41 protein-coding genes, 4 rRNA genes and 1 pseudogene (1 of these 46 only partly in view) are annotated in these 57,671 nt (G+C 38.0%); 41 read left to right on the top strand and 5 right to left on the bottom strand.

Features of this window, described 5'->3' with window-relative positions; all coding sequences use genetic code 11:
• Positions 1-105 precede the first annotated feature (105 nt).
• The 8 genes and pseudogenes from BK574_RS28065 to BK574_RS04930 all read left to right on the top strand — a co-directional run bounded on the left by BK574_RS28065 (position 106) and on the right by BK574_RS04930 (position 5,522).
• Positions 106-249 carry a hypothetical protein gene (locus BK574_RS28065; RefSeq protein WP_218970537.1) on the top strand — a complete coding sequence of 48 codons (144 nt, stop codon included), beginning with the start codon at positions 106-108 and terminating at the stop codon, positions 247-249.
• Between the two features lie 242 nt (positions 250-491).
• Positions 492-607 (top strand): 5S ribosomal RNA (gene rrf / locus BK574_RS04900).
• A 1,465-nt stretch (positions 608-2,072) separates the two neighbouring features.
• Entirely contained in the window at positions 2,073-2,363 is a 291-nt protein-coding gene (locus BK574_RS04910) for an RNA polymerase alpha subunit C-terminal domain-containing protein (protein ID WP_078427752.1), read from the top strand.
• Positions 2,364-2,483: 120 nt separating this feature from the next.
• Entirely contained in the window at positions 2,484-2,894 is a 411-nt protein-coding gene (locus BK574_RS04915; RefSeq protein WP_078427753.1) for a hypothetical protein, read from the top strand.
• Between the two features lie 529 nt (positions 2,895-3,423).
• A pseudogene (locus BK574_RS28295) lies at positions 3,424-3,543 on the top strand (sigma-70 family RNA polymerase sigma factor); the annotation flags it as partial.
• Between the two features lie 182 nt (positions 3,544-3,725).
• Entirely contained in the window at positions 3,726-3,863 is a 138-nt protein-coding gene (locus BK574_RS28300; protein WP_238458116.1) for a sigma factor-like helix-turn-helix DNA-binding protein, read from the top strand.
• Positions 3,864-4,946 carry a DUF4179 domain-containing protein gene (locus BK574_RS04925; protein WP_078427754.1) on the top strand — a complete coding sequence of 361 codons (1,083 nt, stop codon included), beginning with the start codon at positions 3,864-3,866 and terminating at the stop codon, positions 4,944-4,946.
• A gap of 141 nt (positions 4,947-5,087) precedes the next feature.
• On the top strand, positions 5,088-5,522 hold the full coding sequence (locus BK574_RS04930; RefSeq protein ID WP_078427755.1) for a VOC family protein: 435 nt from the start codon (positions 5,088-5,090) through the stop codon (positions 5,520-5,522).
• 192 nt (positions 5,523-5,714) lie between these two features.
• Here the strand turns inward: BK574_RS04930 and BK574_RS04935 are convergent, their stop codons facing one another.
• Positions 5,715-7,559 (bottom strand): SLC13 family permease, encoded by a 1,845-nt coding sequence (locus tag BK574_RS04935; protein WP_078427756.1) that lies wholly within the window; start codon positions 7,557-7,559, stop codon positions 5,715-5,717.
• A 1,199-nt stretch (positions 7,560-8,758) separates the two neighbouring features.
• Here BK574_RS04935 and BK574_RS04940 point away from each other — a divergent pair.
• The 8 genes from BK574_RS04940 (at position 8,759) to BK574_RS04975 (ending at position 20,561) form a co-directional block, all read left to right on the top strand.
• Positions 8,759-10,030, top strand: coding sequence for an MFS transporter (locus BK574_RS04940; RefSeq protein WP_078427757.1), 1,272 nt, complete (start codon positions 8,759-8,761; stop codon positions 10,028-10,030).
• A gap of 375 nt (positions 10,031-10,405) precedes the next feature.
• Positions 10,406-10,768, top strand: coding sequence for an enoyl-CoA hydratase/isomerase family protein (locus tag BK574_RS04945; RefSeq protein ID WP_078427758.1), 363 nt, complete (start codon positions 10,406-10,408; stop codon positions 10,766-10,768).
• A 555-nt stretch (positions 10,769-11,323) separates the two neighbouring features.
• Complete coding sequence (locus BK574_RS28305; RefSeq protein WP_238457957.1) at positions 11,324-11,548, top strand: GNAT family N-acetyltransferase; 225 nt, start codon at positions 11,324-11,326, stop codon at positions 11,546-11,548.
• A gap of 793 nt (positions 11,549-12,341) precedes the next feature.
• Complete coding sequence (locus tag BK574_RS04955) at positions 12,342-13,856, top strand: malate:quinone oxidoreductase (RefSeq protein ID WP_078427759.1); 1,515 nt, start codon at positions 12,342-12,344, stop codon at positions 13,854-13,856.
• A 917-nt stretch (positions 13,857-14,773) separates the two neighbouring features.
• Positions 14,774-16,325: ribosomal RNA gene (locus BK574_RS04960) — 16S ribosomal RNA — on the top strand.
• A gap of 643 nt (positions 16,326-16,968) precedes the next feature.
• Positions 16,969-19,900 (top strand): 23S ribosomal RNA (locus BK574_RS04965).
• Between the two features lie 106 nt (positions 19,901-20,006).
• A 5S ribosomal RNA gene (gene rrf / locus BK574_RS04970) occupies positions 20,007-20,122 on the top strand.
• The 16S, 23S and 5S rRNA genes sit together here, the layout of an rRNA operon.
• Positions 20,123-20,333: 211 nt before the next feature.
• Positions 20,334-20,561: a hypothetical protein gene (locus BK574_RS04975; protein WP_078427760.1), complete on the top strand. Its 228-nt coding sequence runs from the start codon at positions 20,334-20,336 to the stop codon at positions 20,559-20,561.
• 163 nt (positions 20,562-20,724) lie between these two features.
• Here BK574_RS04975 and BK574_RS04980 read toward each other — a convergent pair whose 3' ends face one another.
• Positions 20,725-21,945: an NAD(P)/FAD-dependent oxidoreductase gene (locus BK574_RS04980; protein ID WP_078427761.1), complete on the bottom strand. Its 1,221-nt coding sequence runs from the start codon at positions 21,943-21,945 to the stop codon at positions 20,725-20,727.
• A 454-nt stretch (positions 21,946-22,399) separates the two neighbouring features.
• On the opposite strand from BK574_RS04980, the gene BK574_RS04985 reads away from it, so the two are divergent.
• The 7 genes from BK574_RS04985 (at position 22,400) to BK574_RS05010 (ending at position 30,107) form a co-directional block, all read left to right on the top strand.
• Positions 22,400-23,740 (top strand): cytochrome ubiquinol oxidase subunit I, encoded by a 1,341-nt coding sequence (locus BK574_RS04985; RefSeq protein WP_078427762.1) that lies wholly within the window; start codon positions 22,400-22,402, stop codon positions 23,738-23,740.
• 14 nt (positions 23,741-23,754) lie between these two features.
• Positions 23,755-24,783 carry a cytochrome d ubiquinol oxidase subunit II gene (locus BK574_RS04990; protein ID WP_078427763.1) on the top strand — a complete coding sequence of 343 codons (1,029 nt, stop codon included), beginning with the start codon at positions 23,755-23,757 and terminating at the stop codon, positions 24,781-24,783.
• A 25-nt stretch (positions 24,784-24,808) separates the two neighbouring features.
• Positions 24,809-26,545 (top strand): thiol reductant ABC exporter subunit CydD, encoded by a 1,737-nt coding sequence (gene cydD / locus BK574_RS04995; RefSeq protein WP_078427764.1) that lies wholly within the window; start codon positions 24,809-24,811, stop codon positions 26,543-26,545.
• Positions 26,542-28,251, top strand: coding sequence for a thiol reductant ABC exporter subunit CydC (cydC, locus tag BK574_RS05000; protein ID WP_078427765.1), 1,710 nt, complete (start codon positions 26,542-26,544; stop codon positions 28,249-28,251). The genes cydD and cydC overlap by 4 nt, the downstream gene beginning before the upstream one ends.
• Positions 28,238-28,525 (top strand): hypothetical protein, encoded by a 288-nt coding sequence (locus BK574_RS05005; protein ID WP_078427766.1) that lies wholly within the window; start codon positions 28,238-28,240, stop codon positions 28,523-28,525. Before cydC ends, BK574_RS05005 begins: the two co-directional genes overlap by 14 nt.
• Positions 28,526-28,607: 82 nt before the next feature.
• Positions 28,608-28,745 carry a DUF3891 family protein gene (locus tag BK574_RS29160; RefSeq protein ID WP_142247903.1) on the top strand — a complete coding sequence of 46 codons (138 nt, stop codon included), beginning with the start codon at positions 28,608-28,610 and terminating at the stop codon, positions 28,743-28,745.
• Positions 28,746-29,150: 405 nt separating this feature from the next.
• Positions 29,151-30,107, top strand: coding sequence for a calcium/sodium antiporter (locus tag BK574_RS05010; protein WP_078427767.1), 957 nt, complete (start codon positions 29,151-29,153; stop codon positions 30,105-30,107).
• Between the two features lie 372 nt (positions 30,108-30,479).
• Here the strand turns inward: BK574_RS05010 and BK574_RS05015 are convergent, their stop codons facing one another.
• Both BK574_RS05015 and BK574_RS05020 read right to left on the bottom strand, forming a co-directional pair.
• On the bottom strand, positions 30,480-31,115 hold the full coding sequence (locus BK574_RS05015) for a cell wall hydrolase (RefSeq protein ID WP_078427768.1): 636 nt from the start codon (positions 31,113-31,115) through the stop codon (positions 30,480-30,482).
• Positions 31,116-31,756: 641 nt separating this feature from the next.
• Complete coding sequence (locus tag BK574_RS05020) at positions 31,757-32,503, bottom strand: SDR family oxidoreductase (RefSeq protein ID WP_078427769.1); 747 nt, start codon at positions 32,501-32,503, stop codon at positions 31,757-31,759.
• 306 nt (positions 32,504-32,809) lie between these two features.
• On the opposite strand from BK574_RS05020, the gene BK574_RS05025 reads away from it, so the two are divergent.
• The 17 genes from BK574_RS05025 to BK574_RS05105 all read left to right on the top strand — a co-directional run bounded on the left by BK574_RS05025 (position 32,810) and on the right by BK574_RS05105 (position 54,383).
• Entirely contained in the window at positions 32,810-34,000 is a 1,191-nt protein-coding gene (locus BK574_RS05025; RefSeq protein ID WP_078427770.1) for an aminotransferase-like domain-containing protein, read from the top strand.
• Positions 34,001-34,709: 709 nt separating this feature from the next.
• Positions 34,710-36,272: a nickel ABC transporter substrate-binding protein gene (gene nikA, locus BK574_RS05030; RefSeq protein WP_078427771.1), complete on the top strand. Its 1,563-nt coding sequence runs from the start codon at positions 34,710-34,712 to the stop codon at positions 36,270-36,272.
• Positions 36,273-36,429: 157 nt separating this feature from the next.
• Positions 36,430-37,380, top strand: coding sequence for a nickel ABC transporter permease (nikB, locus tag BK574_RS05035; protein WP_238457958.1), 951 nt, complete (start codon positions 36,430-36,432; stop codon positions 37,378-37,380).
• The gene (gene nikC / locus BK574_RS05040; protein WP_078427772.1) at positions 37,380-38,228 is read left to right on the top strand and encodes a nickel transporter permease; all 849 of its coding nucleotides are present in this window, start codon (positions 37,380-37,382) and stop codon (positions 38,226-38,228) included. The genes nikB and nikC overlap by 1 nt, the downstream gene beginning before the upstream one ends.
• Positions 38,225-39,046: an ABC transporter ATP-binding protein gene (locus BK574_RS05045; protein ID WP_078427773.1), complete on the top strand. Its 822-nt coding sequence runs from the start codon at positions 38,225-38,227 to the stop codon at positions 39,044-39,046. The genes nikC and BK574_RS05045 overlap by 4 nt, the downstream gene beginning before the upstream one ends.
• Positions 39,043-39,816, top strand: coding sequence for an ABC transporter ATP-binding protein (locus tag BK574_RS05050; RefSeq protein ID WP_078427774.1), 774 nt, complete (start codon positions 39,043-39,045; stop codon positions 39,814-39,816). Before BK574_RS05045 ends, BK574_RS05050 begins: the two co-directional genes overlap by 4 nt.
• 87 nt (positions 39,817-39,903) lie before the next feature.
• The gene (locus tag BK574_RS05055; protein WP_078427775.1) at positions 39,904-41,250 is read left to right on the top strand and encodes an MATE family efflux transporter; all 1,347 of its coding nucleotides are present in this window, start codon (positions 39,904-39,906) and stop codon (positions 41,248-41,250) included.
• Between the two features lie 165 nt (positions 41,251-41,415).
• Positions 41,416-43,086, top strand: a complete 1,671-nt coding sequence (gene ilvD, locus BK574_RS05060) for a dihydroxy-acid dehydratase (RefSeq protein ID WP_078427776.1) — start codon at positions 41,416-41,418, stop codon at positions 43,084-43,086.
• A gap of 280 nt (positions 43,087-43,366) precedes the next feature.
• The gene (locus BK574_RS05065) at positions 43,367-43,867 is read left to right on the top strand and encodes a cell wall hydrolase (RefSeq protein ID WP_078427777.1); all 501 of its coding nucleotides are present in this window, start codon (positions 43,367-43,369) and stop codon (positions 43,865-43,867) included.
• A 546-nt stretch (positions 43,868-44,413) separates the two neighbouring features.
• Complete coding sequence (locus BK574_RS05070; protein WP_078427778.1) at positions 44,414-46,240, top strand: MotA/TolQ/ExbB proton channel family protein; 1,827 nt, start codon at positions 44,414-44,416, stop codon at positions 46,238-46,240.
• Complete coding sequence (locus BK574_RS05075) at positions 46,233-46,934, top strand: OmpA family protein (RefSeq protein WP_078427779.1); 702 nt, start codon at positions 46,233-46,235, stop codon at positions 46,932-46,934. Before BK574_RS05070 ends, BK574_RS05075 begins: the two co-directional genes overlap by 8 nt.
• Before the next feature lie 756 nt (positions 46,935-47,690).
• The gene (locus tag BK574_RS05080; protein ID WP_078427780.1) at positions 47,691-48,839 is read left to right on the top strand and encodes an iron-containing alcohol dehydrogenase; all 1,149 of its coding nucleotides are present in this window, start codon (positions 47,691-47,693) and stop codon (positions 48,837-48,839) included.
• 60 nt (positions 48,840-48,899) lie between these two features.
• On the top strand, positions 48,900-50,276 hold the full coding sequence (locus BK574_RS05085) for a hypothetical protein (RefSeq protein ID WP_075387090.1): 1,377 nt from the start codon (positions 48,900-48,902) through the stop codon (positions 50,274-50,276).
• Between the two features lie 26 nt (positions 50,277-50,302).
• Positions 50,303-51,721 (top strand): NAD-dependent succinate-semialdehyde dehydrogenase, encoded by a 1,419-nt coding sequence (locus BK574_RS05090; protein ID WP_078427781.1) that lies wholly within the window; start codon positions 50,303-50,305, stop codon positions 51,719-51,721.
• Between the two features lie 202 nt (positions 51,722-51,923).
• Entirely contained in the window at positions 51,924-52,262 is a 339-nt protein-coding gene (locus tag BK574_RS05095) for a hypothetical protein (protein ID WP_078427782.1), read from the top strand.
• A 407-nt stretch (positions 52,263-52,669) separates the two neighbouring features.
• Entirely contained in the window at positions 52,670-53,434 is a 765-nt protein-coding gene (locus tag BK574_RS05100) for a SurA N-terminal domain-containing protein (RefSeq protein WP_078427783.1), read from the top strand.
• A gap of 274 nt (positions 53,435-53,708) precedes the next feature.
• A complete protein-coding gene (locus BK574_RS05105; protein WP_078427784.1) occupies positions 53,709-54,383 on the top strand; it encodes an NAD(P)H-binding protein in 675 nt (224 codons plus the stop codon).
• A 158-nt stretch (positions 54,384-54,541) separates the two neighbouring features.
• On the opposite strand, the gene BK574_RS05110 is transcribed toward BK574_RS05105, so the two are convergent.
• Entirely contained in the window at positions 54,542-55,606 is a 1,065-nt protein-coding gene (locus BK574_RS05110) for a TRAP transporter substrate-binding protein (RefSeq protein ID WP_075387085.1), read from the bottom strand.
• Between the two features lie 964 nt (positions 55,607-56,570).
• Between BK574_RS05110 and BK574_RS05115 the strand changes: the two genes are divergently transcribed.
• Positions 56,571-57,671: the 5' portion of an IS4 family transposase gene (locus BK574_RS05115; RefSeq protein ID WP_078427785.1), read on the top strand. The gene runs 171 nt beyond the window's last position; the window shows 1,101 of its 1,272 coding nt (coding positions 1-1,101); the start codon lies at positions 56,571-56,573; its stop codon lies beyond the right edge, outside the window.

Here is a 57,671-nt window from a genome sequence, read left to right on the forward strand (position 1 = left end):
TAAGCGTGAAGCCCCCCTCAAGATAAGATTTCCCATTACGTTAAGTAAGTAAGACCCCTTAGAGATGATGAGGTTGATAGGTCTCGGGTGGAAGCGTGGCGACACGTGGAGCTGAGAGATACTAATCGGTCGAGGGCTTATCCAAATAGAAAAGCTGAAATGCCTTGGTCAGATTTGCCGTGCATTGGAGCTTCAGAAGGCGAAGTGATGACACTTCAACTGAAGAAGCGAAATGACACAAAAATCTAGGCATTGAAGCTAGACAAACATAAAGCGTTGAAATTCTTCTAGTACATTATCCAGTTTTGAGAGAATGACTCTCCATCATAAGCATCGTAGAAATGCGAAGCTTATCGAAATAGAAAATTGTTAGAAGCGAGTAGTTCGAGGCGGCAAGTTCACGAGTAGCGGAATGTACGTTTGAAGGGTACATGAGCAACGCAGGGAGCGCAGCCAACGAAGAAATGCGAAGCTTATCACAATTTTATAAGTCTAGTGGCGATAGCGAAGAGGTCACACCCGTTCCCATGCCGAACACGGAAGTTAAGCTCTTCAGCGCCGATGGTAGTTGGGGGTTTCCCCCTGTGAGAGTAGGACGTCGCTAGGCACCAGGCACAATCCATATGGGTTGTGCTTTTTTTGTGGGTAAACCATAAGTAATCTACAGGCGGTTAGGATCAATATGATTCAAAGAGGCCACCTTTTTTTCGTTAGAACGATATGAAGTGCATCTAGGAGAAACAACGTGCAACCATCCCATATTAAAGAAGACGTCGTTAGGCATAGAGGACAATCATTTGGGTTGTCCTTTTTTTTGGATTGTAAATATTGTGGTTGTAAACTATAAGGCTAAGAAAATGTGTACGATCAGTTTAGGACACAGAAAATATTTAGAAAGTTCAAAAAGCGTTCAAAATTGAAGTGTAGTAAGTATGTTATAATCTAAATAGAAAGAGATACAAAATAAATGTTAACACACTAGGAGGCTCAGCCATTTATGTTGGTTCCGTTAAAAGAAGGGGATAACGTAAACCAATGTAATCTAAATTTGTTAGGTGAGTAATATTTATTATTTCTGACAATTAGTAGAGGCAAAAATTCCAAGGAAAATGGGTAATCAACATTTAATAGGTTTATTTTGTAGAGTCAATCAATTGTATCGGGATGTAGGGTAGTGTAATTTAAAGAAATAGTAGAGGAATTACAATTAACCTGCGGAACGAACAAACATCACGTCTCAGGCTTTCAAAATCAATCACAATTGTTAATCGGTAGTATTGATTGATCAAAAGAGCATAAATTGTAATAACATGTGATGTTATGAATGGTTGGGTCCCCTAATGTGTTAACGATAAAAAAGCAAATGGTTTCAGGTTTCTCACAGAAATTCATAAATAACAATAGAAATAGCGTACTAAATCATATGATTAAGTACGCTTATTTTTGTTGTTATAACAGTGCTTAATTTATCATTAATTTCCTGTCCATGAAAGGTCATGTGAATTTTCAGAAAATGTTATTGTTAGTGGTGAAGAAAAACCCTACTAAATGGATTTCACTTTATAATGTTTTTTACTAATGAGTTTTTCAAAAAGCATAAATGGAAAAGAAAAATGTAAAATAGATGGAACTATTTAGTTCTCAAACCGTATATTCTTATAGGAAACAAAGGAATGGATGAAGTTGAAAGAAGCTCAATGCCAAAAGTGTGATGGGACTGAATTCGCAGAAGGAACTGATTTTATGCCTGTTAAACCTTTAAATAAGAAGTTTTCAATGGGCTCTAATAAAATTTACACGTTTTGTTTGAAGTGTGGAGAGGTTCATTCTATTAGAATTGAAAACCCAGGTAGGTTTAAATCATAAGTCCTATTATTATTAATGATCGGAGTCGTTTTAATAGCCATTAACTTACCATATCTTTTGGTTGGTGAGAGAAGCTTTTCTTTGGAAGTATTTGTACTAATGAACAAGAATGTTGAATAGGGACCTACATAGTTTTTGGCGAGTTTGTACAACTAATATACATTATATATAATATGTAAATATTGAATTTGTTTGGAGGAATTATTTTGACAGCAGAAAAAAATTTAAGGGTTTGTGAAAAGGGACATAAGTATTACAAAAGTAGTGAGTGTTCAAGTTGTCCTACCTGTGATAAAGAGAATAAGCCTAAAAGTGGCTTCCTTTCGAAACTCAGTTCACCTGCAAGAAATGCATTGGTTCACGAAGGGATCGACACCTTGAAAGAACTATCAAAGTACACTGAAAAAGAAATTTTAAAAATTCATGGTATAGGACCAGCTTCCTTACCTATTATGAGAACTTTATTAGAAGAAGAAGGATTATCATTTAAAGAATAAACTTAATGTTAATGATTCTTCATTAAGAACAGAAAGAAGGAAATGAAAAGGAAATACTAACATTAATTTTAATATTTGTGCTAATGAGCAAACGAAACGAAGGTTTTTTAGGGGGAAATTATGATTAAGAAACTATTTGGTTTTAGGGATCGGAACTTATTAATAAATATTACTTTGGATAACATCAAAAACAAGATGTATGAGTTGGGCTTTTCTAGGGAATTTGTCGAGGAGATAATGATTATTTTAGAAAAGCAATTTAATAAATATGGGAAAAAGGAATTTCAAGAATGGTTTTACAGGTTAAACTATAAATTACCAGAGGAATTTGATGATGAAAAAGTTGCTATAAAGATCTATGAAAAGCATTCGCTGTTGATTGAGGAACAAGTAAAAAGATTAGAAAATGAAACCAAATTATCTTGGGAAATACAAACAGAAGATTTACAACAGATTAATGAAAGAGCAAGAAAAGTTCAATTAGTTATAAGAGATAGGCTCTCTGGTATTGCATTAGACTTGCTAAGTTAATGGAGACGGGTACTTAGGGTATCGACGGAAGAATTACAAACTATATCGGAACGAAATAATAAAATACAAAGGAAGTTAGAATATGTTTGGTTTGATTAATCTCGGAAGCCTCGTACCAGCTTCAAACTAGATAACAAAATTACGATAATCCATATAGATGAAATTAAACAATTTTAGCACGTTTTTAGATGTAATCCAGCCTCGCAATGAATAAAAATAGGTGAACAAAACGCTAGCTATCAAATAGCGGCCGCTCGGTTCGTTTAAAAGCAACACCTTCCTCATTTCGCTCTTCACCATGTTGTTCCTAAGCATGGAAGTGCCCATCGAATCATCCATGTCCGCCAAATAAAAATTCAAAAATAATTTAGGGAAAATGAAAAAGTTGAAACCTTTTGTTTGTCTACATCACTCTAAATAGTTGAGAGGAGGGAGTGATACCACGATGAAACATGATCTACATACTGTGAAAAAGGCGATTAATGGAGACGCCGAAGCTTTTGAAGAATTGCTTTTTAAAAAAGAAAAAATGTTATATTACAAGGCGCTTTCTTATGTAGGTAAAAAAGAAGAAGCGTTGGATGCTATTCAGGAAACGGCGTACAAAGCATTCCTTGCCATATGGCAATTGCGACATCCAGAGTATTTTTCAACTTGGCTGTTTAGAATTTTAATACGTGAATGTTATAGGCTGTTAAGAGAACGAGACCAAATGATTCCATATGAGGAAAGCGAATTGTTGAAGAGATTAGACCGCAAGCAAGACACTGTGGTCGATTCGTTTCATTTAAGCGGGCATTATCGAGGCTGGACTCGTCCTATCAAACTACAATTGTCTTATTTTACTATCATGATCTGTCTATTAACGATATTTCTGAGATTATGGAGAAGCCAATCGGTACAGTGAAAACGAATTTACGTAGAGCGAGGAAAAAATTGAAAATTGAGTTAGAAAGGAGCTATCATTAAATGAAAAAATCACATGATCCTTTCGGGGAATTTCCACAATCCCAAGTTCGTTCAGCGATTCGTTCGGGAATCGGTCAAGCTAAAGAGCAACTAGAAATGCCGCGATTAAAAGAGAACAATAGGAAAAGAAAAATCATCTATACTTTGTGCAGTGCGGCCGCTGTTTTTGGAATATTAGTTGGCTCCTCTTACTATTCTCCAGCTTTGGCAAGCAGTTTGTCGCAAATACCGATTATCGGTTCGGTTTTCGGAAATTCGGATTTAATCGGTTTGAAACAGGCGCAAAAAAGCGGGTTAACGAATGAAATTGGTGAAACTCAGACAGTTAATGGTATTTCTGTTACGCTGGATGAAATATTATATGATCAAAATAATATTACGATCGGTCTTGTTATTGAATCGGATAAGGAATTAGAACAATTTTATTTTGGCGCTGGCATGGATTTTACGATAAATGGGAAATTCCCTGCAAGTTCCAGTGGGAGTTACGGAGAAGAAACTCTTTCGCCAACAACCAGGACGGCCATTCAAGAAATAAATGTGACCGAAGATATACCCGAGGAGTTCGTATTAGGATTAATGTTACATGGGAAAGATGGAGAAACATGGTATTTTTCGACTCTAGTTGAAAAAATAACCGATAGTCAAAAAATTGACGTTCAACATTCACAGTGGGTGGATGGCTTGAACCTGACTGTAACAGGAATGTCTTTTAGTGAAACAGGTGTAAGTATAGCTTATAAGAGTTCTGAAGAGGAAACAGATTTTGAACTAAGTCGCGGTGGAAATATTGAATTTTTGGTAGTTGATCAAGATGGAAATGAAATTACAGGTCGATCAGGTGGAGCATCAGGTGAACGGGTTAAAGATCGAATAGAGTTCAAGAGTAATAAGCAATTTGATCCCGTCGATTCTAATGTTACTGAGTTGACAATCACTCCTTATATAGTCATTCCGTCGAGCGGTGGAGGAGTGGAAATTGATGAACATGGTAAAGAAAAAGAGTTGGAGTTTAAAGGGAATTTAATACGGCCCGTTGAGTTTGACTCTTTTAAAGTGAAAACCCCACACAAAAAGAGCTGATACTTAGCGCAGATTAAAAATTGATTGGAGGCAGGGGTATTTAATTGAAAAAGGTTGTTTAACTAAGATGCAGGGGGTGATGAAGAAACCCCTACTGAATCAACTTTCGCATTATTAACTTTTAAAAGGAGTGTGTTCATTATGGTTGGAATAGAAATTGATATGGTTGTGAAAGATAGCTTAAAAGCATTGGAATTATACGAAAGTATATTTGATATTGAGCGTGTGGAGGTTTCTAACTTTCCTCGTGGTGAAAATGAGGTAGTTTTTACCCTATACGACGTTCGCTTTCATTTGTTAGATGAAAACCCAGAATTCCATTTGATCGCACCAAATCCTGACGATCCTAAAACTAGTTGGGTTAATGTTACTGTCCCAGACATTAAGGACACTTATGCAAAGGCGATGGATTTAGGTTCTACAGAGGTGCAACCAGTGACTGAAATTCCTGACTACGGAGTATCGAACGCCATATTCATGGATCCCTTTGGTTATATATGGATGCTGCATCAAGTACATAAAAAAGTTAGTCATGAAGAACGTATACATCTTTGGGAGGAAAAAAAGAAGAATTAACATTGGGTGTAATATAAGAATTATACGGCAAAAATAGTATCTAAAATTGGTTATTTTACTAATGAGGCGTTAGTATGAAACTGTAGTAGGATCTAAAATGAAACAGTTAGTCAGGTCTTTAGGACCTTTTTCTGAAGACCTCACTACCATCAAAATAGTGAGGTCTTTTATTGTGGCGTTCTTTTAAAAAAATTAAAACGGGAAAAACAATGGCAGTAATACAATAGCAATTAGGGCGATGAGTAGTTGTAAAGGAATGCCGACACGGACGAAATCGAGAAATGTGTACTTTCCTGCTGCCATCACCATTGCGTTCGGAGGGGTAGCTACAGGTGTAGCAAAGGCCATACTTGATGAAAAAGCAACGGCCATCACCATCGGAAATGGATTTACTCCCATTTGCTCGGCCGTTAAAATAGCAACTGGAAATAATAAAACGGCAGTTGCAGTATTACTTATAAATTGGCTGAATATAGACGTAATAACATAGAGTCCAGCGAGAACTGCAACCGGTCCAATCGCTCCTAAACTTTGGATGAGCCCTTTAGACATAAAGATGACACCCCCTGTGTTTTCTAAAGCAGTAGCCATAGGGAGCATACAGGCGATTAGGATGACGGTTTGCCAGTTTATGGCTTGGTATGCTTGATCGGTTTGTCTAATACATCCTGTGAAAATCATGAGCACCGCAGCCACTACAATTGCTACCACTGCAGGTACCCATTCAAATACCATCGCAAGTAACATGCCAAAAAGGATGATCCCTGCTAGCCAGCTTTTCTTTGTAGTATTGGCTGGGTCTGTATCTTCGGCGGACGACTTCAAAACAACGGTGTCATTCTTTTCAGCGGAGAGAAGATTGATATCTTTCCATTTACCATGAACGAGGATTGAGTCTCCATATAGTAACTTTTCATCGGCTGTTGCCTTTTTCGGCGCTCTAAATTGATGTTTCATCGCTAAAACGGTTAAGCCGTATTTCTCTCTAAATTTAACTTGTTTAATCGTCTGATTGAGTAATCTTGATTGAGGCGTTAAAATGACCTCGGCTAAATGAGATTCCTCTAATTTCATTGGATCATCTTTTTGCAGAGTTAGATCTGTATCTGCTATTAATTTTTCAACAGCTTCTTCGGTACCATAAACAAGAAAAGTATCCCCAGATTCGACTACATAGCTAGGCTCCACAGTAATTCGTTGAGAAAGTGTACGTCCATTAATCCCTAGAAGGGTCTTGGTTTCTCCTTTTATTAATTCTAACACCGAAATATTATATGTACTTGGCAATTGTAGCTGTTTAATTTTTTTCCCAATAATACGACTTTCTTCTGGAACTTTCACAGTAAAAATTAAATTTGAAGCTTCGTATTGTTCAACCAACTCTGTTGCATCAAATTTTTCTGAGGCTCCCGTTTTGTTTTCTGCAGGTTTGTCTAACATTTTACGACCGATAAACCATAAGTAAATAATACCAGCTAGCAGCATAACCAAACCGATTGGTGTGAATGAAAAAAAAGATAGTGTGTCATAACCCGCATCATGTAAACTTTGACTTGCGATTAAATTCGGCGCTGTACCAATTAAAGTCAAGGCTCCACCCATGCTACTAGCAAAAGCTAAAGGAATTAAAAGCTTTCCAGGATGTAGCTGCATTTGCCTAGACAGACTTACAACAATAGGAAGCAGAATAGCGACCGTCCCTGTATTACTAATAAAACCACTCAAAACCGCAACTAAAACAAGCATAAAAATCGTTAATTTCCATTCACTATTTCCTGTGCTCTTAACTAATAAGTCTCCTGCTTTTTGAGCTAATCCACTCTGAAAGACACCAGCACCAACAATAAATAAAGCTGCAACCATGATTACTACGCTATTCGAAAAGCCAGCAAATGCCTCTGCAACATCTATTATCCCTGTTAACAACAGAGCTAATAATGAACTAATCGCAACTAAGTCTGCTCTAAAACGAGGGATTAAAAAACAGATCGTAGTAATGAGTAAAATCAAAAAGACCAATTGCATATCTGTTATCATATCTGAATCCTTTCAACCCATTTTATTGCTATCAACACAGTACATACACGTAATAAAATAAAAAAACTTTTTCCTTTTTATCCCGCAACGCAACAACCGGGAGTAATACCCCGCGTCAAGACTTCGAGGAATTAAAGAAGGTTAAGTGAGGGATAAATTTCGAGTAAAGCTTAATGAATACAGACTAAATGCTCCAAGTTCTGTGGCAACTTCTTCTGTGACCCACATCGTGTGGGCCTCAACTAACCATCAGTGGGTAGAGGAGAAGAAACCCCCTCACTGATGGAAGTTTCACTTTATGTTTAAAGTTATAAAAAGTATGTTTTCTTAGTGTACTCTATAGACCAGATAATATAATATCAGTTTTTGTAATAAGATCTGTTTCTAATGACTCCATGCACTAACTATATGAAAAGATAACCCATTTTTGTTGGTTTCCTTTTCTATGAATTGAAAATTATTACTTGGTAGAATAAATTACATTTAATTATTGAATTATATGGTAGGGTGGTGAAGGAGGAAATTACAGCTAGAACTTTCAGTTGAAAAATTGAGTAAATTAATTTTTCCGTTTAACTGGAGCTAAGACTCCCACTTCAGGGCTTTGAGGCAACTATTAAGACTAAGTAAATGCTTAAAAGACCACAGACTAAGTTCGCAACGTTTTGTGGCAACGTCTGTATGACCCAACTCGTGAGGGCCCAACTACATTCAGTATGTGATGAATAAAACTACTACTGAATGAAGTTTCACTTTATTTAGCATTTTATCATGGAAATGAAATTAGGTAAGAAGATGTGTTAAGTGAATTTTCAAAATACTAAATTGACAAACCTCAATTTCAAAAGTAAGCTATACACAGAAATAGTTAAAATCGATTAGTCATACTGTTCTATCCTTCAATAACTGGCAGTACCATTACTTCATTCAAGACTTCGAGTAAAAGGATATAGATAAGTGGGGGATAAGCTACCAGTAACAACTAAATGAACACAGAGTAAATGGGCCACGTCTAGTGGAAACGTTTGTATGACCCACAATCGCATGTGAGCCTCAACTAACCATCAGTCGGGGAAGAGGAAATCCTCACTAATGGAAGTTTCCCTTTATCAGACTTGTAAGGGTCCATCTAAAAATATTCATTATTATCTTGGTGGTGAATTAATTAATTTTGTATTTTTTGGGGTGGTGAATGAACCATGAAGTCAATATCTCATAAAGGATGGCTCATGCTGTTCTTAGTGTTACTAAGTATATTAGCTTGTCAAGGGTTTGCGCGTTTCTCTTTTGGAGCAATCTTTCCTTTTATGAGAGAAGGGTTAAACTTAACTTATCAACAAGCTGGATTCTTGACTTCCTCTATTTTTATAGGTTACCTAGTTGGGGTAATTAATGTTAGTTCTATTGTCAAACGCTTCAATGCTAAGAAAACGATAATTATTTTTTTATCATTAATTATCGTTTCCATTATGATTATTGGTAGTTCAAATCACTTTTGGGTTGTTTTCACCGCTTGTTTCTTTATGGGATATGCTTCAGGAGGTACATTTATCCCTTCATTGGAACTTGTTCGTAGATGGTTCCACCAATCGAAGAGAGGCATGGCAGTCGGAATTGCTATGGCAGGCGGGGGAGCAGGAATGGTATTCAGTGGAATATCTGTGCCATTTCTGGTTAGAGCTTACGGTGATACAGGATGGCGTTTAAGTTGGTTTATCATCGCTGCTTTTATATTTATTATCATATTATTTATTGGATTAATGCTGAAAAATAGTCCAGATGACATCAACGAAAAGCCTCTTGGTGATAATGACCCAAAAAGTATTGAAGAGAGTAGTAGAAATGGGTACGAAAAATCGAACATCGTTTATGGGAATAAGCTCGTTTGGGCGATAGGAAGCGTTTATTTTATATTCGGCTTTAGTTATTTAATTTATTCGACGTTCTTAGTTGATTATTTCATTAACGATTTATCTTTTTCTAATGAAATTGCTGGTTTTCTATTTTCGGTCGGTGGGGTCGCTAGTATCATCAGTGGGTTTATTTGGGGAACAGTTTCGGATCGTTTCGGTAGAATGATAGCACTTTCTTTTGTTTTCTTTATTCAAACCATTGTCTTATTAGGGTTAATTTATGTGACCTCTTATGGCGTTGTTTTTATTTTAGTCGTCTTGTACGGGTTAACCTTATGGGGAGTACCGACCATCCTAACAGCAAGTATGGGAGATTTAATCGTACCTGAAAAAAACCCAGCAGCTATGGGCTTTATCACTGTATTCTTTGGCATTGGACAACTTATCTCCCCGATGATAACAGGTTACTTAGTCGAATTAGATGGGAATTATATGTTAGCTCTATTCTTATCTATTGCCGCATGTATGGTTGGTGGAATTGGTTCTGTCTTCATTCATATTCATTTAAAGAATAAAGTCGTAAAACTGAAAGAAGCAGAACAATTTGAGATAAGTTGATATGTTTTTCATCCCGTTTTAACTGGCGCTAAAAATCCCACTTCAAGAATCAACATTAAAGAAACTAAGTTTGTGTGACCCACCTCGTGTGGGCCACAACTAAGAATCAGTGAGTGATGAAGAAAACCCCTCCTGAATGAAATTTCACGTTATTAATTTCAAAAGTGTGAGCATGTTGAAGTAGACAATCAATCTATTATTTGTGAAAAAAACTGAGTTAAATATACCCAAAATAATAGGATTAGATACTTTTGATTTATCTGACTATTCTGTATAATAGATAAGAAACGCTAATCTAATTGATGATTAATATACATATATTATGTTATTTTTTATCCTGAGTATCGGTTAAATGTAGGACTTTCAGGTGGTGAGTTGGGGGCTAGCTATTTTTTACCTCGGTTAGTCGGTATGTCTAGAGCTTCTGAATTGCTGTTAACTGGGCGCGAAGTAAAAGCTGAAGAGGCCATGCAAATCGGTTTAGTATTAAGATTAACTGCTGAGGGTGAGACTCTTTCGATTGCCCTTGAAATGGCGAATTTAATGGTGGAAAAATCGCCTCTCGGTTTGAAACTAACAAAGGAAATTTTAAATACTACTCTCGAAAACGATTTAGAGGCCAGTCTTCAAGTTGAGAACAGATCACAGGTGTTGTGTGTCTTAAGTGGTAGTTTCGAAGATGCGATTAAGCGTTTTGAAAACCGTAAAAGCAAAAATAAACGAAATCAAAAATTGTGAACTGCATACGCGTAAGATGTCTAGAAAGATTTAGAAATAAGTGAATGCCGAAAAACCTTCCATAAACATGTGGAAGGTTTTGTTTTATTTAACACGGTGTTAGCTTAAGGTAACTTTGCTTATAATTTTTTAGGGTTTCCCCTTATATACTTATATAATATTAATTGAACTAACATACCGCTACCAATATCATATGGCGTTCTTATATAAAAGCAAGAACGATTTTCTTTTCGGTCATGTATCTTAATAAAAAAAATTATAACGTAAAAAAGGAGCGTCTGTAATCCAAAGTGAGTTATTTAGTTAGCAACAAGAAGTGGGGGTAACACTACCAGTTGTAGGGGGGTAAAAAAGAATATAAGCATAACGGAGTGTGACTAATGATAGACTTGAGACATAAACCGACATTATCGGGTGAGAAGGTTTTACTAAGACCTTTTAAAGTAGATAAAGATTTCCCTTATATAAAAGAATGTTTAACGGATACTGAGGTGATTAATACTCATTGGGCCATGGGGGAGAAACCGAGGATTAGGTACGGAGGCGACTCAACTAATGGTCGATTATGTATTTAAGAATACGAATTTCAACCAACTTACCTTAAGTGTGTTTGCATTTAATACTAGAGCAAAGAAAGTTTATGAAAACATTGGATTAACTATAGAGAGTCTTGATCATAATGAGTTAGAATTTGATGAAAAATGGATCGACTCCATTAATATGAAATTGGAAAGAGAAACGTGGATGGGAAATGATAATAAAAAGGAACAAAGTAAATGAAGGACTTGTAACGTAGAAGGTTGGATTAAAATGGTTCGATCCCCTGATTTCTTGACCACCCAGATGCGAATTAGACAGGTATAAAGTCGGTGAAGATATAGAATTACATAAAATACTTCTGTTTTGATTCTGATACTCGGCAAGTGGTCATCAATATAACATTGAAATAAATGCATGTACCTAAACTAACGATACTTTAATATAAAATAAGGTTGTGATTGTTACACAGCTACTCTTTTTTACAAAAGGGATAAAAAAATCACAACAAAATTTGGTTTTTATGCTAAGATTTATACTTAGAAGTTATATATAGTTTTATCGGTATACATATTATAGAGGGTGTAGCTTAGATGACTTCTATGAAGTGACAGTTAATATAGCTACGAAAAAGCAGTTTATTTATTTAATAGTAAAAAACAAATTCTAAAGAAGGTCCATAGAAAGATTAATAGAAATAGTAAATTCTCTTTTTCAAGTAACGTGAGGAGAAAATTAGAGAGTGGCGGTAAAGAAGGTAACGGCAAATCAAAGCCTTAAGCCTTGTAAAAAGCTAAATTAAAGCTTTGCAGTTTGTGTGTTGCTAGGCCTAGTAGATGGACTTCTCATTTTACCATCTTTTAAATAACTCATAATTATCATATAATAGTAGATATATTAATCTATATATCAATCTATAAATAATTGTAATACATCATGATAGGGTTATAGTAAAGCCAGAAAAGGTGTGTGACTAGGTCGCGCCTTAGCTTGGTGTGACAACTACTTCTTTTCTGCAATTTTTAGGGGGATAAAAATGAGCAACAGAGAAACTAAATCAGATGTCATTTTAATTGGCGCTGGAATCATGAGTGCAACTTTAGGCACAATCTTGAAAGAATTGGTACCAGAATGGGAAATTACAGTGTTTGAGAAGCTTGAAAAAGCAGGAGAAGAAAGCTCTAACGAATGGAATAATGCAGGAACAGGACACGCGGCACTGTGTGAGCTTAATTACACAGATGAAAAGCAAGATGGATCTGTAGATATTAGTAAAGCTATAAAAATTAATGAACAGTTTCAAGTTTCAATCCAGTTTTGGTCATATCTTATAAACAGAAAGCTGATAAATAATCCACAGGACTTTATCATGCCATTGCCACATATGAGTTTAGTACAAGGGGAACAAAATGTAACGTTTTTAAAGAAACGTTTTGAAGCGCTTTCAAATAATCCTCTATTTCACGGAATGGAATTTTCCGATGATCCTGAAAAACTAATGGAATGGATTCCTCTTATTATGCAAGACCGTGCATCGAATGAACCTATAGCAGCAACAAAAATTGACTCTGGAACGGATGTCAACTTTGGCGCTTTAACACGTAGTTTGTTTGACCATTTAGATAGAAAAAATGTTGATATAAACTATAGACATAATGTTGAAAATATAAAACGTAATAGCGATGGTACGTGGACAGTGAAAGTGCACGATGACACTACTGGTGATATTAAAAACCATACTGCAAAATTCGTCTTTATCGGCGGAGGGGGAGGAAGCCTCCATTTACTGCAAAAATCCGGTATTTCTGAAGGGAAACATATCGGTGGATTCCCTGTAAGTGGAATATTTATGGTATGTAATAATCCAGATATTGTAGAACAGCATAATGCAAAAGTATACGGAAAAGCTAAGGTTGGTGCTCCACCAATGTCTGTTCCGCATCTTGACACAAGATATATTGACAATAAGAAATCACTGTTATTTGGACCATTTGCTGGTTTCTCACCCAAGTTCCTAAAATATGGTTCAGTCTTTGATTTGTTAACTTCAGTAAAACCGAATAATCTCTTAACAATGTTGGCGGCAGGCGCAAAAAACGTTCCTTTGACAAATTACTTGATTCAGCAAGTGATGTTATCAAAAGAAAAGCGTCTGGAAGAGTTACGTGAGTTTATCCCTAATGCAAAAAGTGAGGATTGGGATTTAGTAGTAGCAGGCCAACGTGTACAAGTTATCAAAGATACTGAAGCTGGAGTAGGAACACTTCAATTTGGTACGGAAGTGATTACTGCCGAAGACGGCTCGATCGCAGCATTGCTAGGGGCTTCTCCAGGAGCTTCAACCGCTGTTCACGTTATGCTCGAGGTAATCAAAAAATGTTTCCCTCAACAAATAGATGAGTGGGAACCGAAAATTAAAGAAATGATTCCTTCTTATAACTTATCACTAATGGATAACCCAGAACTTTTGCAAGAAATTCATAGTTCAACAGCTCAAGTACTAGGTCTAAGCGAAAAAGAGCAGGTCGAAAAAGAGCCAGTCTTTAGTTAATTCTTTGGTTCTAGAAACCAAGATATTAATGAATAAAGCTTATTTAAAGAATCGAGTAAATAATAGAATAGTAATGAAATCAAACACAGAACCTTTGATCTAACTTGGATTGAAGGTTCTTTATTTTTTTTGCAGATAGTGTTGCTACGACAAAACGTATTCAAATTTTAATTATTGAAATGGTAGGATGAAATTATCACATTTTAATCTCTAGGAGTTGGTTAGAAGTTTCAAAATGAGAAATAAATGTTTTGTATTTTTTCAAGAGGGAAATATAAAAGTGACGCATCTTGAACAAGAAGATACACTGTGATTGCTTAACTGGTTTGGAGATCATGTACTAGTATTTTACCAAGGACGGGACCGTTCTTTGATTTAGTGGTAGTCAATGAAGAGTTTTATACCGAGACAATGGTGTGATTAAATGTATCTTTGAGTTTGAAGACGAAGCGATCAGCTACATCCAATTCTATCAAGTAAACAAAGCATTCCTATAGTTGAATGATTAGGTAACAGCTGGCACAGATCTGCACTTTTCGATTTTAAGCTTGGTTTGAATAATTATATGTTTTTTCTTCTTGTGTTTTCTAATCGTTTATGATAAATTAATATACCTGACGTGATAACAAAGAAAAAATTACACGTAATCAACCACCATAATCTATTCATTGTTCTATTTAGACTTAATTTCTTTATTGCCTTTTGCTTTAAAAAATAAAGAGTTAAATTAAATAAAATAAAACAGTTGCATAGAATTAGATGTTATGGTAATATAGTAAGAGTCGCTAACAACGACAAACAAAGTTCTTTGAAAACTGAACAAAAAGCCAAGCGAAATAATGAGATACATGATATCTCGTCAATGTTTTAAAAACGTCACGTTTGTGACAGTGAGCTTATATCAAGCTATTTTCAATTTATTGGAGAGTTTGATCCTGGCTCAGGACGAACGCTGGCGGCGTGCCTAATACATGCAAGTCGAGCGGACCTTTCAAGAGCTTGCTCTTGAAAGGTTAGCGGCGGACGGGTGAGTAACACGTGGGCAACCTGCCCTGTAGACTGGGATAACTTCGGGAAACCGGAGCTAATACCGGATAATCAATCACACCACATGGTGTGATTGTAAAAGTTGGGAATTCTAACACTACGGGATGGGCCCGCGGCGCATTAGCTAGTTGGTGAGGTAATGGCTCACCAAGGCGACGATGCGTAGCCGACCTGAGAGGGTGATCGGCCACACTGGGACTGAGACACGGCCCAGACTCCTACGGGAGGCAGCAGTAGGGAATCTTCCGCAATGGACGAAAGTCTGACGGAGCAACGCCGCGTGAGTGATGAAGGCCTTCGGGTCGTAAAGCTCTGTTGTTAGGGAAGAACAAGTACCGTTCGAATAGGGCGGTACCTTGACGGTACCTAACCAGAAAGCCACGGCTAACTACGTGCCAGCAGCCGCGGTAATACGTAGGTGGCAAGCGTTGTCCGGAATTATTGGGCGTAAAGCGCGCGCAGGCGGTCTTTTAAGTCTGATGTGAAAGCCCACGGCTCAACCGTGGAGGGTCATTGGAAACTGGAAGACTTGAGTACAGAAGAGGAGAGTGGAATTCCACGTGTAGCGGTGAAATGCGTAGAGATGTGGAGGAACACCAGTGGCGAAGGCGACTCTCTGGTCTGTAACTGACGCTGAGGCGCGAAAGCGTGGGGAGCAAACAGGATTAGATACCCTGGTAGTCCACGCCGTAAACGATGAGTGCTAGGTGTTAGGGGTTTCGATGCCCTTAGTGCCGAAGTTAACACATTAAGCACTCCGCCTGGGGAGTACGGCCGCAAGGCTGAAACTCAAAGGAATTGACGGGGGCCCGCACAAGCGGTGGAGCATGTGGTTTAATTCGAAGCAACGCGAAGAACCTTACCAGGTCTTGACATCCCTTGACACCTCTAGAGATAGAGCGTTCCCCTTCGGGGGACAAGGTGACAGGTGGTGCATGGTTGTCGTCAGCTCGTGTCGTGAGATGTTGGGTTAAGTCCCGCAACGAGCGCAACCCTTGATCTTAGTTGCCAGCATTTAGTTGGGCACTCTAAGGTGACTGCCGGTGACAAACCGGAGGAAGGTGGGGATGACGTCAAATCATCATGCCCCTTATGACCTGGGCTACACACGTGCTACAATGGATGGTACAAAGGGCAGCGAAACCGCGAGGTCGAGCCAATCCCATAAAACCATTCTCAGTTCGGATTGTAGGCTGCAACTCGCCTACATGAAGCCGGAATCGCTAGTAATCGCGGATCAGCATGCCGCGGTGAATACGTTCCCGGGCCTTGTACACACCGCCCGTCACACCACGAGAGTTTGTAACACCCGAAGTCGGTGGGGTAACCTTTTGGAGCCAGCCGCCTAAGGTGGGACAGATGATTGGGGTGAAGTCGTAACAAGGTAGCCGTATCGGAAGGTGCGGCTGGATCACCTCCTTTCTATGGAGTATTTACTCTAGTCGATGCATACTTCGGTATGTACGCTTTGGTCTTTTTTGTTCAGTTTTGAGAGAACTCAAAACTCTCTGATTTACTTTTTGCATCTGTGTCTACGAGCAACGCTTCGAAGTAAGCTTCCTCGATGCAAGGCTGCAAGAAGTATAACTTAGATGACTGTTCAAGTTGTAATTGAAGTCAGTTGCCTTGTTCAGTTTTGAAAGAATTTACTTCTTTCAATTGATATATTTTTAATTTAAGTGACGAATTAGAAGCAAGGAGTACGAGGCGGCAAGCTCACGAGTAGCGGAATGTACGTTTAAAGTGTACATGAGCAACGCAGAGAGCGCAGCCAACGAAGTAATCCGCCGCTTATCATTCGTCAGTGGTTCTTTGAAAACTGGATAATGACTAGAAAAGACATCAAGATTTCACTGGGTTGCACATTGTGTAACCAAGAGTAACTTGAGTCGTCAAGAATTCAACAACCTTTATAGTTATTTAAGTTTTTTGATAAACTTTAGAAGTTTTAAAAGAAGCAAGAAGTTCGAGGAAGTGAAGTCCTGAGGAACGGATCGTATCTAACATACGTGAGTACCGGAAGGACAAAACTGACGAAGAAATTCGCAGCTTATTTTAAAACGTAGGTTAAGCTAGAAAGGGCGCACGGTGAATGCCTTGGCACTAGGAGCCGAAGAAGGACGCGACGAACAGCGAAATGCCTCGGGGAGCTGTAAGTAAGCTTTGATCCGGGGATATCCGAATGGGGGAACCCACCATCCGTAATGGGATGGTACCCATACCTGAATACATAGGGTATGAGGAGGCAGACCTGGGGAACTGAAACATCTAAGTACCCAGAGGAAGAGAAAGCAAATGCGATTTCCTGAGTAGCGGCGAGCGAAACGGAATTAGCCCAAACCAAGAGGCTTGCCTCTTGGGGTTGTAGGACGTCTCACATGGAGTAAGAAAAGACGATCATAGGCGAAGCGGTCTGGAAAGACCCGTCAGAGAAGGTAACAACCCTGTAGCCAAAATGATCGTCTCTCCGAGACGGATCCTGAGTACGGCGGGACACGTGAAACCCCGTCGGAAGCAGGGAGGACCATCTCCCAAGGCTAAATACTCCCTAGTGACCGATAGTGAACCAGTACCGTGAGGGAAAGGTGAAAAGCACCCCGGAAGGGGAGTGAAAGAGATCCTGAAACCGTGTGCCTACAAGTAGTCAGAGCCCATTTACGGGTGATGGCGTGCCTTTTGTAGAATGAACCGGCGAGTTACGATCCCGTGCAAGGTTAAGCTGATAAGGCGGAGCCGCAGCGAAAGCGAGTCTGAATAGGGCGAATAAGTACGTGGTCGTAGACCCGAAACCGTGTGATCTACCCATGTCCAGGGTGAAGTTCAGGTAACACTGAATGGAGGCCCGAACCCACGCATGTTGAAAAATGCGGGGATGAGGTGTGGGTAGGGGTGAAATGCCAATCGAACTCGGAAATAGCTGGTTCTCCCCGAAATAGCTTTAGGGCTAGCCTCGAGGGAAGAGTATTGGAGGTAGAGCACTGATTGGGCTAGGGGTCCCCACAGGATTACCGAACTCAGTCAAACTCCGAATGCCAAATACTTATCCTCGGGAGTCAGACTGCGAGTGCTAAGATCCGTAGTCAAGAGGGAAACAGCCCAGACCGTCAGCTAAGGTCCCCAAGTATACGTTAAGTGGTAAAGGATGTGGAGTTGCCCAGACAACCAGGATGTTGGCTTAGAAGCAGCCACCATTTAAAGAGTGCGTAATAGCTCACTGGTCGAGTGACTCTGCGCCGAAAATGTACCGGGGCTAAACGTATCACCGAAGCTACGGCTTGTCCTTACGGACAGGGGTAGGGGAGCGTTCTAAGTGCAGCGAAGTCAGACCGGAAGGACTGGTGGAGCGCTTAGAAGTGAGAATGCCGGTATGAGTAGCGAAAAGAGGGGTGAGAATCCCCTCCGTCGAAAGCCTAAGGTTTCCTGAGGAAGGCTCGTCCGCTCAGGGTAAGTCGGGACCTAAGCCGAGGCCGAAAGGCGTAGGCGATGGACAACAGGTTGAAATTCCTGTACCACCTCCTCACCGTTTGAGCAATGGGGGGACGCAGTAAGGTAGGGTAAGCGCGCTGATGGATGCGCGTCTAAGCAGTTAGGCTGGTAAGTAGGCAAATCCGCTTACCATAAAGGCTGAGCTGTGATAGCGAGGGAAATTAAGTACCGAAGTTCCTGATCCTACACTGCCAAGAAAAGCCTCTAGCGAGGTGAGAGGTGCCCGTACCGCAAACCGACACAGGTAGGCGGGAAGAGAATTCTAAGACGCTCGGGAGAACTCTCGTTAAGGAACTCGGCAAAATGACCCCGTAACTTCGGGAGAAGGGGTGCTCTGTTAGGGTGTATGCCCGAGAGAGCCGCAGTGAATAGGTCCAAGCGACTGTTTAGCAAAAACACAGGTCTCTGCGAAGCCGCAAGGCGAAGTATAGGGGCTGACACCTGCCCGGTGCTGGAAGGTTAAGGGGAGTGGTTAGGCGCAAGCCGAAGCTGTGAACCGAAGCCCCAGTAAACGGCGGCCGTAACTATAACGGTCCTAAGGTAGCGAAATTCCTTGTCGGGTAAGTTCCGACCCGCACGAATGGTGTAACGACTTGGACACTGTCTCAACGAGAGACCCGGTGAAATTATATTACCTGTGAAGATGCAGGTTACCCGCGACAGGACGGAAAGACCCCATGGAGCTTTACTGTAGCTTGATATTGGATTTTGGTACAGCTTGTACAGGATAGGTAGGAGCCTTGGAAGCGTGAGCGCCAGCTTACGTGGAGGCGTCGGTGGGATACTACCCTGGCTGTATTGAAGTTCTAACCTCGAACCGTGATCCGGTTCAGGGACAGTGTCAGGTGGGCAGTTTGACTGGGGCGGTCGCCTCCTAAACAGTAACGGAGGCGCCCAAAGGTTCCCTCAGAATGGTTGGAAATCATTCGTAGAGTGCAAAGGCATAAGGGAGCTTGACTGCGAGACCTACAAGTCGAGCAGGGACGAAAGTCGGGCTTAGTGATCCGGTGGTTCCGCATGGAAGGGCCATCGCTCAACGGATAAAAGCTACCCTGGGGATAACAGGCTTATCTCCCCCAAGAGTCCACATCGACGGGGAGGTTTGGCACCTCGATGTCGGCTCATCGCATCCTGGGGCTGAAGTAGGTCCCAAGGGTTGGGCTGTTCGCCCATTAAAGCGGTACGCGAGCTGGGTTCAGAACGTCGTGAGACAGTTCGGTCCCTATCCGTCGTGGGCGTAGGAAATTTGAGAGGAGCTGTCCTTAGTACGAGAGGACCGGGATGGACACACCGCTGGTGTACCAGTTGTTCCGCCAGGAGCATAGCTGGGTAGCTACGTGTGGACGGGATAAGCGCTGAAAGCATCTAAGCGTGAAGCCCCCCTCAAGATGAGATTTCCCATTACGTTAAGTAAGTAAGACCCCTTAGAGATGATGAGGTTGATAGGTCTCGGGTGGAAGCGTGGCGACACGTGGAGCTGAGAGATACTAATCGGTCGAGGGCTTATCCAAAACAAAACATAAAGCGTTGAAATTCTTCTAGCACATTATCCAGTTTTGAGAGAATGACTCTTAATGTGAACTACGATAACCTAAGGTCATCCGATGTTCAATATAGTCTAGTGGCGATAGCGAAGAGGTCACACCCGTTCCCATGCCGAACACGGAAGTTAAGCTCTTCAGCGCCGATGGTAGTTGGGGGCTTCCCCCTGTGAGAGTAGGACGTCGCTAGGCACCAGGCACAATCCATATGGGTTGTGCTTTTTTTGTTCATAAAATCTTTTCATAACAAAAAGCAATAATAGAAGAACCTCATTGAGAATAACTCTGTTTTTCAACCTGACAAAAATAATGTGAGAACAAATGGTTTTTACAATAGTTTTCATTTTTTAGGTCATATCTTTGTTTTCTCAAATTTAGCGATTAGTGCAGAGTGAGGACGCTTATGGATTTGGCCATCATTAGCCCTTGTTCCAATTGGTATATTTTTAACTGTGTTATCGTTAAGAAACTTCGTAGAGCAAATGGGGAAGACCTAAAAGAAGTATCGACTCTGATCGAGTTTTCATTCGGTTGGCAAACTTGTGCAATGTTCGGAATGGATACAGCACTGCTAATTCAGTTTAATTTCTCTATGCCTTTCCTTGTTCAACATTGGGGTACTTTATATTAGGTAGGGAAATGGGAAATAACGGTAAAATGCCAATTAAATCTGTATACGTAATAGCTATCATTGATCTAATTGGTATTGTGCTGTCACTATGTATAATATAAAAACAACGCTCATTCCCATTTAGGAATTGAGCGTTATTTTTCGTTTGGCCGAGCAATACCTACTATTTAAGTAATGGTCTATCTTGTAAATAATAGGGAAGATCTTCACTTTTCCCTGTTACAATCTCTTCAACGACTAGCTTTGATAGGATTTGACTATAAACTGTTCCATTGTCTCCAAATCCGAATAGAAAGTAACTATTAGGATGGTCATCATAAATCCCTATAATCGGTAAGCCATCAATCGTACCACCATAAAAAGCCGTTAAATAATAGTCTGGCTTTACATGAATATCAGGAAAGAGTTTATTAAATTCATTAATTAACTTATCCTTTTTATTCATAAGTTTACTATCTCGATCCTCTGCATAAATAGTATCTTCATCTAATCCACCAATGATAATTCGGTTATCTGCTGTTGTACGCATATAGACATAAGGCCTTGCCGTTTCCCAAATAAGGTTACGTTTATACCAAGCTGAGAGGTCTTCAACTGGGTTTGTCGTCACAGTATATGTACTAACGAAGGAGGCCTTTTTCTCTTTTTTTATATCAATTCCTTCATAACCTGCACAGTAGATCACACGCTTAGCATGGATCACCTTTCCTAATTTCGTCCGTATGGTTACTCTGTCTCTTTCTTTATCGTAAAAATGACCATTCATTTCAGTGTTTTCAAACACACTCACTCCTTTTTTTGCTGCGTAATCAAGTAAGCCATGAGTATATTTAAAAGGATTTATTTCTGCATCATTATAGGAGTAAATTGCTGCATCCTTACGAAATGGATATCTGCTTTCGATATCAGCAGCTGTTAAAAACTCTAATTCAAAATCGTGTTTTTTGAGTAATGCATATTCTTCTTTTAACCGTTTAATGTCCTCATGATAACTAGCAAAATATAAAGAGTCTCGTCGTAAAAATTCACAATCAATCTCTGCCAATTTGGATGCTTCTTCTATATCATTAATGGCTTGACGACAAAGCTCTAAATGCTTTCCGATATACGGTTGACCAAAAGTATTAATTAAATCAGTAAATAGCTTTTCCCCAGAATATTGTATAAAAGCAGTATTTGAACTTGTACTTCCGTGACCTATTTTGTGTTTTTCTATCACTGCTACATCTAGTTGAGTATCCGCTAAATAATAGGCACATTGTGCACCTGAGCTGCCACCACCTACGATTACAACATCACAGTTTACATCTTCGTCTAGTGAAGGATAAGAGGGCGCATCTGGAAATGTGGTAGGCCAATAATAGGTACCTGATTTTAGATTCATACGTGTTCACTCCTAAAAATTCATTCTTAGGTAGTATGACCAAATGGAATAGTGTCATTCAGAACGGTGGGAATGGGAGCACTTTTATCCTACAACCTATCAAATCCGATGATACGAGGTCTATCGGTGTTATCTAACACACCTCAACTTCATTCTTGACGATAATTAGAAATTAATCAATCAATAGAATTCTAGTTTCCTGTTCTTTAGGGAACTAGGAGTTTTTTGTTCTAAATTTTATGTTAGTCCATTAGGGAGCTAAGTCGAAGAAGGCAAAGGCTATGCTCACAACACGTCTAATAACAAGAAAAACAGTTGTTGTTAACCTCAAAACCCTGTAGTAGCTTCATACATTGTTTCAAACAAAAAGCGTTTTGCGTTTTTGTTCATGTATAAATTATCCTCCTTGTCTAAAAATAACCTTGTAAAAATGGGGTTCGAGAGGAAGGGAAACATGGATAATGTATTGCTAGCTAGAATGTTATTTGGCTCCTCCTTAGTGTTTCATATCATTTTTGCTACTTTAGGGGTGGGGCTAACGCTTATGATCCTAATTGCAGAAATTCTGAGAGTTATCAAGAAGGATAACGACTATGGAATTCTTGCAAAACGATGGACGAAAGGAGTAGCGATTCTTCTTGGTGTGGCTATTCCATCAGGTACCATTGTAGGGGTTATGCTTTCGTTATTGTGGCCGGGCTTTATCGAAGTCGTTGGGCAAGTGATTGCGTTGCCTTTTGCATTAGAAATCTTTGCATTTTTTATTGAAGCGTTATTTTTATCCATTTATGTTTATGCAGCAGACCGCTTATCTTCAACGATGCGTATTATTAGTGTGTTTTTCGTTGCCCTTGGTGCCACAGCTTCTGCCGTACTCATTACAAATGTTCAAGCATGGATGAATACACCAACTGGATTTGAAGTGGTTGGAGGAGAAATTGTCAATGTTCGTCCATGGGATGCAGTGATGAATCCTGCCTTTGGGTACACAGCTGTTCACGTCACTAGTAGTGCTTATATGGCAAGTGCATTTGTTGTTGTATCGATTGCTGCTTATAAGTTATTAAAGCCTATCTTAAGTATTCAAGAGAAAAACTATTATCAAAAAGGACTGATGCTTGCCCTTATTTTTGGAGCAATTACAGCGATATGGACAGGCTCAAATGGACATTCAGCAGCTGTGGGTTTACATAATAATGTACCAGTAAAATTAGCAGCGGCCGAAGGTTTATTCGAAACGCAATCCAATGCGCCCCTCGCTATTTTTGGCACTCCAGACCCAGAAGCAAATCGGGTGGTAGGAGGACTTGAAATTCCCGGTCTTTTAAGTTGGTTAGCCACAGGTACAACCGATGGGGTCGTGAAAGGACTAAATGAATACCCTCAGGATGAATGGCCACCGTTATTCGTCCATACGTTATTTAACATCATGGTTGGAATAGGAACACTATTGATTGGCCTTTCTTTAGGGGCGATTGCCTACCGGTTCTTTACGAGGAAAAAGAAGGGAAACTATCCTCAATGGATGCTGGCAGTACTAGTGGGAAGTGGGCCACTAGCGATGTTAGGAATTGAGACAGGTTGGATATTTGCTTGTGTTGGAAGGCAGCCTTGGACCATTATTGGATTTCAAAGAACAGCAGATGCAGCTACTAATTCAGGAAATCTAGGGATGTTCTTCGTTTTGTTTGTTAGCTTGTATGTATTTTTATTAGTTCTAACTGCATTAGTGATGCGCTTTTACTTCAAACGAAATCCGTTGGCGAAAGAATTTGACGGAAATTTAACAGTATAGGGGCAGGGATGTAAATGAATGAAGCGTATGTGGCCATATCAATCATTTGGTTGTTTCTGTTTATGTATGCATTAGGAGGTGCCATCGACTTTGGCGCAGGCTTCTGGTCGATGTTTTATTACGGACGAAAGGATTCGACAGCAGCCAGCGTAGCCAATCTCTACTTATCCCCATCGTGGGAAGTAACGAATGTATTTTTAGTGTTATTTGTTGTAGCATTGGTCGGATTCTTCCCAGGGGCGGCTTATTCACTAGGGTCCCTCATGATCGTTCCAGTGAGCTTTGTGTTAATTCTGCTAATTATCCGCAGTGCATTTATGGTCTATTCTTATACAGTACAAAAATATACGAAGCTATTTACGTACATATCAGGACTTACAGGTCTTTTAATTCCTGCATTAATGGTCAGTGTGTTACCAATTATTATCGGTGGATTTGTAGAAGTGGTTGGGGACAGACATTATATTCTCTATAACGAGCTCCTGACCAGTCCTACTCTTTATGCCCATATTGGATTCGGTATTTCAGCAGAGTTATTTCTTTCTGCTTTGTTTCTTAGTGACTATGCAAGAGAGGCAAAATCAATGGATACATACAAAGTCTATAGGCGGAATGCAATTATCTTTGGGCCGATTATGCTAAGCTTTGCAGTTGCTGCCACAATGACGTTAATTCCAGAGGCAATGTGGATGGTAGACAATATGGTTCGACAATGGGAGTTATTCGCTCTAAGCCTGATTGCCTTTGCAATTGGATACAGTGCCATGTGGTGGCCATCGAAAAAGGGGCGTGTCGGACAGCCTCGTGTAGCGGTAATCTTAATGATTATTCAAATTGGACTTGCTAGCTTTGCCTACGGATGGTCCCATATGCCGTATATGGTCTATCCCGAATTGACCATTTATGATGCCCTAACAAATTTGACGATGTACCATTCGTTACTTATCGGGTACGCGATTGGAATGGCGATATTGATACCGTTATTTATTTTGTTTTGGCGATTATTCCTTAAAGATAAACGCTATCTTACAGAAGAAAAATAAGACAATTTCCTAAGGAGGAAGACAAGTGAAGGAACTTAAAAAAATCGCTCGTTCAAAAAAGAAAAGTATTTATCTACTTTCTACCACATCCTTCTTCCTTGGGATTGTCACTGTTATCCAAGCCTACCTCATTGTATCGATTGTGGACCTAGTATTTTTAAAAGGAGCATCTGTTCAAGATGTTCTTCTTTTATTAGTAGCGCTATTCATTGCATTTGTTGCCAGAGCTCTATTCTCTTATTTTCATAGCCAAATTGGTGTAAAACTTGGGGCTGAAGCGAAAATGGACTTTCGTAAAACCCTTTTTTCTCACTATATAAAAAATCCTATTCAAGCTTCTATCAAAGGAAAATCAGGGAATCGAGTAAGCGTCATTATGGATTCAGTAGATGAAATTGATCCATATTTTAGCAGCTATTATCCGAAAATAATTCAAACCAGTATTGTACCGTTTGTTATCCTTCTAGCAGTATTTTGGCAAAACTGGATTTCTGGTTTAATTTTACTTGTGACAGCACCTTTAATTCCAATAGCGATGATTGTTATTGGACGAGCAACGCAAAAGAAGGCAGAAATACAAATGGAAAAGCTAGCCGCCTTTTCTGGGATATTTCTTGATCGGCTACAAGGACTCGTCACACTTAGGCTCTTCGGTAAAGGAAAGGATGAGCATACTACCATTAAAAAAAGCAGTCTTGATTACCGAGATGCAACGATGGATGTCTTAAAAATTGCTTTTTTATCTTCCCTAATGCTAGAGCTAATTTCGATGCTAGGTATTGCCTTTGTTGCTATTGAAGTGGGACTACGCCTTGTCGTGTATCAAGAACTTACCTTCTTTATTGCATTCTTTGTTCTTGTCCTTACTCCAGAATTTTTTACAAGCTTAAAGGAGTTAGGAAGTGCCTTTCATGCTGGTAGGGGAAGTATGGGTGCAGCAAAAAAAGTGCTAGATGAATTAGAATCGAGTACTGTACCTATTAAATGGGGGAATCATCCCCTCATGCTGAATGGAAAACCACCTAGTCTCGAACTGAGGAATGTTTCTTTTACTTACGAAGAAGGAGACTTTTCAATAAAAGCTATGAATGTAGCAATTGAGCCTTTCCAAGAAACAGCCATTGTTGGTCAGAGTGGTTCAGGGAAAACAACCTTACTTCACTTACTTGTGGGACTTTATCAGCCTACAAAGGGAAAAATTATGGTGAACAATCAAGCTCTTTTTCATTACAAGGAAGAAGATTGGTTTCAGCAACTTATTTATATCTCTCAAGACCCATATCTTTTCTCAGGGACGATTAAAGACAACATCTTACTAGGTAGTGATAAAAAAGAAACTCAAGAGGATGAACTGAATTTTGTTGTTGAAAAAGCTGGATTATCAACATTAATTAACGAATTAGATCTTGGGTATGAAACAGTTATAGGTGAAGGAGGAAGAGGACTATCTGGCGGTGAAAAACAACGCATTGCTTTAGCAAGGGCATTTTTAAAGAAGCCGTCCGTTATTTTATTTGATGAACCAACAGTAGGTCTAGATTTGCAGACGGAACGAATTCTACAGCAAAGCATAAGTGAACTAGGTAATTCTTCAACGATCATTACAGTTGCACACCGACTGCACACGATTAAAAGAGCAAGCCAAATTCTCTTTATGGAAAAAGGGGAACTAATTGCAAATGGAACACACGAAGAGCTGATGACATCTTCTGAAAAATATCGGGCAATGTTTGTAGCACAACAAGGAGGTGAGGCAGGATGACTGAGCTTAGGAAAGTAATGAAACTGATGATCGTGGAAAAAAAAGATATCATCCTTTCTATCCTATTTGGTTTTCTTGCTGGAGTTGCTGCTGTTGGTTTGTTTGCTAATAGTGGTTATTTAATTTCAAAAGCAGCATTACTGCCACCTCTATATGTGCTGACTCTGACGATTGCCTTTTTGAAATTGTTTAGTTTCATTCGCGCATTTAGTCGTTATGGGGAACGCTTTTATTCCCATCGAGCTACATTTACGATATTAAGCAAGCTTCGATGCTATTTCTTTGAACGACTCGAACCGATTGCTCCGACGATTTTTCATAATTATAAAAGTGGAGACCTTCTTTCAAGGATTGTAGGAGATGTAGAAAGCTTACAAAACTATTTTTTACGAGTGTATTATCCTCCAATTGTTATGGTCATTGTGTTTTTAGCGACGATCTCTTTTACGTTACTCTTTTCGATAGAAATTGCCCTTATCCTACTAATTGGACTTGTCGTAACAGGATTCCTTGTTCCATTATGGTTTGCCTTAAGACGAAAGAGTATTGAAAACAAAATCCGAGACATTCGAGGGAAGTTATCTACTGATGCAACGGAGTTCATGTATGGATTCTTAGACTTAAAAATATACCAGAAGTTAGAAGGCAGGAAGAAGCAGCTAGTAGAGACTTCAAATTCTTATATTGAAAAACAAGTGGATAGCGGGAAACAACTAATATTCAATCAAAGTATTAATCGCTGGGTCTCGCTCATGATTACGTGGCTCATTTTATTAGTTGGGGCGATATTAATTGGAGGCAATGAACTTGATGGAGTTTACCTTGCAATGCTGATCATGATTTCATTGACTGTCTTTGAAAACTCTACACCAATGGCTGCTTTTCCTATCTATTACGAAGATAGTAGACGATCCACCGAACGATTATTTACTGTTTTAAGAGAAGTAGAGGAGGTAAAGCCTAGCCAAACGTATGATAGTAAACAAACAACTTCAATAGAATTAAAAAATGTATCTTTTTCTTTTCCTGGCGAAGGGCGTCCAACCGTTAAACAATTGAACATTCAATTACCCGCTGGTTCAAAAACAGCGATTGTCGGGCCAAGTGGCTCAGGGAAATCAACTGTCATTAGTTTACTGTTAAAGATGTACAAAGACTATGAAGGACAAATTCTATTGAATGAATTAGATATAAGTACACTAGACGATGAAAGTGTGTGGAGAGGGATAAACCCAGTTTTGCAAAAGAATCATTTCTTTTATGGAACGATTCGTGACAATCTTTTACTAGTACGGGAAGATGTTTCAGATGATGAAATTAGACAAGTACTTTCAAAGGTTTTGCTAGATGAATTTTCTCTAAAATCACAAGTATTAGAAAAAGGAGGTAATCTATCAGGAGGAGAGAAACAAAGACTAGCCATTGCTAGAGCACTGTTAAAAGGGGGAAACCTTTGGATACTAGATGAACCAACTTCCTCTGTTGATACACCAACAGAAAGACGTATCTTTGATTATATTTTTGACCATGGCAGAGATGATACACTTATTCTCGTAAGTCATCGGTTAACAGGCTTAGAAAAAATGGACCAAATTATTGTGATGGAACAGGGCAGAGTCATCGAAACAGGAACGTTTCAAGAGCTGATGGCAAGGAAAGGCTACTTCTATGAAATGAAGGAGATTGAGAAGAGTGTGTTTCTGTAAGAAGGATGAAATTAACATCTATCACGCAGCATCTCCATTCTACTTTCCAATGCAAAATAAGACTCGTCATTATACAATCGATTATTTTATGAACAAGCCGTTGATAACGAATACTCTTATAAAAGGTGAGCCATTTCGTATGGAATACAGAGATGGTAGTGATTATAGTACTGAAAATGATAAAGACTATATCGCCTTTATAAATAAGAGAATGGAAACGATTATCCAACTGTTATTATGTAGTAAATGGTTTTGCAAATTTTTATTTGGATAGTACTGGGTATGATAAGCAAACAATTAAATTACAAACATAAATTGATTTTAAAGTGCTAAATGAGTAATAAGAAGGTGGTTAAGTGATTGTTCGTGAAAGGACTTCCGAATTCATAATGTATGAGCAACATCATCACGCTTTTTTATCTGGAGAAATGGCAAAGCATTTTCAATCGGAATTAGGAGAAGTAAGGAACGAAGAGGTGCATTCATGCCTGTGAGAGGAAAAAATTAGGAGAAGTCAGGAATGAAAGAGGTGCATTCGTGCCCATGAGAGGAAAAAATCAGGAGAATCCAGGAACGAAAGAGGTGCATTCGTGCCTGTGAGAGGAAAAAATTAGGAGGACCCAGGAACGAAAGAGGTGCATTCGTGCCTGTGAGAGGAAAAAATTAGGAGCAGTCAGGAACGTAAGAGGTGCATTTTTGCCCGCGGAAGGAAAAAATTAACGGTCATTTTACGTTTACTATTGATGAAGGTAAACTAAGCTTAATAAATCTTATATTGGAGGGATTTTTCATGTTAATTGAAATGTGGACAGACTGTTATTAACGGTGAATTAATGGTTCATGATATTGTCTGAAGTTTGTTGAACTATTTCTATTCGGTGAGAAAGAGGTAGGTTAAAGTGGACTATATGTTATTGATTATTGGCTTTGCTTTATTAATTAAAGGAGCTGATTACTTTGTGAAAGGCGCTTCCAATATAGCAACTGCATTACGGATTTCACCGATGCTCATTGGATTAACCATTGTTGCATTTGGAACAAGTTCACCAGAAGCAACGGTTAGTATGATTGCCGCATTTGAAGAAAATGCTGGTGTTGCAATGGGTAATGTAATCGGAAGTAATATTTTTAATATCACACTTGTAGTTGGGTTAACAGCACTAATTAATCCACTTAAAGTAGAAAGTGATACGATTAGAAAGGAAATTCCTTTTACATTATTAGCTGGTATTGCCCTGATAATCTTAATAAGTGATATATCTCTTCAATCATTAAGTGCAAATATCTTAACAAGAAGTGACGGTTTGATACTCTTGCTGTTTTTTACAATTTTTTTATACTATATATTTGAAGTTGCTAGACGCAGTCGAGAAAATGATAGCAATAATAATTGGGATCAAGACACGCCACCTTGGAAAAAAAATCTCTTGTTCACGTTGGTTGGTCTGGCAGCTATTATTTTAGGTGGAGATTTAGTGGTAAAAAATGCAACACAAATTGCCATTTCGTTTGGGATGAGCGAAACTTTAGTTGGACTGACGATTGTCGCCATCGGTACATCTCTACCAGAGTTAATTACATCTATTACGGCCGCCGTAAAAAAAGAAAGTGATATTGCACTAGGAAACATTGTTGGAAGTAATATATTTAATATTTTATTTGTACTAGGTGCAGCATCTGTTATTTCACCAATTCGTGTAGAAAGTAAAATATTTTTTGATGTCGTTTTAATGCTGTTTCTAACTGTTCTATTACTTGTATTTTCAAGAACCAAATTTATAGTTGGAAAACGAGAAGGGATAATTCTAACATCTGCATATATACTTTATATGATCTACATCATCATTAGAAATTAAATGTCGTCTTCCTATAATAGTATAAAAATAGCTTATCATTAATGAATTTGAAAGTCCTTAAATAAAAACCATGTTCCTTAGCTGAAGTAAATGGTTTAGTTTAACTAATTGTTATATTTAACAATAGGGTGCGTAACTAAAAAGTGTAGAAATAACATAAAAACGTCCAGATTTCCCTGAACGTTTTTATGTTATTTTGTATATTTTTACTTGAATTTCAAATGAAATGTTTTTATTGAACTGTAATGCAGTTTTTTTATAGTCTACCAATAATATTTACGTCAACCGATTAAATCATTATCCTGAATTTTACTTTATATCTCGTATTGATACTAACTTATAAATAGATGCCGCTTAACTTATAACTAGTACTTACTCTTTAAATACATGTTGCCCAATCACAACGGTAGTTTCTCTTGTATCTAGCCAACGACTTGTCGCTATATCTGGGTTATAAAAGAATAACGAGTCTTCCGAAATATTTCTCATGTCTGTTAATGCGGCTTCTACGGCTTCGATCGACTCCTCATCAGCAGGCTTATTAACTTGTCCATTAGCAACGGGTTGAAATTGTCTCGGCTCATAAATCACTTCTTTTATAGTATCAGGGAATTGAGGGCTTTCAACTCGATTTAAGACTACATCAGCGACGGCAACTTTTCCTTCGAAAGGTTCAGTTTGGGCTTCAGCTCGTACAATTCTAGCTAGTAGATCGAGCTCTTCTTCAGAGAAGTTTATTTCTATTTGACTTGATTTATTAGAGTCGTTTTTCTCCTTTTTAGGTTCAGAAGAAATACGTGTTGTTTCTTTTATATTAATGTGCTGACCGACAATAATCAGATCCAGATTTTTAATTTGTGGGTTAGCGTTCGCTAATTCTTTTAATGTTAAACCATGTTCCTGTGCAATTTTCGTCATTGTATCTCCTTTTTCAACCGAATAACCAAAAGCAGGTGCAGCAAAAGATAGAGCCGCTAGTAATGTTAATACAAATATTAGCTTTTTCATTTAATAGTCCTCCTAGTTAATATAGTAATTTGGGAGCCTTATGTAACTCTACAACTCTATTCCTATGAAAGAATGAAATAGAATAGTATTACAATATGTTTACATAGAGATTACAGTGGAGTATAAATTGGTAGTTTTGAGGATAATTAGTGATATGAAAAAGAGAGAAAATGAGTGATCTGTAAGGCGTGGTAGAGTAACGAGTTGTGAATCAAAACTTCTTTACGGGGATGGAATCATTGTCTTGTAAAAACTCAGTATTAATGCATTAAGATAGAAAAATGGACCCAAGAGAAGTGGTAGAGTAGTGGGGGGGAGAAGAGATAAAGATGATTTAATACGTTAATGAAGAAGCTGCCCCATCCATATGTACGTTCCTCTTATTTAAACAATATAATGATTGTTGCAATGGGCTTGCATCAAAATATTGTCGGTTGAGGTGCATGGCCGTGGTTTTTGGGACAGCTTTTTGTAAACGTTTGTTATTAGTTTTTTTCACTTTCATCCTGCTCGAATACTGCAGCAGTCAAAAGGGGGAGCTACTATAGTCTTCATTAGTCTCTAAAGTAAAGAATTGAAAAATGATCATATCCGTATTTCGATCGATAAAACCAATTTATATTTTAAAATCCATTATTCGTCTAACTCGGTTGCTCTGTAGGTCGAATGAGGATTTCGTTGATCGAGACGTTTTGGGGTTGAGTAATTGCGTATATGATTGCGTCGGCGATGTTTTTCCCTTCCAGTGGGTCCTTAGGTATTCTTTCTTTTAACGAAGTTGCTGCATCTTGATCAGTAATGGTGTCAAATAATTCGGTAGCAACGGCTCCAGGGGAGATGATCGTTGTACGAATATTCGCTGTCGGAGAAAGCTCCATTCGTAGACCTTCAGTGATAGCGCGAACAGCAAATTTCGTTCCACTGTAAACGGCGCCAGCCATGCCGACACGGTGGCCAGCTACGGATGAGACGTTGATGATATGCCCTGAGTTTTGTTTTTCCATAATCGGGACAGCCGCAGCAATTCCATAAAGCACACCTTTTATATTTACGTCTATCATCCTATCCCATTCATCAACCTTCAATTTATTCAAAAAAGATAGTGGCATAAGTCCAGCATTATTAATCCACACGTCGATTTTTCCGTGCGTTTCGATCGTATAATTCGCAAGGGACTGGACGTCACTCCTTGATGATACGTCTGCACAAAAATACGTTGCTTTTCCATCATTAGCATTAATCCCTTTACAAATCTCTTTTAACCGTTCTTCTCTTCGTGCTGATAAAACAACGGTTCCACCTAGTTTCGTAATCTCTTCTGCGACCGACTGACCAATTCCACTACTCGCACCTGTAATCACAACGACTTTTTCTTTTAAATGGGTCAAAAATAACACACTCCTACTAATTTTTTAATAAAGATGTCCCAACAATTATTATATTATTAATGAAATAAATAGAAAATACTTTATTTTCAGAATTTTATTTATAAGGGAGTAGTGCCGATATAGAAAGAGTGGTTTTCGAGGATGAGACATAGCATAATTCTTCGCGTACAAAATTACAACATTTGTTTGTAAAATGATATTATTCGCAACTTACAATGAAGAACGTTTACAATGATTTTAGGGTAAAATTAAACAATAAAAACATCCTAATATTCGAAAATGAAAATGGAGAGGTGAAGGCAGGAAGTGAGTATTGAATCTTTTTTTTCCGATAATATTAAAGCTGCGTTAAAGAATGATCCACCAGGTGAGTGGATGACAGCTACTCCAGATGGGTGTATTCGACTTAATTCTGGCTATCCAGCACCTGATCTTGTACCCGTTCAGCAACTAAAATCAGCAGTTGTTAACTTAATTGAGAAGGAGCAGGATTTACCATTTCATTATCTTGGAAGTCCAAAGTTTGCTAAACTAAAGGAGCAAATTCAAGGAAGGTTGGCAGACCGTGGAATATGTATTTCGAAAGAAGAGCTTTTGATTACATCAGGTGCTTGTCAGGCAATCGATCTGGTTGCTCGCATCCTTATAGATAAAGAAACCTTCGTAGTGATAGAATCACCAACGTACATGGAGGCTTTAGAAGTTTTTCAAAACTATACGCAATATTTTATTAGTGTTCCAGTAGATGAGTATGGACTGAAAACGGATTGTTTAGCAGAAATGCTAGAGGAAAGGAAAAGGCAAGGGCAAACTCTTCCACGCCTACTCTATACAATCCCAACTCACCAAAATCCTACAGGGACAACCATGACACGAGACCGTCGACAGCATTTAGTAGAGTTGGCCATTAAATATAATTTTCTTATATTAGAAGATGATGCCTATGGGGAATTATCCTTTAATAAGAGTCCAATCCCACTAATGGCAATCGATCAGGAAGATCGAGTTATCCATGTTGGTTCATTATCAAAGGTCGTCGCACCAGGACTGCGAATTGGATGGGTAGCGGGGGCAAAGGAATTGATTACTGCTATCACTTGGCTTAAAAAAGACTTAGATCATCCTTTTGCACAAGCGACAATGGCTACATACCTAGAAAACATAAATTTTGAGGAACGGCTAAAAATTTTAAGAACTAAGTACCATACTAAGTGTACCGTGTTAATCTCCGCACTTGAACAATACTTTCCAGGATCAGTTTCCTGGTATGTGCCTGAAGGTGGATATTTTGCATGGGTCAGAATTCCAGGTGTCGATACATCGCAACTGTTGACACAAGCTCTCACTGAAGGTGTTTCATTTGTTCCCGGGAAACACTTTTTCTTAGATCAAAAAAATGGAACGGAGTTTCTTCGTCTGTCGTTCAGTTATGCGGATGAGAAAGAAATAGTCGAAGGAATTCAAAAACTAGGTAAAGTTGTAACTTCAAACTTTTAATTTGATTAGTTAATTTTAACGACTTAAATGAACACAGATTAAGTTCGCCATGTTCTGTGGCAATGTCTGTGTGGGACACAACTAACATTCAGTAAGTGATGAAGAAAACCCTTATTGAATGAAGTTTCACTTTATTAAGAGGCGCTAATATAAAAAAAGAAAAGAAATAAAAAGCTATCTCCATGAGGTAGCTTTTCTTATCGTGTGGAAGGTAATCGGTTAACGCATGATCGGCGAAGATCCTAGATTAAACAGAAAATTCAGTGAAGAATTCTTACAATATAAAAAAATGCCCCTAATAATTATGAGAGGAGCAACTTGGAATTCGTCCTGTTAATTCCAGGCTATAAGGGGAATTAAGGTGTTAATGGTAAATTGTCTTTTAACTTTTCACTGTCATCCTATAACTCTTGTTGTCCTAATTTTCCCCATTAAATATTTTTATTGATAACAAAAATCATTACGATTAATTATTGACGATCTTAATTACTTTATGTATATTAAACAAGTACAAATAATAATTATTACGGTTTACATTGATTTACCAATAATAAATTTATATTGTAATTTGGTTATTTTATAAGTTTTTTTTTGGATTTAAATCGTAATTATTCTATTTTATAGCGGGAGTTGATTATGGTATTTTCATAGATTAGTTTTTAAAATGGTAAGCTAATAAGTTAGAGCGATCAAAAAGGAGTGTTTTTAATTGTTAAAAAAATATGCCGTTTTCTTTTTTATTTTTGCTGTACTACTCGCTTTTGTAACGGGGTGTACTAATTCCGAAGAGAGTTCTAATTCTCAAGTAAGAGAAGAAGGCACCGATAATTCTGCAAAGACAGAGAAAAAATCCATAACGTTGCTTTATAGTTTTGCTTCAAAGACAATAGATCCTCATCAGGATTTTATGGGTGTACGTGCTGGTATTGCTGAGACGTTAGTAAAAATCGATCAGAACCTTGAAATTCAACCGTGGTTAGCAGAATCTTGGCAGCAAATCGATGAGAAAACATGGACATTTACTATTAGAGATGGAGTTACGTTCCATGACGGAACAATTGTTGATGGCGAAGCGGTAGAGGCTTCGTTTGAGCGTGTGTTAGAGGTTAACGATGCGATTGCAGCTAACTTAAAAATTGAGACGATGGAAGCAAGCGGTCAAGACATTACGTTTATGACAACAGAAGAGTACCCCTCTTTTCTGTCAGAGTTAGTCCATACAAATACTTCTGTTATAAAGATTGACGTAGAAAATATTAGTGAAAAACCAATTGCAACAGGCGCATTTCAAGTCGTTGATTTTACAGCTGAAGCAGAGATTAAAGTAGAAAAATACGATGATTACTGGGATGGACCTGCGAACTTAGATGAAGTGACAATCAAATTTAATTCAGATGGGAATGTTCGTGCTCTTGCCCTGCAATCAGGTGAAGCTGACATTGCGTACCATTTGCCTCCTGAGGCGTTAGCACCTATTGAAAGTAGTGATAACCTTCGTGTGGAGTCCGTTTCGAGCTTACGAGCGCACTTCATTCTTTATAATGCTAACAAACCTGCATTACAAGATGTGAGAGTTCGGAGAGCATTGGATTTACTCATTAATCGTCCTGTAGCGGTAAGTGAGATTATGAATGGACATGCAACATCGGCGAATGGTCCGTTTAACCGAGATTTTGCCTTTGCAAGCGATGAAGAGCCAAAACAGTATGATCCAGTACAAGCAGAGGTTTTACTGAAAGAAGCTGGCTATGAAAGAAATGCAGAGGGCATGTTTGAAAAAGGTGGTACGGTGCTCGAGTTAACGCTGGCAACGTATCAAGGTAGACCAGAGCTGCCACTAATGGCGCAGTACTTACAAGCAGAAGCATCAAGTCTAGGAATTAAAATCAATATCGTAACGGTTGAAAACATTGACAGTTATTTGTGGGAACAGCAGGATGAGTGGGATTTAGTAACGTATTCGGTCTTAACGGCGCCTCGTGGTGATGGTGGTTATTTCTTGAATGTTGCTTATTTACCAGAAGGATCTTTAAATCCTGGTCAAATTGATATTCCAGAACTAAATGAAATAACGAAACAGTTAAATGTGACAGCAGATTTGGAAAACCGAGTTGTATTACAAAAGAATGCAGTAGACATTATTCAGGAGGAGCTACCACAGTCGTTTATTTTACATCCTCATATTATTGTCGGTGTAAATGAGCGTGTGAAGAACTGGACTCCAGGTGCTGAAGAATACTACTTAATTACCAATCAAATGGATGTAGAGTAATAGAGGAGTGAAAGTGTCTATAGATGCTTTCACTTTTCTAGTCGAATACGTTTTTTAATAGTTTTGCAGAGACATTCGAGCCAATAATTGTTCGCGCAAGGCTTGAAGATGGTGGCAGCATGCCACCTTTTATCACGATGTTTGGCAGGTGAGTACCGTGCAGAGGGTTTTATCGATTATAGGTTCAAGATGTCTTCAATTAGTCATTATGGTTTTAGTTCTATCTTTTGTGACCTTTTTATTAATGAAGGTTACTCCTGGAGATCCAATCAGAGCGTTATTAAAGGTAGACGATGTCGTAGTTACGACAGCTGAAGAAGAGAGGTTAATGAAAGAATATGGCTTTGATCAACCAATTTTTGTGCAATATAAAGAGTGGATTTTGAATGTGGTTCAGTTGGACCTAGGTGAATCGATCATCGCTAAAAGACCAGTATTTGATATGATTATGAGCAGATTACCAGCTACGATCGCCTTATCTATAGGAGGCTTGGTTGCTCTTTTTCTTATTTCTGTTCCCATTGGTATATTAGGAGCTGTTTACGAAGGAAGATGGCCCGATTATCTAAGTCGGTGGATTGCATTAGTGGGAGCTTCAATACCAAGCTTTTGGCTTGGATTGCTATTAATCTATTTTTTCTCGTTAAAACTGAACATATTGCCCGTCATGGGCAAAGGGACGTTTGCTCATTATATCCTTCCTTCTATTACTCTCGGAGTGGCGATGGCACCGATGTACATTCGATTACTACGAGAACGACTCATTTCTACGCTACAGAGCTCCTACATTGAAGCCGCAAAAACAAGAGGATTGCGAAAAGAACGAATCTTATTTTTTCATGCTTTAAGAGGTAGCCTTATTCCGTTAGTAACGATGTTTGGATTAAGCATTGGTAGTTTACTCGGTGGAATAACGGTAATTGAAATTCTATTTTCTTGGCCAGGAATGGGTGAACTGATTGTTCAAGCGGTAATGCAGCGTGATTATCCAGTGATTCAAGGATACATCTTAATTGTTGGTTTTCTCGTTGTGATCACGAATTTAGTCGTTGATTTAACGTATCTCGTCATTAATCCTCAAATCAAGCAAGGAAAGGAGTTAGGGTAATGGAAGTAGCAATGATCAAAGCATCTCGACTTCTCCGTAATCCAAATATGATAATTGGTACACTCCTTGCTCTATTTCTTGGCGTTGTTACGTTACTTGGCAGCGCACTCGTTCCTCATGATCCTTTTCAAATTGATATGGGGAATAGGTTGCAAGGCTCATCATTGACTCATTGGTTAGGAACAGATCAATTAGGTCGCGATGTGTTTTCTAGAATTGTCTATGGAGCAAAGCTAACGATTGGGCTAGGGATGTTTGCTATTCTCATGGCAATTTGTATTGGCGTACCAATCGGACTCCTTTCAGGTTACATCGGTGGGAGGATCGATGCTTTTTTTATGAGAATCATTGATGGAATTTTAGCGTTTCCAGATTTTATTTTAGCGATTGCGATTGCTGGAATTTTAGGACCGAGTTTAACGAATATCATCATTGCGATTGTTTTAGTCCGATGGATTGTGTACGCCCGTGTTGTTCGGGGATTGGTGCTAGCGGAAAAAGAGAAAGAATATGTTTTAGTTTCTAAAGTCTCGCACTCTAGTTCTTTTAAAACGATTCGTATGCACTTACTTCCTCAAGTGATGCCAGATATTATTGTCATGGCTGCGATCGATGTAGGGAAAGTCATTTTGCTTATTTCAGCATTATCTTATATTGGTCTTGGAGCTCAACCGCCAATACCAGAATGGGGAGCGATGCTTAACGATGGACGTGGATATTTTCAAGTCGTACCTTCCTTGATGATTTACCCTGGGCTAGCGATCATGTTAACGGTTCTATGTTGTAACTTATTAGGAGATGGATTGAAAAGTTTTTTTGATATCCGAAAAGAGAGGGATTATTTATGAGTGATTCTCTATTAATTTTACAAGATTTGCAGATTGAAAGTAGAGCTGGAAATCATCAGTTATTAAATAATGTAAGTATCGAGGTAGCTAAGGGTGAGATTGTTGGTTTGATAGGTGAGAGCGGTAGTGGTAAAAGCTTAACAGCGAAAGCGATCATGGGGCTTCTCTCATCTGATATGCACAGAAGCGGTCGCATTTTTTATAAGAATAACGACTTGTTAAAGTTAACTTCAAAACAACATCGTAAACTTCTTGGCAAGGAAATCGGCATGATCTTTCAAGATTACCGCGGAAGCTTTACTCCATTCATTAAAATTGGCAAGCAGATGGTTGAAACGATTTGTACTCATCAAGCTATTCATAAAAAAGAAGCAAAGAGCATCGCTTTTCGTGTACTTGAGGAAATGGGTTTGGAACCAGACAGAGTCTTTCGGAGTTATCCGTTTCAATTAAGTGGTGGACAGGTTCAACGTGCTGCTATTGCAATGGCGATCGCATTAAAACCTGGCTTACTTGTTTGTGATGAGATCACAACGGCTTTAGACGTGATGAATGGCGAGAAGGTGTTAAATTATATTGACTATATTCGCAACGAGACGGGTTGTGCAGTCTTAATGATTACACATGATTTAGCCCAAGCCTACAAACGAACCGATCGAATGTATGTGATGCAACAAGGTGAAATTGTCGAAGAAGGCTTGCCTGAACAGATTCGCTGTCACCACACGCATCCCTATACGAAAAAGCTATGTTCATGTCTGCTATCACTTCCTAGTGAGGATCAACTCGTGCGAAATGATAAGGTGAGTGCTCTATGAGTTTATTAATCGTAGATCGTCTCTCCAAAAAATATTCGAAAAACATCAGTGCCTTGGATAACATTTCATTTCGCATCGGTGCAGGGGAATGCCTCGGAATTGTAGGGGAAAGTGGTAGTGGAAAAAGTACACTTGCACGAATTATTTTAGGGTTAGAAACGTATAAAGAAGGTCGTGTTGTTTTTAAAGATGAACCAATCGCTCCGAAAAAAAGGTCGCTCCTACGACAATATCGCAAAAGTGTTCAAATGATTTTTCAAGATTCGACGAGCACGTTAAACCCAAAGTTGCCCATTTGGAAAAGCATACTAGAGCCTTTAGACAATTTCAAAGAATTTTCCCCTTCTTTTATATCTGTAGAAGGACTTTCAAGAAAAGAAATCGCTCAAGCGCTGTTAGAAATGGTCGGGTTAGACAAAGAATTGGCTGACCGCTATCCATTTCAATTAAGTGGAGGACAAAAACAGCGCGTGGGTATTGCTCGAGCGATTAGCATTGAACCAGAACTTCTTGTGTGTGATGAACCAACAGCTAGCTTAGATGTTACCGTTCAAATACAAATCTTGCGTTTATTAAAGGACCTTCAGAAAAAAACAAATATGACTATATTATTTATCTCACATGATATAAGAGCTGTAACTTTTTTATGTGAAAAAGTGATTGTACTTAAAAACGGTTCTCTTGTGGATCAGTTTGAACTAGACGAACTATATCATAATGACCGTCATCTATATACTAAAGCTTTAATTCAAGCAGCTTCTATCGATTAAGTGGAAGAAAGGTACTATTAATACATGATAGCAACGTGCTATCAGCGGAATAGCACTTCTATATATAGTGAGGTGAAGGAGAAAACAATGAAGGTAGCGGCAACTTCCTTAGAAATAAAGAACGACCATAAGTTCAGTCACCGTGAGTATTTAATACTAGCGATACCACTTATTATTTCAGGAATCTCAACTCCAATATTAGGTGCGGTCGATACAGCAGTTGTTGGACGAATTCCTGACCCTGCTTCGATTGGTGGAGTAGCAATTGGAGCGGTTATTTTTAATACTATGTATTGGCTTCTTGGATTTCTTCGAGTGAGTACGAGTGGGTTTACTGCACAAGCAGATGGAGCGAATAATCAAAAAGAAATGATCTTATCGTTTTTACGACCGATGATTATCGCAATCGTTTTTGGCTTGTTTTTCATAATATTACAAAAGCCTATATTACATATTGCCTTAGCTTTAATCGGTGGGAGTGAAGCGGTATCATCCTTTGCTGCAAGCTATTTTTCAATACGAATATGGGGTGCGCCATTTGCACTATTGGGTTATGTAATGGTTGGATGGCTCATCGGAATGGGGAAAGTCCGTTTAGCTTTAGTGACACAAATTTTATTGAATGTACTCAATATCATGTTAGATATTGTGTTTGTCCTTGGGTTTGGCATGGGAGTTACTGGGGTTGCTTATGCGACAATTATATCTGAAATCAGTGCGGTTTTATTTGGAGCATGGATTATTTATCGTACACAAAAAGTAAATCTAACGACGATTAAATTAGACATGTTAATCGCGTCTAATCCGTTAATTAAAATGATGAAAGTCAATCGGGATTTATTCTTACGGACCGTTTGTTTACTAACGATGACCGTGATTTTTACTGCTAGTGGTGCTAGTATGGGGGAAGTTACATTAGCAGCAAATGCGATCCTCCTACAAATTCATTATATTATGGCTTATTTGATCGCAGGGTTTGCCAATGCTTCGAGTATTGTTGTCGGAAGAGCGATCGGTGGAGAAAATCGATTACTTTATAAGCGTGCATTTTCCCTTTCAGCACAATGGGGCTTTATTTCCGCCTTCCTTTTATCATTAACCATACTATTATTCGGTGATTATGTGGTCGGATGGTTTACAATCATTACAGAAGTGAGAATAACTGCGAGTGAATTCTTAATCTGGATGATGGTTTATCCGATTGTTGGATTTTGGAGCTTGCAATTAGAAGGTATATTTTCAGGAGCCACTGAAGTTGGGCCCGTTCGGGATTCTATAGTTTTAGCCCTAGTCGTATTTTTAGGTGCACTTTGGTGGTTTGTACCAATGTTTCATAATCATGGAGTATGGCTAGCTTTTGTATTATTTAGCCTAGGCCGATCTTTCTTTTTATGGTTATTTGTACCGAAATTGACTCGCATCAAATTTAGTTAATTTCAATAACAGAGGGGTTAAGGTGGACTAGGCAGATTTCATGTAACAATTTTTTACTGATCACTGCCGTTGTCACTTTATATACGAATACTAATTTTGTTTATATAGAATAATAAAATTACATATAAACTATGAATTTACATAAATGTAAGGAGAATAAGTTCATTGAATAGTGATTCACCAAAAAGTCGAAGTTCTGTTTTCAATGATATAAACAAGGCACCAAATCGTGCAATGATACGGGCAATGGGAATTACAGATGAAGATTTCAATAAGCCCTTTGTCGGGATTGCAAGCACATGGAGTGAGGTTACACCGTGTAATATGCATATCGATGAGTTAGCTAGAAAAGCTAAAGAAGGTACTTTAAATGGTGGTGGTACTCCTTTTATATTTAATACAATTACTGTTTCTGATGGTATTTCAATGGGAACGGAAGGAATTCGTTTTTCATTGCCAAGCCGTGAAGTGATTGCAGATTCAATTGAAACGGTTATGGGGGCACAAAGTTACGATGGAGTTGTTGCAATCGGTGGTTGCGATAAAAATATGCCAGGATGTATGATTGCTATCGGTCGATTAAATCTACCAGCTGTTTTTGTTTATGGAGGGACAATCCGAGCAGGAAAAGTAGATGGAAAAGACATCGATATTGTGTCAGCTTTTGAAGCCGTAGGCAAATACAATAATGGAGATATCGACCGTGAACAACTTCATAAGGTGGAATGTCATGCGTGTCCAGGAGCTGGATCCTGTGGAGGAATGTATACTGCCAATACTATGGCATCAGCTATCGAAGCGATGGGGATGAGTTTGCCTGGAAGTTCATCCAACCCAGCAGAAACCAAAGAAAAATTACAAGATTGTATAGATGCAGGAAAAGCAGTTATGAATCTGTTATCTAAAGGAATTACGCCTAAGGATATTATGACGAAAAAGGCGTTTGAGAATGCAATCACTGTTGTTATGGCACTTGGAGGTTCTACAAATGCAGTGCTTCATTTACTAGCATTAGCTCATACTATCGATGTTGAGCTTGAATTAGATGATTTTGAACGAATCCGCAAAAAAGTTCCTCATATTGCTGACCTTAAACCAAGTGGTAAATATGTCATGGAAGATCTATCTTTAATCGGTGGTGTACCAGGTGTTATGAAGTTACTTCTTGATAAAGGACTTCTCCATGGGGATTGTTTAACAGTAACAGGTCAAACAATTGAAGAAAACCTCAAAGAAATTGTACCTTTAAAAGAAGGTCAAGAAATTATTTCCTTTGAAAATCCGAAACGTGAAACAGGACCTCTAGTCGTCTTAAGAGGGAACTTAGCTCCAGAGGGTGCATTAGCCAAGATGTCTGGGTTAAAAATAAAAGAAATAACAGGACCAGCACGTGTTTTTGATACGGAGAAAGATGCTACAGATGCTGTCTTAAATAATAAGATTAATCCAGGGGATGTTATTGTCATTCGATATGTTGGTCCAAAGGGTGGACCTGGAATGGCTGAGATGTTATCTATTACAGCAATTGTGGTAGGAAAAGGTCTAGGAGAAAAAGTTGGCTTAATTACCGATGGTCGGTTCTCTGGGGGTACACATGGGTTAGTAGTTGGACACATCTCTCCTGAAGCACAAGTTGGTGGTCCAATTGGATTAATTCAAGAAGGAGATTTAATTACTATAAATAGCGAAACACAAGAGCTGACAGTTAATGTTTCACCAGAAAAATTTGCTGAAAGAGCAAAGGATTGGACTCCGCCTGAACAAAATTTAAAAGGGTATTTGTCTAAATACGCTCGTTTAGTCTCATCGGCATCAAAAGGAGCAATAACAGATTAAAGGAGAACAAAGCATTAAAAAGAAGAGATCAACAGCCTTAGTTCACAGGTTAACAGGACTAAGGCTGTTTTGTCATTCGAAATAAGGAAAGCTACTATACATAATGTGGAATTTAATTCCTTATTATCCATGGAAAACATTACAGGTTTAAAGACTGTGCAATGTTTGTTAAGGTAGAAAAGAGAATTTTGTTATGTTAGAGGAACTAAAAATGCTTCTCTTTTTTTCATCCTATATGTAATCAAATAGGATATTTTGATAACAAGGAGGATGAATACAAATGGTTAATTTACTTACAACATTGTTGTTATTAACAGGAGCAGAAGTACCAGAAGAACAATTGCCGAAGTTACACGAGGAACGTCTCGTTTATACAATAGAAAAAGAGAGTGAAGAAGTGAAAGTACATGCAGTACGAGCTTCACTAACTGTTGAAGAAAAGGAACTTCTCGAACGACTGGTAACAGCAGAAGCACAAAATGAACCGTTTGAAGGAAAAGTTGCTGTTGCAGAAGTTGTTTTGAATAGAATGGAAAACGAGCAATTTCCTGACGAATTAGAAGATGTTGTCTTCCAGGAAAATCAGTTCTGTCCAGTTGAAAATGGTACAATTAATAAAAAACCTACTGAAAAGGCAAAGAAAGCTGTGGAAGAAGCTATAAAAGGAACAGATGAAGCGAATGGTGCATTGTATTTTTACAATGACAATATTATTAAGACCAGTTGGTTGCAAAGTAGGAAAACGACAACTAGGATTGGACAACATGTTTTTAAGCAATAAATGAAGGAAAATATATGTGAGTATATAAAAGCATAGAATATTGTGAGATGGCAGGGAGACCTGTCTTTTTTTGTTCAAAAATCGTTAAGTGCGTCACTGTATTATTCGACATTTGTCGGGTACCACTTTAATAGCAATCCAGTTGGATGTGTAATATCCATTCTCCACTGGGTAGAGTTTGATTAGATGTCCATAGAAGAAAATCTGAGTGGTTGACAAATGAGTCAACGGCTCTTTTTTGTTGTCTAAATAATAGTTTGAGACGGAGACATAACATTGAAGCTCGGATTCAATTTTGAATTGAAATAATTTAAAAAATTAAACAAACGCTTAAACTTCACCCTTCCTTCATGCATGATTTGTCCACCCACTGAATAGCTATTAACAAAGGTACTAGAGACAAGTGAAATGGTCTCGGAAACTTTACAGTAAGGCTGTTTAAAGAGTGTGATGAACTTGCGCGCTCATTATTGAAAAATGGAATAAAATTCATTAAGAAAAGAGAGTTTCTTGTTTATTTCATTTATTTTAATAGGGGGATTTATTATGGTTGAAGCTATTCTAAAATTGTTTGTAAGCGAACAGCAAGCTCAATCAATTTTAGCCAATCCATTGATTGAATTAATTTTCATGGTGTTGTTTTTCACATTTGTTGTCGCCGTTCTGCTTCATTTTATCCTTTATAGTAAATTAAGAAGAATTCGTAACTTTATTCAAGATACGAATTCATTGGATATTACGCCACTAAATCGGTTTCAAGAGGAGTTTGAACATAAGAATAATGAGGATGCGGTGAAAGTCGAGACGTTTGTGCAAAAGAAATTCTCGAGTTGGCGAGTATTTAATGTGCCAGTGGTTAATCTCATTAAAATGATTCAGATGACGGTCTCCGTTTTTATTTTGATTGGTGTATTGGGGACATTTATCGGACTGGCAATGTCACTCGGAAGCATTGATGCTACAGGGGATCAGCTCGTCGAGAATGTCGCCTTAGTCCTAGCGGGTATTGATGTAGCGTTCTATACGAGTATTGTCGGGATGGGATTATCGCTAGTAATGACGGTCGTTACGCGTGTAGTGAATACCGAATATTTATTAACCGATATTATGCTAAAAACGGAATCCTTATTAGACGAAAAAGAACAAGATCCGATGTCACGCCTGATTGATGTATCAGAAAAGATTAATTCTTCCATCGTAGAACTTCGTGAAACGAATCAAGAGTCACTCCAAAATATTGTCCAATCGTTTCAAGGGTTTCAAGAATACACGACTGGATTGAAGCAATCGGCCAAAGATTTAGCAAAGTTTAATGAAGGGTTAACACAAAACTTAAAGGATTTCGCTGTCATTTTTAATTCAATGCGCGAGTTAACAAGTGGCTTTGATAAAGGAGTTACAAAGCTCAATAAGAATTTTGATCAATTGTTTAATTACTTTTATAAAATGGATCAACGAAATGAAAAGATGACGAGTGCATTTACCGAGACGTATAAGAAAATTGATGAACTCTCCACGGCTCAAATGGAAACAATGACGCAATTTCAAAATCAAGTTGTTGATTTAAAGGACTATTTTTCTTCAGTTGCGGATCGTCAGGAAGCGATCCATTCAGCTTTTGAAAGGATGAATGTTCAGAGTGAAACTTTGGTCAACACGATGAGAGATCATAATCAGCAGTTTGAGCGAATTTTTGGTCAAGACGTGAGTTCGAAGCTATCAGGCATTCACACAAACTTAAATCAGTTACGAAATGAGTTTCATTCACTTGGTCATTCGATCGGACGACTTCCTAATGCGTTAGATGCGATAAATAAGGCACAAGGTGATTATAAAAATCTTCTATCATACCGATTTGACGAATTAAAGCAATTTCATCATGAATTTCACAATCATATTAAAGCCAATGCAGGAAATACGCAAACATTAGAAAAATACGTTAGCGAAATGTCGCGTTCAACAGAGCAAACGAATATGCAAAACCAACAATTATTGAATGAAATGAACCGCACCTTGGGACAAATGTCAGAGACATTTAAACAAAGAGAAAATCAGATCGATACCAGTGTTACTGTTCTAAAGGATGCTCTTTCTCGCTATGTCGTTAATGTAGAAGGATCAATAGGTGATAAGTTAGAAAAAGTCAGCCGAAATTTCAATGACTATGTTGTAGATATTAATGATGCAATTAAAAAAGAGTTTAAACAAATTGGCGAAATAACAGAAGATACGCATCAACGTAATTCCCGCCTATTGCAACAAGCTCTTCATGAATTAAGCCAAGAATTTCAACAATTAAATCGTCAGCTTCAGTCTTTCTCGCAAGAAGCGAATAAACAAAATTACCGAGTAAGGGTTGGAAGCAATGATTAATAAATATAAGAAACTATTTAAAGGAGAACAGGAGGAAGGTCATTTTTGGCCCTCATTTACGGATTTACTCACGGCGATTTTATTATGTTTCATCCTTATTTTTATTATCATGATGGTGATTAAGTCGTTCCAAATTGAAGAGATGAAGAGAACCATTGATCAAATCATGGGAGTACGAGTCAATTTAATCCAAGATTTAAATGAAGAATTTAGTGACTCTTCTCTCAATATTGAAATAGATGAGAAAACGGGTGCGCTCATTTTTAATACGGATATATTATTTGAATTTGATGCAGCAGTACTAAAGCCTGAAGCATTTACCTTTTTAGATGAGTTTGTTCCTGCTTACTTAGATGTGCTGTTAGCCAGTGGATATGAAGATTATATTTCTGAAATTATTATCGAAGGGCACGCCGACCGACACGGGAGTTATTTGTATAATTTAGAGCTTTCACAACAAAGAGCGTTTAGTGTTGCAGAGTATATCTTAAGTGAAGATTTCCCATATAAAAACATTCAAGAGCATTTACAGAATAAACTAACAGTTAATGGAAGGTCCTATACCGTAGGCCGCACCGATGAAAATGGTAACTACAGTAACCAAGCGTCACGCCGTGTTGAATTCAAGTTTCGCTTAAAAGATGAAGAGATTTTAGAGAGAACTAGAGAGTTATTAGGGGGAACTACACAGTGACTATCCAATAGGAGAAGAGTTCCTGTGTGATATTATATGATTATTTTCTAGCTGCATTAGAGTTATAGAGAATTTAAATAAAGTTACAATTTCTATTTAGCGTAACAATTTTTGTGTTTACTATCTATTATTGCTAAACATGTACTCATGTATTTGAGTACGTGTTTTTTTTTGCACTGGGTGTGATGGATCAGTACAGCAGCGTTTCTATGCAAGTAGTGAACACGGATTTGACTATGTTATGTGAAGCTTCATACCCTAACGATTTGTCTATCCTCATTTTCAATTATACAACATCGGTAAACTTGAGATCGGTTCAACAATTTTACACCTCAATACGCATTATTAATAGTTTATGAGATAAAAAGGTAGAACGAATTGGCACTTTTACTACAAATAATATATAAATTTATAAATTAATTTCCAATTATTAATAAACTTATATGCTTTTGCTAGCCATAAGGTACACATAGTAAAAAATCTATCGTTAAACACAAACGTTGAAACTTACATCCACTGCTCTTAGTTCACTTGATCTACAAAAACTCTTGTAGCCATAAAAGATACAATCCTCTAAGTTGCAATTAATGCACTAATATTTCCCCATTTTTTAGTATTATTTGACCGTTTTAACAAAAAATATGGTTTAGATGTACAAATTATAATGATTAAATTGCTTGAATAGCTGAAAACTCTGACTCAGAAAGTAAGAATGTGTGTTCGAGTTAAAATTATCAAGAAGAAGGAGAAATATCGATGAACATAGCAACATTTAAAATTGCAAACAAATTAATTACTGGGGAGGGAGCAACCAAACAACTGTATGGTGAAGCGAAATGTTTGAATATGAAGAATCCTTTAATTGTTACTGATGAAATACTTCAAAAAATTGGTGTAGTTGATCAAGTTCAATCGATTTTAAAAGATATTTCCGTGGGCATTTATACAGGGGTTAAACCTGAACCTGAGATTGCTCTAGTTGAAGAATGTACATCGACATTTCACGATGGACAACACGATGGACTCATTGCGGTAGGAGGTGGAAGTGCAATTGATATTGCTAAAAGTGTTTCAGCTTTTGCCTCACATAAAGGTCGTATTAATGAATTATTCGGTACAGATTTAGTGCTAGAAAAAGGGATTCCAATCATCGCGATCCCGACAACAGCAGGTACAGGATCTGAAGTAACGAACATCGCAATTCTTTCAGATAAAGAGGAACAGTTAAAAAAAGGAATTGTTAGTGATTATATTCTTCCAGATGTAGCGATTGTAGCTCCAGAAATGACACTCACAATGCCCAAGTCAGTTACTGCCGCAAGCGGTATTGATGCACTAGTGCATGCAATCGAAGCGTACATTTCAGTGAACGCATCCCCAATAACTGATGCGCTTGCATTAGGGGCAATGAAATTAATAGCGAAAAACCTCCCGAAAGCTTATGCCAATCCGAATCATTTGAAAGCTCGAGAGTATATGGCAACTGGCAGCTTGATGGCTGGAATGGCTTTCGGAAATGCGGGTGTAGCAGCGGTTCATGCCCTGGCATATCCACTTGGTGGACGCTTCAATATTGCTCACGGTATTAGTAATGCCCTATTACTGCCCTATGTGATGGAGTGGAATAAAATAAGTACCGTTGAACGATTCCGTGACATTGCAGAAGCATTAGGAGAAAAAGTTACGGGACTAACAGATTTTGAAGCAGCAGACCGTGCAGTTGAAGCGATGCGCCGATTATGTGATGAAGTTGATATCCCAAAAGGAATGCGTTCGTTTAATATTCCAGAAGAAGCAATTCCTTCTATGGCAGAAGATGCGAGTAAAATTGACCGTCTTTTAAAAAATAATCCGAGAGTTTTCTCTGTTGATGAAATAGAACAGATTTATAGAGCGGCTTACTAACGCAATCTCTTCTCTTACGCTAATGCTTATTCTTTTCCAATTGATTAAGGAGGGAAATATATGTGGAAAAATCGTAAGGATGGTGAAGAACAACCATATCTTCCATTTGGTCCTTTTAAAGTAAGATTACCTTTTTTACATTATAGATTTGAATGGCCAGATTATTTACAAGGGTTATTAATGTGTGCTGTTGATTTGGCAGCGATTCCAATAATGATCGAGCTATTAGGGATGCCATTTGAAGTAGCCCTAGCTGTCGTAATCTTAAATGGGATACTCTATTTAATCCATCATCTTCTTGGCGATCCTGTTGTGCCTGGTTGGATTACACCAGCAATTCCATTAATTACGATATATGTTTTAACGTTTCCAGAGGGTCCTGATCGTGTCTATGCCCTGGTAGCACTGCAGCTAACTTTAGGAATACTCTCAATTATACTAGGTGCAACGGGCTTGGCGAAAAGAGTCGTAACGTTTGTTCCTCCTGCAATTAAATCTGGGGTTATTTTAGGTGCAGGGTTTGCCGCAGTAATTTCGATATTCCAAGTTGGCGGACGTTTTGAGTCATTTCCATGGACGATTTCAATTGCTGTCGGTATTGCTTTTTACATTATTTTTTCCAGACATTTCTACAAACTAAAGTCGAAAAACAGGACATGGTTCTTAATCTCAAAGTTAGGTATATTTCCAATTATTATCTTAGCTGTTATTATTGGCCCGATGTTTGGTGAAGCGCCTTGGCCGCAAATTGAATGGGGATTTAGTAATCCAGATTTTATAACACTTTATAAGGAATATACGGTATTTGGACTTGGGATGCCCCCTTTGATGATGTTTATTGCATCGATCCCTACTGTTTTGGCAACCTATATCGTTTTATTTGGTGACGTTATTCAAACAAAGGCACTCGTTGAAGAGGCGCAAGAATATCGAAAAGATGAAAGAATTGATTATGATTCAAACCGTGCTCATTTACTTTTTGGTGGACGTAATGCTTTTATGAGTATTTTTGGACCCGATCCAGTTATGGCAGGTCCATTATGGGCCGCTATGCAAGTTGTTATCATTGAACGATTTAAAGAAGGAAAAAAAGCAATGCATTCCATTTTTGGTGGTATGGGTTCATTCCGTTGGGGAACGAATACGGGTTTACTGCTTCTTCCTATTGTCAGTTTAGTCCAACCGATTCTTGGGATAGCTCTTGCTTTAACACTTCTAATCCAAGGTTATGTTAGCGTCCGAGTTGGAATAATGGAATCTCGAAGTACCCGCGATTTAGGGATTGCTGGGATAACAGGTGCAGTATTAGCAACCAAAGGAGCAGCATGGGGATTCGCTGTCGGTATTCTCTTAACTTTACTCATTTATGGTAAGCAATTCTTTGTTGGAGAGAATGAGGAAATCTTTACGAAGGATCTAAAAGTGGAAAAAAAATAAATTAATGCAAGGAGAGTGTTGCACCAATGGAACATTATTCCATATACATCAATGGTCAATGGTTGGGAGAAAACTTTGAAAAAATAGAAGTTTCCAATCCTGCAACAAATGAAATTATTGCCACTGTTCCTAAAGGTGGTGCAAATGAAGCAAAGCAAGCTGTAGATGCAGCCTATGATGCATTTCATGAGTGGTCCAAATATTCAGCTTACGAACGGGCCGAACTTATTCGAAAATGGTACGACCTGATTAACGAAAATAAAGAAGAAATAGCAAAAATGATGACTGCTGAACAAGGAAAGCCATTAAAAGAAGCACTGGGTGAAATGACTTATGCAAATGGTTTCCTCTCGTGGTATGCAGAAGAGGCCAAGAGAATATATGGAGAAACGATCCCAGCGACCCAACGAAACAAGCGTCTTTTTGTGCAGAAGCAACCAGTTGGTGTTGTTGCAGCTATTACACCATGGAACTTTCCAGCGGCAATGATCACCCGTAAAGTAGCGCCAGCTCTAGCTGCAGGGTGTACAGTTGTTGTCAAACCAGCTGAACAAACTCCAATAACCGCGATCAAAATGGCAGAGCTTGCCGATAAAGCAGGTATACCAAAAGGGGTGATCAATGTAGTAACTGGTGACCCCAAAGCTATTGGTAAGGTTTGGTTAGAAGATGACCGTGTTCGTAAGTTAACATTCACTGGCTCTACTGAAGTTGGAAAATTATTAATGCGAGGCGCTGCTGATACGGTTAAAAAGGTATCTCTAGAGCTTGGTGGTCATGCTCCTGTCATCGTCCTGGATGATGCAGATCTTGATAAAACAGTAAAAGGCGTCATTGAAGCAAAATTTCGTAATGCTGGTCAAACATGCATCTGTTTAAATCGCGTTTACGTTCATGAATCAATTTATGAGACGTTTCTTGAAAAGCTTATTCCGAAAGTAAAGGAACTAAAAGTAGGCAATGGATTTGATGAAGGTGTAGATATCGGTCCTCTTATAGAACAAAACGCAGTTGAAAAAGTACAAAATCATATTGAAGACGCAGTCAAATTAGGGGCAAAAATTGAAATTGGTGGGAAGATAAAAGACGGATTATATTTTGAACCGACTGTATTATCGAACATTGATGATGATATGTTGTGTATGTGTGAAGAAACATTTGGGCCATTAGCACCTGTAACATCTTTTAAATCTGAAGAAGAAGTTATAAAGCGTGCAAATAATTCCATCTTTGGACTTGCAGCTTATGTATTTACTGAAAATATTTCTCGTGGAATACGTATTACTGAAGCACTTGAATATGGAATTATTGGATTAAATGATGGACTACCATCTACTCCTCAAGCTCCATTTGGCGGATTTAAACAAAGTGGTATTGGACGTGAAGGGGGCCATTACGGGCTTGAAGAGTATTTGGAAGTAAAGTATATCTCACTAGGGTTATAATAAAAACAGGGCTGACTTAAAGATATGAGTCAGCCTTTAATTATTTAATAATACTTCTATTACCAAGGGTCCGAAAAATAATACACTGTTTGATGTGAATTACTAGCTGTATTCTCCTTAGTATCGTAGTCAAAACTTAACAGGAATGCGATAATGAGATTTACTTAAATAAAAGGGGAAATTTTTAAAGAGGTGTACGTTTGTGGATGTTATTTTATATGATTTATTTTTAGTCGTATTCGGGCTTATTCTTGGGATCTTAGTTAGTGATCCACTTAAAAAATTATTCAATGGAAAATATAAGGAAGAGGCGCGGCAGAAAAAACGTGTCAAACTATTAGTATACATAAGGAAAAACAGTTCCAAGGCTGGACCGACCACCGAAGAACTGGCCGAGAAGGTGTTCGCAAATAAGGTCGATATGGACACGGTCAAACAACTTCTAAAAGATGTCGAAGACACTGGTCTAATTAAACGGATTGTTCATAAAGGACAAGAAGAAGAGAAGACAAGATGGGTTTTTACGGATAAAAAGTATTAAGAACAAGCTGATTATCCTGTGCTTTTTCGAAGTAAAGAATTTGTTGTAATATAGGGTGGGTAATAGAAGTAATTTTATTATATGAACTGTTGTCTGAGAGGTAAAGGGAAAAAGTAGGTTTTTAGTAATAACCTATGAGAAATCTACCCCATGTTCGAAGCGAGGGAAGCCATTTTGTGTTTTGGATAATCTAGGCGATTGAAAACCGATGCGCTTAGATTTTTTTAATTTGGTTACTTTTACACAATTTAAATCAAACAAGCCTGAATTGTTGCTATAACAGACTTCTCCTATATGATTTTTATTTAAATTCTATAAATGTTGTTCTCTTCGTACTTTGATAGAGATGTATGAAACGAAAGAATATGTTACAATGACCATCAAAATGAACCGAAAAGGAGAATGATATGAGAAAAAAATGGATACTAAGTTTACTACTTGCAGGATTTATTACAGTATTTGCTGCATGCGGAAATGCAGATGATGCCGCAGAAAATAATGATCTTCAGGAAGAGGCTACTCCAGTTGCTGGAGATAGTGCTGAGCTACCGCCAATGCCCGAGCCAGACTTGGAAGGTATTCCTGATGTAGTTGCAATGGTTAATGGTAAAGAGATTTTGAAAGAAGAATTTAAAACGACGTATTTAGGTTACTTTACGCAAATCGCAATGGAAGCGCAAATGTATGGGGAAGAAGTTGATCAAGAACAACTAAAAACTCAGATCATAGAAAGTATGATTGGACAAGAACTACTCATTCAAGAAGCAGGAAAAGCTGGTTTGGAAGCTTCAGATGAAGAAATCTCTCAATCGCTTGATGAATTAGTGGCACAATATGGGCTTGAATCACAAGAAGAGTTCTTGACTGCTATGCATGAACAAGGTTTAGACGAAGAAGAAGTAAGGTCTGAGCTGGCAATGCAAGTAAAAATAGATAAACTGATTATTAGTGAATCTGGAGGCATTGAGCCTACTGAGGACGAGTTGAAAGAATACTATGATCAGATTTTAGCTCAAATTGGTCAAATGGGTGATGAAGACGCAGAAATTCCAACTTTTGATGAAATTAAATCCGATATTAAAGAGCAAGTAAAAACTCAAAAAGTATCTGAAGCAGCACAGGTAATCGTTGGAAAACTTCGTGAAGAATCAGAGGTTACTGTTCATTTATAATAACGCAAAAGCTGGCTCATGGTTTTGAGTCAGCTTCTTTTAATTAGAATAAAATTTTGAAGTACATTCAACAATTTACATAACTTAGCTCGTTTATTTATTCAGCATCAACTGAAAGTAATACCCCCACTTTTCAGACTTCGAGGAATCCTGGGCCAGCTTATTACATATATGATAAAAATTCAGATACGCATATTCTAATTCATTTTAAGTTCATACAAATCATGTATAGTAGAAAGAGCAATAGAGTTTTATATTAAAGGTGGAATGGTCTATGAAAGGAAAATCAGCATTAATCGCAGGTGCAACTGGTTTAGTAGGGAATGAGTTGCTTCATTTTTTGTTAAATGGAAATGAATATGAGAGGGTAATTGCGATTGTGAGAAAACCTCTTGAAATAGAACATCCAAAGCTTAAAGAAGTCGTTTGCAATTTTGATAAACTGGAAGAGATTGAAAGCTACTTTGAGGTTGATGATGTGTTTTGCTGCTTAGGGACAACGATTAAAAAAGCCAAATCAAAAGAAGCGATGTACAAAGTTGACGTGGAATATCCATTAGCAATCGCCAAATTAGCGAAAGAACAACAGGTCAACCATTTCCTCCTCGTTAGTTCAATGAATGCAAATCCGAAATCAGCTCTATGGTATTCGAAAATAAAAGGAATTCTAGAAGAGGAATTAAAAAAAATTCCATTTGAAAAGATCTCCATTTTTCGCCCATCACTTTTACTTGGAAATCGTAAAGAGTTTAGAATGGCGGAGAATATCGCTGGGAAAGTTTTCCGTGGGTTGTCTGTTTTGTTTAAAGGTCCATGGAAAAGCCGCTTAGCAATTGAAGGAAAAACGGTAGCGCAAGCGATGTACGAAGTAGCACAATCGAATTCTACAGGCGTAAAAACTTACTCTGCCCAATCGATGGAAGGTATAAAAGACGCGAAAAAAGGTTAATAGACTTTAGACGATATTTTCGAGAGTTACGAGCTTGTACACCAATCTGCTTAAAAAAGAGGCATCGACCACGATTGTAGTCAATGCCTTTTCATATAGTGATTGCTTCGCTTCGTTTCAGCCGAATATACTGCAGCAGAACTTGGTATGCTGTGGTTTTATTGCAATATTTCTATTACTTGTTGATAAGTTTCTTCACCAATTAAATGGATATTCTTTTCAATAGCTGGTTGAACGGCTTCTCTAAATTTTTCAAATTGTTCTGGTGAGAGTTCAGTGATTTCAACTCCCGCTTCTTTAAGATTGTTGACAGCGTTGACTTCAACTTCTTGAATATATTCTCTTCCAAATTCCGTTAATTCATTTCCTGCTTCCACAATAACATCTTGTAAATCTGCAGGAAGACTCTCAAAGAAATCGTTGTTCACGATAAGCGTGACAGGAACGTAACTGTGTTCAGTGACCGTTAACTGTTTGACTACTTCGTAAAATTGCGAATCGTACATAAGTGGTAATGTTGTTGCTAATCCATCAACTTGACCTTGTTGTAATGATGTATATAATTCTGAAAATGCAATAGGAGTAGGGTTACCACCCATTGCTTGAACTGTATCCATAATGATTCTTGTTTCTGACGTTCTTAGTCTTAATCCGCTAAGGTCATTTGGCTCTTCAATTGTTTTGTTACTCATGAATACGTTCGCTCCAATATCATAAAAACCTAGAACTTTTCCTCCAATGTATGCCTCTAACTCTTCACTAAGTTGATCTCCGAAAGGCCCATCAATAAATTCATATAGGTTATCTCGATTTTCAAAAAGGAATGGGTATTCAAAAACGTTGAAGGTGTCGATTGCTTGTGCGGCATTTAATGATGTCGCAATAATAGTTTCAACTGCCCCATCCATTAGTAGCTGCCAATCTTCTTCATTTGACGAAGAAAGCGTACCACCTAGATACAAATCGACTTGAATTCTTCCATCACTTTTTTCTTCAACTAATTCTTTAAACTTTTGTAAGCCATCGGCTACATAGTGACCTTCTATGACACGTTCAGGTATTTTAATCGTATATGTTTCATCAGAAGTGGCCGTTTCATTTTGATCTTGTGAGTCATTATTCGTTTCTTCTACAGTTTCGGTTGAAGACCCTCCACAGGCAGCTAACATAATGATCATAGTAAAAAGTGCAATATAAAATAACGTTTTTACATTATTATTCATAAAAAAAATCCCCCTTGGTCATCAAGTTTATGTTTTTTGTATTTCAAAGTAAAAAGCTATTAAAATTTCGATCCTCCTTTTCTAAATTTTGTTGATTAAGGAAAGAACGGTTGTTCAGCTTAAATACTCAATGACATCAATCATGGTAAAGTGGTTGCAAATCAACAACATTCGTAATACTGTATGTCTGAATATCAAACACTTTCCTCGGACAACTAATCATTTTTTCAGCCACCTTTAAACAGAAGACCTATCCTTAATTACTTTTCGTAATAGAGGTAATTGTTGTAAGAGTCCATTTTTCGTGTCATTTCAGCGCTATTTTACAAACTTTTTATAGTTTGTGAACAATGTAATTTCCGTTCTAATTTTGTAGTTCTATAAAATATATTGCAAGATTGGTACCAACTTTGATGAATGATGAATCAAAATCTGAATTTCGTAAATAATAGAGACAGTTTGAGGTATAAAGGAGTTGTATGATTTAGGTATGTATTGCGAGAATAGAGAAGAGGAAGGGAGCAGGCGGTTGAAGTTGTATTTCAAGATCACCCAAGTGGGCGGACATTACCTCTTTTTAACCAATCGTATAAATAACTTTCTAAATTTATAGTTTGTATTGTATATTACTAGTACAATGATCATAAGTACATTTAAACAAAAGTAGTTTGACTAGATTTTTTTGAATATTATGAAAAGTGAAAGGAGAATATGGATGGAGGAAGATTGGAAAAAAGCATGGCAACCAATGATAGAGGCAATAGGTAAAGATTTTAGTGATGGAAAAGAGCATTGGGGGGCAGACCCAATGTCATCAACTTAAGATTACAAAATATGTAAATGGATAAGATTGTCATAAAAATATTATTAACAGCACGAAAAACCACTTGACTTTTCAAAATCACCACAATAATCGACCTGAATACCATTTTTTGGTATATCAACGATGAAGTGGTGATTTTTTGTGGCAAAAAGCCTGTTTTTAGAAGCTGTAGAGGTAACCCAGAACGTCCTACATGACTATGTTTTTAAGTGTGAATCACGTTCCAAACCAACCTATTTTACTCGTGAAGGGAGAAACAAATTAAATTTTATTAGTACTATTCTTTTTATGCTCAATTTCGTGAAAAAAAGCTTTCAGATTGAGCTGGATGACTATTTTAAGCTTCTTGGAAATAGGACGGAAAGTATTAGTAAACAGGCGTTTTCTGAGGCTAGAAAGAAGATTAAACCGGAAGCATTTATAAAATTATTTGATACCATTGTGGATTGGTACTACAAGGAAAATCCTTATAAAAAATTTATGGGGTTTCGTATTTTCGCTATCGATGCATCCATCTTGGAAATAAATAATTCCATAAGATTAAGGGATGCCTTTGGCGTTTCGAAAGGCAGTTCTTTAGAACTGGCTCGCGCAATGGCATCCTGTATCTATGATACCGAAAATAATCTAATTGTAAAGGCTTTGATTACAAAATGTACAGATGGAGAACGGTCTGTCGCTATCAAACTGATGAACAGCTTTAAAGATCACTTGAACAATAACGACCTTTTTCTTTTTGATCGAGGATATCCATCATTAGATTTTTTCGCTTATCTAATAGAATTAAATGTAAAATTTATGATTAGAACACCTGTCAATTATTATAAATCTAGTATTAAATCTTCGGTGCCTGACCAAATAATTGAGCTTAAAAGAAAAGGGAGCGTGATGCGCTTAAGGGCTATACGGTTTACACTGCCATCGGGTGAAGATGAGTTGCTCATCACAAATATAGAAGATGAAACATTTGGGATACAGGATTTTAAAACACTCTATTTTAAGCGGTGGAGAATTGAAACAAAATATGATGAATTAAAAAATAAACTTCAACTTCAAAAGTTTACAGGTGATACTCCTCTTTCAGTTGAACAAGATTTTTATGCGACCATGTTTCTAGCAAACATGGCTTCGCTAGTTAAACAAGAGGCTGACGAAATGATTGCCAAAGAGCAAGAAGGAAAGGATCTAAAATATGAATACACAGCTAACGCCAACGTTTTGACCGGTAAGCTGAAAGCTAAT

Source organism: Alkalihalobacterium alkalinitrilicum (assembly GCF_002019605.1).
GTDB classification, from domain to species: domain Bacteria; phylum Bacillota; class Bacilli; order Bacillales; family Bacillaceae_F; genus Alkalihalobacterium; species Alkalihalobacterium alkalinitrilicum.

Excerpts from the sequence above, each read along its gene's own strand:
- BK574_RS05085 (WP_075387090.1), top strand. The coding sequence starts at position 48,900 with ATGTGGAAAAATCGTAAGGATGGTGAAGAACAACCATATCTTCCATTT.
- BK574_RS04990 (WP_078427763.1), top strand. The coding sequence starts at position 23,755 with ATGAATGAAGCGTATGTGGCCATATCAATCATTTGGTTGTTTCTGTTT.
- BK574_RS04985 (WP_078427762.1), top strand. The coding sequence starts at position 22,400 with ATGGATAATGTATTGCTAGCTAGAATGTTATTTGGCTCCTCCTTAGTG.
- BK574_RS05050 (WP_078427774.1), top strand. The coding sequence starts at position 39,043 with ATGAGTTTATTAATCGTAGATCGTCTCTCCAAAAAATATTCGAAAAAC.
- nikC (WP_078427772.1), top strand. The coding sequence starts at position 37,380 with ATGGAAGTAGCAATGATCAAAGCATCTCGACTTCTCCGTAATCCAAAT.
- BK574_RS05015 (WP_078427768.1), bottom strand. The coding sequence starts at position 31,115 with ATGAAAAAGCTAATATTTGTATTAACATTACTAGCGGCTCTATCTTTT.
- BK574_RS05090 (WP_078427781.1), top strand. The coding sequence starts at position 50,303 with ATGGAACATTATTCCATATACATCAATGGTCAATGGTTGGGAGAAAAC.
- BK574_RS05075 (WP_078427779.1), top strand. The coding sequence starts at position 46,233 with ATGATTAATAAATATAAGAAACTATTTAAAGGAGAACAGGAGGAAGGT.
- BK574_RS28305 (WP_238457957.1), top strand. The coding sequence starts at position 11,324 with ATGGTCGATTATGTATTTAAGAATACGAATTTCAACCAACTTACCTTA.
- BK574_RS04930 (WP_078427755.1), top strand. The coding sequence starts at position 5,088 with ATGGTTGGAATAGAAATTGATATGGTTGTGAAAGATAGCTTAAAAGCA.
- BK574_RS05055 (WP_078427775.1), top strand. The coding sequence starts at position 39,904 with ATGAAGGTAGCGGCAACTTCCTTAGAAATAAAGAACGACCATAAGTTC.
- BK574_RS04915 (WP_078427753.1), top strand. The coding sequence starts at position 2,484 with ATGATTAAGAAACTATTTGGTTTTAGGGATCGGAACTTATTAATAAAT.
- cydC (WP_078427765.1), top strand. The coding sequence starts at position 26,542 with ATGACTGAGCTTAGGAAAGTAATGAAACTGATGATCGTGGAAAAAAAA.
- BK574_RS05070 (WP_078427778.1), top strand. The coding sequence starts at position 44,414 with ATGGTTGAAGCTATTCTAAAATTGTTTGTAAGCGAACAGCAAGCTCAA.
- BK574_RS04935 (WP_078427756.1), bottom strand. The coding sequence starts at position 7,559 with ATGATAACAGATATGCAATTGGTCTTTTTGATTTTACTCATTACTACG.
- BK574_RS05065 (WP_078427777.1), top strand. The coding sequence starts at position 43,367 with ATGGTTAATTTACTTACAACATTGTTGTTATTAACAGGAGCAGAAGTA.
- BK574_RS05100 (WP_078427783.1), top strand. The coding sequence starts at position 52,670 with ATGAGAAAAAAATGGATACTAAGTTTACTACTTGCAGGATTTATTACA.
- BK574_RS04980 (WP_078427761.1), bottom strand. The coding sequence starts at position 21,945 with ATGAATCTAAAATCAGGTACCTATTATTGGCCTACCACATTTCCAGAT.
- BK574_RS05080 (WP_078427780.1), top strand. The coding sequence starts at position 47,691 with ATGAACATAGCAACATTTAAAATTGCAAACAAATTAATTACTGGGGAG.
- BK574_RS04940 (WP_078427757.1), top strand. The coding sequence starts at position 8,759 with ATGAAGTCAATATCTCATAAAGGATGGCTCATGCTGTTCTTAGTGTTA.
- BK574_RS04955 (WP_078427759.1), top strand. The coding sequence starts at position 12,342 with ATGAGCAACAGAGAAACTAAATCAGATGTCATTTTAATTGGCGCTGGA.
- BK574_RS05110 (WP_075387085.1), bottom strand. The coding sequence starts at position 55,606 with ATGAATAATAATGTAAAAACGTTATTTTATATTGCACTTTTTACTATG.
- BK574_RS05105 (WP_078427784.1), top strand. The coding sequence starts at position 53,709 with ATGAAAGGAAAATCAGCATTAATCGCAGGTGCAACTGGTTTAGTAGGG.
- BK574_RS05045 (WP_078427773.1), top strand. The coding sequence starts at position 38,225 with ATGAGTGATTCTCTATTAATTTTACAAGATTTGCAGATTGAAAGTAGA.
- BK574_RS04975 (WP_078427760.1), top strand. The coding sequence starts at position 20,334 with ATGGATTTGGCCATCATTAGCCCTTGTTCCAATTGGTATATTTTTAAC.
- BK574_RS04925 (WP_078427754.1), top strand. The coding sequence starts at position 3,864 with ATGAAAAAATCACATGATCCTTTCGGGGAATTTCCACAATCCCAAGTT.